General features: G+C 33.0%; 46 protein-coding genes, 1 tRNA gene, 2 pseudogenes and 1 riboswitch (2 of these 50 running past the window's edge). Of the genes and pseudogenes, 35 read left to right on the top strand and 14 right to left on the bottom strand.

The window, feature by feature from the left end:
- The 5 genes from bioB to dhaM all read left to right on the top strand — a co-directional run.
- Nucleotides 1-575 carry the 3' portion of a biotin synthase BioB gene (bioB, locus tag HMPREF2663_RS11445; protein WP_070846488.1) on the top strand. The gene continues 391 nt to the left of window position 1, outside the view, so the window shows 575 of its 966 coding nt (coding positions 392-966); its start codon lies off the left edge, out of view; the stop codon is at nt 573-575.
- Nucleotides 576-878: 303 nt separating this feature from the next.
- Nucleotides 879-1,982 (top strand): glycerol dehydrogenase, encoded by a 1,104-nt coding sequence (locus tag HMPREF2663_RS11450; protein ID WP_002446879.1) that lies wholly within the window; start codon nt 879-881, stop codon nt 1,980-1,982.
- A gap of 15 nt (nt 1,983-1,997) precedes the next feature.
- Entirely contained in the window at nt 1,998-2,960 is a 963-nt protein-coding gene (gene dhaK / locus HMPREF2663_RS11455) for a dihydroxyacetone kinase subunit DhaK (RefSeq protein WP_002446880.1), read from the top strand.
- Between the two features lie 54 nt (nt 2,961-3,014).
- Complete coding sequence (gene dhaL, locus HMPREF2663_RS11460; RefSeq protein ID WP_002446881.1) at nt 3,015-3,590, top strand: dihydroxyacetone kinase subunit DhaL; 576 nt, start codon at nt 3,015-3,017, stop codon at nt 3,588-3,590.
- Nucleotides 3,591-3,593: 3 nt separating this feature from the next.
- Complete coding sequence (dhaM, locus tag HMPREF2663_RS11465) at nt 3,594-3,968, top strand: dihydroxyacetone kinase phosphoryl donor subunit DhaM (protein WP_001830585.1); 375 nt, start codon at nt 3,594-3,596, stop codon at nt 3,966-3,968.
- A 301-nt stretch (nt 3,969-4,269) separates the two neighbouring features.
- Here the strand turns inward: dhaM and HMPREF2663_RS11470 are convergent, their stop codons facing one another.
- Both HMPREF2663_RS11470 and HMPREF2663_RS11475 read right to left on the bottom strand, forming a co-directional pair.
- On the bottom strand, nt 4,270-4,866 hold the full coding sequence (locus HMPREF2663_RS11470) for a hypothetical protein (protein ID WP_002475419.1): 597 nt from the start codon (nt 4,864-4,866) through the stop codon (nt 4,270-4,272).
- Nucleotides 4,867-5,138: 272 nt separating this feature from the next.
- Nucleotides 5,139-5,633 (bottom strand): annotated as a pseudogene (locus tag HMPREF2663_RS11475) (MFS transporter); the annotation flags it as partial.
- Nucleotides 5,634-5,756: 123 nt separating this feature from the next.
- Here HMPREF2663_RS11475 and HMPREF2663_RS11480 point away from each other — a divergent pair.
- The 11 genes and pseudogenes from HMPREF2663_RS11480 (at nt 5,757) to rarD (ending at nt 25,406) form a co-directional block, all read left to right on the top strand.
- Nucleotides 5,757-6,002, top strand: a complete 246-nt coding sequence (locus tag HMPREF2663_RS11480; protein WP_002473417.1) for a hypothetical protein — start codon at nt 5,757-5,759, stop codon at nt 6,000-6,002.
- Nucleotides 6,003-6,573: 571 nt separating this feature from the next.
- Nucleotides 6,574-7,992 carry an MDR family MFS transporter gene (locus HMPREF2663_RS11485; protein ID WP_002487503.1) on the top strand — a complete coding sequence of 473 codons (1,419 nt, stop codon included), beginning with the start codon at nt 6,574-6,576 and terminating at the stop codon, nt 7,990-7,992.
- A gap of 37 nt (nt 7,993-8,029) precedes the next feature.
- Nucleotides 8,030-8,236, top strand: a pseudogene (locus tag HMPREF2663_RS13135) (single-stranded DNA-binding protein).
- A gap of 265 nt (nt 8,237-8,501) precedes the next feature.
- Complete coding sequence (locus HMPREF2663_RS11490; RefSeq protein WP_070846490.1) at nt 8,502-9,743, top strand: MDR family MFS transporter; 1,242 nt, start codon at nt 8,502-8,504, stop codon at nt 9,741-9,743.
- A gap of 197 nt (nt 9,744-9,940) precedes the next feature.
- Entirely contained in the window at nt 9,941-17,104 is a 7,164-nt protein-coding gene (gene ausA, locus HMPREF2663_RS11495; protein WP_070846493.1) for an aureusimine non-ribosomal peptide synthetase AusA, read from the top strand.
- Between the two features lie 9 nt (nt 17,105-17,113).
- Complete coding sequence (gene ausB / locus HMPREF2663_RS11500) at nt 17,114-17,737, top strand: aureusimine biosynthesis 4'-phosphopantetheinyl transferase AusB (RefSeq protein WP_070846495.1); 624 nt, start codon at nt 17,114-17,116, stop codon at nt 17,735-17,737.
- Between the two features lie 370 nt (nt 17,738-18,107).
- Nucleotides 18,108-20,294, top strand: coding sequence for a YSIRK-targeted triacylglycerol lipase (lip, locus tag HMPREF2663_RS11505; RefSeq protein WP_070846497.1), 2,187 nt, complete (start codon nt 18,108-18,110; stop codon nt 20,292-20,294).
- Nucleotides 20,295-20,578: 284 nt separating this feature from the next.
- Nucleotides 20,579-21,919 (top strand): glucose transporter GlcP, encoded by a 1,341-nt coding sequence (locus tag HMPREF2663_RS11510; RefSeq protein WP_001830529.1) that lies wholly within the window; start codon nt 20,579-20,581, stop codon nt 21,917-21,919.
- A gap of 154 nt (nt 21,920-22,073) precedes the next feature.
- Nucleotides 22,074-23,777 (top strand): ABC-ATPase domain-containing protein, encoded by a 1,704-nt coding sequence (locus HMPREF2663_RS11515; RefSeq protein ID WP_070846498.1) that lies wholly within the window; start codon nt 22,074-22,076, stop codon nt 23,775-23,777.
- A 94-nt stretch (nt 23,778-23,871) separates the two neighbouring features.
- A complete protein-coding gene (locus tag HMPREF2663_RS11520) occupies nt 23,872-24,369 on the top strand; it encodes a MepB family protein (RefSeq protein WP_002475430.1) in 498 nt (165 codons plus the stop codon).
- Nucleotides 24,370-24,503: 134 nt separating this feature from the next.
- On the top strand, nt 24,504-25,406 hold the full coding sequence (gene rarD / locus HMPREF2663_RS11525) for an EamA family transporter RarD (RefSeq protein WP_038813041.1): 903 nt from the start codon (nt 24,504-24,506) through the stop codon (nt 25,404-25,406).
- A gap of 99 nt (nt 25,407-25,505) precedes the next feature.
- Here rarD and HMPREF2663_RS11530 read toward each other — a convergent pair whose 3' ends face one another.
- Together HMPREF2663_RS11530 and HMPREF2663_RS11535 are read right to left on the bottom strand one after the other, a co-directional pair.
- Nucleotides 25,506-26,417 carry an ABC transporter substrate-binding protein gene (locus HMPREF2663_RS11530; protein ID WP_002458083.1) on the bottom strand — a complete coding sequence of 304 codons (912 nt, stop codon included), beginning with the start codon at nt 26,415-26,417 and terminating at the stop codon, nt 25,506-25,508.
- A 55-nt stretch (nt 26,418-26,472) separates the two neighbouring features.
- Nucleotides 26,473-26,574: riboswitch (TPP riboswitch) on the bottom strand.
- A 159-nt stretch (nt 26,575-26,733) separates the two neighbouring features.
- Complete coding sequence (locus tag HMPREF2663_RS11535; RefSeq protein WP_070846500.1) at nt 26,734-28,152, bottom strand: anion permease; 1,419 nt, start codon at nt 28,150-28,152, stop codon at nt 26,734-26,736.
- A gap of 316 nt (nt 28,153-28,468) precedes the next feature.
- Here HMPREF2663_RS11535 and lpdA point away from each other — a divergent pair, with 316 nt between their 5' ends.
- From lpdA to HMPREF2663_RS11560, 5 genes are all read left to right on the top strand, one after another.
- Nucleotides 28,469-29,821, top strand: coding sequence for a dihydrolipoyl dehydrogenase (gene lpdA, locus HMPREF2663_RS11540; protein WP_002499738.1), 1,353 nt, complete (start codon nt 28,469-28,471; stop codon nt 29,819-29,821).
- A gap of 41 nt (nt 29,822-29,862) precedes the next feature.
- Nucleotides 29,863-30,816: a thiamine pyrophosphate-dependent dehydrogenase E1 component subunit alpha gene (locus HMPREF2663_RS11545; protein WP_002446898.1), complete on the top strand. Its 954-nt coding sequence runs from the start codon at nt 29,863-29,865 to the stop codon at nt 30,814-30,816.
- A gap of 70 nt (nt 30,817-30,886) precedes the next feature.
- A complete protein-coding gene (locus HMPREF2663_RS11550) occupies nt 30,887-31,927 on the top strand; it encodes an alpha-ketoacid dehydrogenase subunit beta (protein ID WP_002475401.1) in 1,041 nt (346 codons plus the stop codon).
- A gap of 13 nt (nt 31,928-31,940) precedes the next feature.
- Nucleotides 31,941-33,218: a dihydrolipoamide acetyltransferase family protein gene (locus HMPREF2663_RS11555; protein WP_070846502.1), complete on the top strand. Its 1,278-nt coding sequence runs from the start codon at nt 31,941-31,943 to the stop codon at nt 33,216-33,218.
- 202 nt (nt 33,219-33,420) lie between these two features.
- Nucleotides 33,421-33,933 carry an immunodominant staphylococcal antigen IsaB family protein gene (locus HMPREF2663_RS11560; RefSeq protein ID WP_002446901.1) on the top strand — a complete coding sequence of 171 codons (513 nt, stop codon included), beginning with the start codon at nt 33,421-33,423 and terminating at the stop codon, nt 33,931-33,933.
- 163 nt (nt 33,934-34,096) lie between these two features.
- Here HMPREF2663_RS11560 and HMPREF2663_RS11565 read toward each other — a convergent pair whose 3' ends face one another.
- Nucleotides 34,097-35,689: a BCCT family transporter gene (locus tag HMPREF2663_RS11565; protein WP_002499737.1), complete on the bottom strand. Its 1,593-nt coding sequence runs from the start codon at nt 35,687-35,689 to the stop codon at nt 34,097-34,099.
- A gap of 180 nt (nt 35,690-35,869) precedes the next feature.
- Between HMPREF2663_RS11565 and HMPREF2663_RS11570 the strand changes: the two genes are divergently transcribed.
- Nucleotides 35,870-36,430, top strand: coding sequence for a tubby C-terminal domain-like protein (locus tag HMPREF2663_RS11570; RefSeq protein WP_002499736.1), 561 nt, complete (start codon nt 35,870-35,872; stop codon nt 36,428-36,430).
- 32 nt (nt 36,431-36,462) lie between these two features.
- Here HMPREF2663_RS11570 and pcp read toward each other — a convergent pair whose 3' ends face one another.
- Both pcp and HMPREF2663_RS11580 read right to left on the bottom strand, forming a co-directional pair.
- A complete protein-coding gene (gene pcp, locus HMPREF2663_RS11575; protein WP_002446904.1) occupies nt 36,463-37,101 on the bottom strand; it encodes a pyroglutamyl-peptidase I in 639 nt (212 codons plus the stop codon).
- A 193-nt stretch (nt 37,102-37,294) separates the two neighbouring features.
- Nucleotides 37,295-38,257 (bottom strand): oxygen-dependent tRNA uridine(34) hydroxylase TrhO, encoded by a 963-nt coding sequence (locus tag HMPREF2663_RS11580; protein ID WP_002446905.1) that lies wholly within the window; start codon nt 38,255-38,257, stop codon nt 37,295-37,297.
- A 282-nt stretch (nt 38,258-38,539) separates the two neighbouring features.
- Here HMPREF2663_RS11580 and HMPREF2663_RS11585 point away from each other — a divergent pair, with 282 nt between their 5' ends.
- The gene (locus HMPREF2663_RS11585) at nt 38,540-39,517 is read left to right on the top strand and encodes an SMP-30/gluconolactonase/LRE family protein (RefSeq protein ID WP_070846503.1); all 978 of its coding nucleotides are present in this window, start codon (nt 38,540-38,542) and stop codon (nt 39,515-39,517) included.
- 261 nt (nt 39,518-39,778) lie between these two features.
- On the opposite strand, the gene HMPREF2663_RS11590 is transcribed toward HMPREF2663_RS11585, so the two are convergent.
- Together HMPREF2663_RS11590 and lqo are read right to left on the bottom strand one after the other, a co-directional pair.
- The gene (locus HMPREF2663_RS11590; RefSeq protein ID WP_002446907.1) at nt 39,779-40,294 is read right to left on the bottom strand and encodes a YceI family protein; all 516 of its coding nucleotides are present in this window, start codon (nt 40,292-40,294) and stop codon (nt 39,779-39,781) included.
- Nucleotides 40,295-41,516: 1,222 nt separating this feature from the next.
- Nucleotides 41,517-43,043, bottom strand: coding sequence for an L-lactate dehydrogenase (quinone) (lqo, locus tag HMPREF2663_RS11595; protein ID WP_255296948.1), 1,527 nt, complete (start codon nt 43,041-43,043; stop codon nt 41,517-41,519).
- A 320-nt stretch (nt 43,044-43,363) separates the two neighbouring features.
- On the opposite strand from lqo, the gene HMPREF2663_RS11600 reads away from it, so the two are divergent.
- Nucleotides 43,364-43,882 (top strand): GNAT family N-acetyltransferase, encoded by a 519-nt coding sequence (locus HMPREF2663_RS11600; protein ID WP_070846506.1) that lies wholly within the window; start codon nt 43,364-43,366, stop codon nt 43,880-43,882.
- Nucleotides 43,883-44,032: 150 nt separating this feature from the next.
- Here the strand turns inward: HMPREF2663_RS11600 and HMPREF2663_RS11605 are convergent, their stop codons facing one another.
- Both HMPREF2663_RS11605 and HMPREF2663_RS11610 read right to left on the bottom strand, forming a co-directional pair.
- On the bottom strand, nt 44,033-44,440 hold the full coding sequence (locus tag HMPREF2663_RS11605; RefSeq protein WP_002446910.1) for a YjdF family protein: 408 nt from the start codon (nt 44,438-44,440) through the stop codon (nt 44,033-44,035).
- Nucleotides 44,441-44,602: 162 nt separating this feature from the next.
- Nucleotides 44,603-45,013, bottom strand: a complete 411-nt coding sequence (locus tag HMPREF2663_RS11610; RefSeq protein ID WP_001829421.1) for an Lrp/AsnC family transcriptional regulator — start codon at nt 45,011-45,013, stop codon at nt 44,603-44,605.
- A 102-nt stretch (nt 45,014-45,115) separates the two neighbouring features.
- Between HMPREF2663_RS11610 and HMPREF2663_RS11615 the strand changes: the two genes are divergently transcribed.
- The 9 genes from HMPREF2663_RS11615 (at nt 45,116) to hisIE (ending at nt 51,811) form a co-directional block, all read left to right on the top strand.
- Nucleotides 45,116-45,532 carry a carboxymuconolactone decarboxylase family protein gene (locus HMPREF2663_RS11615; protein ID WP_002458069.1) on the top strand — a complete coding sequence of 139 codons (417 nt, stop codon included), beginning with the start codon at nt 45,116-45,118 and terminating at the stop codon, nt 45,530-45,532.
- A gap of 236 nt (nt 45,533-45,768) precedes the next feature.
- A complete protein-coding gene (locus HMPREF2663_RS11620; protein ID WP_002487479.1) occupies nt 45,769-46,581 on the top strand; it encodes an ATP phosphoribosyltransferase regulatory subunit in 813 nt (270 codons plus the stop codon).
- Between the two features lie 24 nt (nt 46,582-46,605).
- Nucleotides 46,606-47,220 (top strand): ATP phosphoribosyltransferase, encoded by a 615-nt coding sequence (hisG, locus tag HMPREF2663_RS11625; protein WP_002458067.1) that lies wholly within the window; start codon nt 46,606-46,608, stop codon nt 47,218-47,220.
- The gene (hisD, locus tag HMPREF2663_RS11630; protein ID WP_070592598.1) at nt 47,213-48,457 is read left to right on the top strand and encodes a histidinol dehydrogenase; all 1,245 of its coding nucleotides are present in this window, start codon (nt 47,213-47,215) and stop codon (nt 48,455-48,457) included. Before hisG ends, hisD begins: the two co-directional genes overlap by 8 nt.
- Before the next feature lie 116 nt (nt 48,458-48,573).
- On the top strand, nt 48,574-49,152 hold the full coding sequence (gene hisB / locus HMPREF2663_RS11635; protein ID WP_002446917.1) for an imidazoleglycerol-phosphate dehydratase HisB: 579 nt from the start codon (nt 48,574-48,576) through the stop codon (nt 49,150-49,152).
- Nucleotides 49,149-49,727: an imidazole glycerol phosphate synthase subunit HisH gene (gene hisH / locus HMPREF2663_RS11640; protein WP_070592596.1), complete on the top strand. Its 579-nt coding sequence runs from the start codon at nt 49,149-49,151 to the stop codon at nt 49,725-49,727. The genes hisB and hisH overlap by 4 nt, the downstream gene beginning before the upstream one ends.
- Nucleotides 49,720-50,424, top strand: coding sequence for a 1-(5-phosphoribosyl)-5-((5-phosphoribosylamino)methylideneamino)imidazole-4-carboxamide isomerase (gene hisA / locus HMPREF2663_RS11645; RefSeq protein WP_070592594.1), 705 nt, complete (start codon nt 49,720-49,722; stop codon nt 50,422-50,424). Before hisH ends, hisA begins: the two co-directional genes overlap by 8 nt.
- A complete protein-coding gene (hisF, locus tag HMPREF2663_RS11650) occupies nt 50,421-51,179 on the top strand; it encodes an imidazole glycerol phosphate synthase subunit HisF (RefSeq protein WP_002490899.1) in 759 nt (252 codons plus the stop codon). The genes hisA and hisF overlap by 4 nt, the downstream gene beginning before the upstream one ends.
- Nucleotides 51,176-51,811, top strand: coding sequence for a bifunctional phosphoribosyl-AMP cyclohydrolase/phosphoribosyl-ATP diphosphatase HisIE (gene hisIE, locus HMPREF2663_RS11655; protein WP_002446921.1), 636 nt, complete (start codon nt 51,176-51,178; stop codon nt 51,809-51,811). The genes hisF and hisIE overlap by 4 nt, the downstream gene beginning before the upstream one ends.
- Nucleotides 51,812-51,919: 108 nt before the next feature.
- On the opposite strand, the gene HMPREF2663_RS11660 is transcribed toward hisIE, so the two are convergent.
- On the bottom strand, nt 51,920-52,705 hold the full coding sequence (locus HMPREF2663_RS11660) for an arylamine N-acetyltransferase family protein (protein WP_070846508.1): 786 nt from the start codon (nt 52,703-52,705) through the stop codon (nt 51,920-51,922).
- Between the two features lie 405 nt (nt 52,706-53,110).
- Between HMPREF2663_RS11660 and gehC the strand changes: the two genes are divergently transcribed.
- Nucleotides 53,111-55,177, top strand: coding sequence for a YSIRK domain-containing triacylglycerol lipase GehC (gene gehC / locus HMPREF2663_RS11665; RefSeq protein ID WP_070846510.1), 2,067 nt, complete (start codon nt 53,111-53,113; stop codon nt 55,175-55,177).
- Nucleotides 55,178-55,448: 271 nt separating this feature from the next.
- On the opposite strand, the gene HMPREF2663_RS11670 is transcribed toward gehC, so the two are convergent.
- Nucleotides 55,449-55,538, bottom strand: a tRNA-Thr gene (locus tag HMPREF2663_RS11670).
- A 589-nt stretch (nt 55,539-56,127) separates the two neighbouring features.
- On the opposite strand from HMPREF2663_RS11670, the gene HMPREF2663_RS11675 reads away from it, so the two are divergent.
- Complete coding sequence (locus HMPREF2663_RS11675) at nt 56,128-57,303, top strand: MFS transporter (protein WP_002446927.1); 1,176 nt, start codon at nt 56,128-56,130, stop codon at nt 57,301-57,303.
- Between the two features lie 99 nt (nt 57,304-57,402).
- On the opposite strand, the gene HMPREF2663_RS11680 is transcribed toward HMPREF2663_RS11675, so the two are convergent.
- Nucleotides 57,403-57,671, bottom strand: the 3' end of a protein-coding gene (locus HMPREF2663_RS11680) for a bifunctional metallophosphatase/5'-nucleotidase (protein ID WP_002490901.1). It continues 1,267 nt past the right edge of the window; only the last 269 of its 1,536 coding nucleotides appear in the window; its start codon lies beyond the right edge, outside the window; it ends in the stop codon at nt 57,403-57,405.

Consider the following 57,671-nt stretch of genomic DNA (forward strand, 5'->3'; position numbering starts at 1 on the left):
AGGTACACCCACAACTAAAGATTTGTGCATGTTTAGGATTAACGAAAGAAGAACAAGCTAAAAAATTAAAGACTGCTGGTGTCGATCGTTATAATCATAATTTAAATACGAGTGAGCGTTATCACGATGAAGTAGTAACTACACATACATATGAGGATAGAGTGAATACGGTTGAAATGATGAAAGATAATCATATTTCTCCTTGTTCAGGCGTGATATGTGGTATGGGAGAGTCAAATGAGGACATTATTGATATGGCATTTGCTTTAAGCGCCATCGATGCTGATAGCATTCCTATTAATTTTTTACATCCTATTAAAGGAACTAAATTCGGTGGATTAGATTTATTGTCACCAATGAAATGTTTAAGAATTATAGCGATGTTTAGGTTAATCAATCCAACAAAAGAAATTCGAATTGCAGGTGGACGGGAGGTAAATCTTCGTTCATTACAACCACTCGCATTGAAAGCGGCTAATTCAATTTTTGTAGGAGATTACTTAATTACAGGTGGTCAACCGAATGAGGAAGATTATCGCATGATTGAAGATTTAGGGTTTGAAATCGACAGTTAATTTATAATTAAAAATATATTCATGCAATGTAAATATAATTTTAAATAAATTGTCATAATGCACTAACCATGCGCTTTTTAATGAATTTTTAAAAGAATTAACAACAATTTAATCAAATTCTATTAAATTTTCGATGGATAATCCTTTAAAAAAATTTTTGAAAGCGTATACTAGGAATTGAGAGATGAGAGACAGTATGATCCATGCTTATTAAAAATTAAGATTAGGGGAATGAGATTACATTATTTCATTTTAAATCTTATTTTTTAATATAAATATAAAAGATGTTTTGGAGGAATACTTATGTCTAAATTTATTTATCAATCACCTGGAAGATATGTACAAGGGAAAGGTATTGTTAGCTCTATCGCTGAAGAAACAGAACGTCTTGGTAGTCATGCGTTGATTATTGCAGACGAAGTAGTTTGGAATATTACTGAAGAAAAAATAAAAGAAAGTTTCTCAGCAAATAACAACGTTGATTTTGAATATGAAGTATTTAAAGGAGAATCTTCTGAAGAAGAAATTCAACGTATAGCTAAACAATATAAAGAAAAAAATATTGACGTTGTTATTGGTTTAGGTGGAGGTAAAGCGTTAGATACAGGTAAAGCTGTGGCATTTGAACTTAAAGCAAGCGTCATCGATTTTGCGTCTACAGCATCAATGGATGCACCAACAGCAGCAGTATCTGTTATTTATAACGAAGATGGATCATTTAGTGGTTATGAATTCTACCCTAAAAACCCTGATACAGTTATCGTAGATTCTGAAATTGTTGCACAAGCACCTGTACGTTTATTTGCATCAGGTATGAGTGATGGTTTAGCAACATTAATCGAAGTTGAATCTACACTTCGTAGACAAGGACAAAACATGTTCCATGGCAAACCTACATTAGCAAGTTTAGCAATCGCTCAAAAATGTGAAGAAGTTATTTTTGAATATGGTTATAGTGCTTATACTTCTGTAGAAAAACATATCGTGACACCACAAGTAGATGCTGTGATTGAAGCCAATACATTACTTTCAGGTTTAGGATTTGAAAACGGCGGATTAGCAGGTGCGCACGCAATTCATAATGGATTCACAGCTTTAGAAGGAGACATCCACCACTTAACTCATGGTGAAAAAGTGGCATACGGTATTTTAGTACAATTAGTACTTGAAAATGCGCCAACTGAAAAATTCATGAAATACAAAACATTCTTCGATAATATCAATATGCCAACAACATTAGAAGGTCTTCACATTGAAAACACAAGTTATGAAGAATTAGTTCAAGTAGGTGAACGTGCATTAACACCAAATGATACGTTTGCTAACTTAAGTGATAAAATCACTGCTGATGAAATCGCAGACGCAATTTTAACTGTTAACGATTTATCTAAAAGTCAGTTCAACTAAAAGGAGTCGCTTTGAATGAAAAAGTTAATTCAAGATAAAAACACAATTTTAAAAGATATGCTTGATGGAATTACAGTTTCAAACAACGATGTTGAAGTTGTATCTGACACTATTGTTGTTAGAAAGCATAAAAAACAATCAGGTGTTGCACTCGTTTCTGGTGGCGGTAGTGGTCATGAACCTGCACATGCAGGATTTGTAGCAGAAGGCATGCTCGATGCAGCTGTATGTGGAGAAATCTTCACTTCACCTACACCTGATAAAATATTAGATGCCATTAAAGCTGTGGACAATGGTGACGGCGTTCTACTTGTCATTAAAAACTATGCAGGAGACGTTATGAACTTTGAAATGGCTCAAGAAATGGCTCAAATGGAAGATATTAAAGTTGAAAGTGTCATTGTTAGAGATGATATTGCAATTTCTGACCCGGAAAAACGCCGTGGAGTAGCAGGTACAGTGTTTGTGCATAAATATGCTGGATACCTAGCTGAAAAAGGTGTTGCACTTGATGAAATCAAATCTAAAGTTGAGGCACTTTTACCAGATATTAAAAGTATTGGTATGGCATTAACGCCTCCAATGGTGCCCACAACTGGTAAAAATGGTTTCGATATTGAAGACAATCAAATGGAAATTGGTATCGGTATTCACGGTGAAAAAGGTTTACATCGTGAAGACGTACAACCCATCAACGTGATTGTTGAACGTTTACTCGATCAGTTGTACAAAGAAATTGAGAAAAAACCTTTAATCGTAATGGTTAACGGTATGGGTGGTACACCACTATCAGAATTAAATATAGTTACTAAATATCTAGATGAACAATTCAATCAGAATGATATTGATGTTAAACAATGGTTCGTAGGTGACTATATGACAGCGTTAGACATGCAAGGCTTCTCTATTACTGTACTCCCCTTCAGTGAAGAAGTGAGTGAAGCTTTAGCTGCACCTACAGCAAGTAAATATTTTTAATTTTAAAATTCAATAAGTAATAAATATATATTAAATTTTGAGGTGACTTAGAGAATGAATGTAGCAGATATCAAAGCACGCTTATTAGATTTAGAAAATACTTTTAAAGAAAAAGAAAGTGAACTGACTGATTTAGACAGAGCTATTGGTGATGGAGATCATGGCGTAAATATGGTCAGAGGTTTCGAACACTTAAAAGAAAAAATAGATGATCAAAGTATGCAAGCGCTATTTAAATCAACAGGTATGACGTTAATGTCTAACGTAGGTGGTGCTTCTGGACCATTATACGGGTTTGGTTTTATCAAAATGGCGAGTGCAGTGAATGATGAAATTGATCATGATAATCTTAAAGACGTACTTAAAGCGTTTGCTGATGGCATTCAACAACGTGGTAAAGTCGAATTAAATGAAAAAACGATGTATGATGTTATCGAACGTGCGAGAAAAGCTGTTGAAAATGATGAAACAGTAGATCTTGATAAACTACAATCATTTGCTAATGAAACCAAAGATATGGTAGCTACTAAAGGCCGTGCATCATATTTTAACGAAGCTTCAAAAGGTTATATTGATCCTGGTGCACAAAGTAGTGTTTATATTCTTAATGCAATTATAGGAGGAGAGTAAGTCATGACATCTATAGTAGTAGTAAGTCATAGTCATAAAATCGCAGAAGGTGTTAAACAATTAATCAATCAAATGACTGACGGTGGTGTTGACCTTATTGCCGTTGGTGGTTTAAGTGACGATGAAATCGGTACATCATTTGATCAAATCGTCTCTGTAATTAATGGACTTGAAAATGATGCGCTTTGTTTCTATGACATCGGTTCAGCAGGCATGAATTTAGACACAGCTTTAGAAATGTACGAAGGTGACCACAAAATTGTTAAAATGGAAGCGCCAATCGTTGAAGGAAGTTTTATTGCAAGTGTAGGAATTAAATCAAATATGAGTATGGATAGTGTTATCTCTGAAGTAAGAGCTAAATATCCTGAAGAATAACATGAAAAGATAGAGCGTAAATATTGAAATTGTTGCTAGGAGTACCATAGCTAGTTAGTTATGGTGCTCCTAGTTTTTAGTGTTAGTATACATATTAAAAGTAAAATGTAGTGGTAACGAAGATATTGTAAACATGTTTCTGGTTAAATAGCTGAAAGATTTGTACAAATTACAAAATAGAAAAAGATAAATAAGCTCAAAACATAATGGAAAATTTGTTTGTATAAGCATTATTAAGGAACATTGCTTTCTGTCTTATAATGCTTCATGTGTTGGTCACATATGACAAAGTTTGATGAAGTTAATATTTTTTATTTCTATAAATTGCGTCGGATTTATCTACAGTAGGATTTAGTGTTGGTTTATATAGTTGGTGATTAGCATATTCGGTTTTAGCAAATGCTTCTAATTTATCTATAAATTGATCTATTTCGATGTCTAGCTTTCTTTTAGAGAAAGTGATGCCATTTTTATCAAAATCCGGTGTATTATATTGATGATGATAAATCTTATAAGCTACTTTAAGCTTGTTATATTGATTTTCGACTGGTTCATAGCTACCTAATAATTTTTGTATTATTGTATTCGATTGATCGCTATGATGACTCATTAGAGAAATTAGGTTTTGAACATGGGTATCAAGAGATTTAAAATCTGTTTCAATATCTTGATAAATTTCCATTGTATTTTCTTTACTAAAGTTAGAAGTCTCGAAATTTAAGTAGTTATTTCTTACTTTTGCAGCTTTATAAGCTGTAACATCTAAAGAACTAACTTGATCGTTATGATAATCTTTTCTTTTATCTTTATCATCTTTTCTAAATTGGAACCAAAGTGCTATAAATGTACCTGCTAAAGTAAAAATGCCTCCGACTATTGCAGCTAAAAATTCACTCAACAATATCACCTCTATTAAATATTTTATAATCATATGATAATACTATATATTGTGTATTGCAAAAAACACTGTGCTTATATTTAAGTGTTAGCATATATTTCTTTGTTTATTATACAAACTTGATATTAATATAATTTGAATGAAAAAATGAAGTTATCATATTTTAATAGTATAACCACTTAGAGATTTTAACTTTTAACTCTAAGTGGCTATTTAATAAATTTATACGGTGTTTTAATTATAAATTGTTTGGATTAATTTCAATATTCTCATTAATTGAATGGATTTTTGTGCATTCTACCGTGAACGTAGTAATACAGAATAAGTGCTATGATAACAAGCACCCCCATTGCCATATATAAATGACGATAACCAATAAATGGTATGATGATACCTAAAATAAATGGCCCCATACCTGCACCGAAATCTGCAAAGATATAGAATGTCGACGTTGCTAAGCCCATTTTATTTGCAGGTGATCGTTGAATTGCAATTGCTTGAGCAGTAGGTACGATAGTGCCATAACCAAAGCCGATGAATGCAGCTGCAATAAGTAAAATCATGCTTGTATGAGTAAAACCGAGAATAATAAGACCAAATGTAAAGCTCAGTAAAACTGGATACATTACTTTGTTTTCACCATAATTGTCATAAATTTTACCTGTAAATGGGCGTGTGATAAACGTAACAATCGCAAAGACAATGAAGAAGAAACTTGATGTAGTAACGAGATTGATTTTTTCAGAGTAAATAAAAAAAGTCAAAACAACAAATAGTATTAGAATTCATTCACTATTTAAAGAAAAATGAATAACCATTTTAAATACGTTAAGATAGACAATAGATGCGCAAGACAATTCAATGAATGTTTATGGAGGGATATAATTTTTATGATTCATCTACAGAACATATTACCAGTCATTATATACGCTGTTTTGCTTGCTATTCATTACTTTTTATCGCGTACGGGAAATAAAATATTAGGCCTTATTGTACCTGTTGGTGTGATTGCAAGTCTTATATATATGTATCAAGCCGATATTATACATATGAAACTGATTGGCGTTATTATTATAGGTATTGTGGCTCTATTATTCTTGGCAGAGGAGTGGCAGAGAGCACAAAAGGATAAATAAAGGAAGTTAGTAATCCCTCAAGATGATTATGACATAGCAGTCGTTGAGAAATTTTCAGGTTTTATATCATATAAATAAAGTTGAATATCATGAACAACAACGAGAGGATTAAGTTTAACGAAAAGCGTTTTGTTATTAAGTAGTGTTGTGTAAATGATGACGCTAGTAAGTTGGGACTTGAAAAGGAATGTAGATATATAAAATAGTAATATATGATTAATATCCGAGACATCATCAAATGTCTCGGGTATTTTTATGTATTCACATATGAGGATAGGGTTAAAATGTGATTATAACAAGGTTTAACTTATTCTATTGAAAAGCGTAGTTTATCGTATTTGATACGAAATTTATTTTACTTCTGTTAATTTTTAATCATTTTATACAGTTAAGTACTTATATAAGACTTCTAGGATATATTTCACAATGTAGTAATAATTCTTGTTAATGTGCAAGTAAGACTACCACTCATTTTTATTCTATTCACACGAATAACATATTTCTGTCGTAGTTTGTCATAGTATCTCATGTTTGGTGTCTAGAATTTCATTTTTGAAAGGAGTACCATTCGATGTCTAATATTTCAATGACTACCTCAAAACGTAACGCTATCGTTACGGTAATGCTTATTAGTGCTTTTGTGTCAATGCTCAACCAAACTATTTTAAACACAGCACTTCCAGCAATTATTAAAGGACTGAACATCACAGAAACAACAGCGCAATGGTTAATTACTGGATTTATGCTTGTTAACGGTATTATGATTCCTCTTACTGCCTTTTTAATGGATAAATATTCGACACGTCATTTATATATTTTCTCAATGGCTATTTTTCTTATAGGATCTATTGTAGCGGCATTTTCACCTACGTTTACAATTTTAATGATATCTCGTATTATCCAAGCGATTGGTGCCGGCATTCTTTTGCCTTTGATGCAGTTTACAGTATTTACACTGTTTCCTGCTGAACAACGTGGGTTTGCGATGGGATTGGCAGGTGTGGTTGTACAAAGTGCGCCTGCAATTGGTCCAACGTTAACTGGATTATTCGTAGATTTATTTAGTTGGAGAATGCCTTTTTATCTTGTTTCAGCAATTGCTGCTGTGGCTTTTATTTTAGGATTTTTCTTTGTTGAAAATAATACAAAAACAAAAGACATTGTTCTTGATAAAATTTCTGTAGTTTATTCTACTTTCGGCTTTGGTTTAATATTATTCGCATTTAGTAGCGTGAGTACATTTGGTATCACCTCTCTACCTGTCATTGTGACATTTGTACTTGGTATAGCCATTATCATAATTTTTACAACGCGTCAGCTTAAATTAAAACATCCATTGTTAAATATGCGTGTGTTTAAAAATAAAGTGTTCACACTTTCAGCTGTTTCTTCAATGCTAGTATATATTACAATGGTAAGTCCTGCGTTACTCATACCTATTTATATTCAAACAGGTTTAGGTCAATCCGCATTATTATCGGGGGTTGTCGTACTTCCAGGCGCGGTCATTAATGGCTTAACGATGGTTTATACAGGAAAAATTTTTGATAAACATGGTATTAAAGTGCTTGTGATACCTGGTTTTATCTTACTCATTAGTATGACATTTTTATATTCGTTCCTTACTACAGGAACGCCATACTGGTTTGTGATTCTCGTTTATACTATACGGATGATCGCATTAGGATTATTAGTGATGCCTCTTAATACAGTTGGACTGAATGCACTTGAGTCAGATGATGTCTCACATGGTACAGCAATTATGAATTCCTTACGCATCATTGCAGGTGCTATGGGTACAGCGATTAGTGTGACAATTTTATCAATAGTGGCAAAACAGTATACAGCTTCACACTCAACAATGTCAAAAATGAAACTAACACAAGAAGCAACCGTACATGGTATAGATGTTGCATTTATTTTTACTACAGTATTAATCATTATTGGATTTATCTTAGCGTTATTCATAAAAGAAGAAAAAAATCATTAATTATTCAAAAAACTGTATAAGAGAGACCGAATTATGGATGAACCTGGGACAAAAATCGATGTTCCAGGTTTTTTATAATGTAAAGACAGCGGTGAACTTCTGGGCATTAACAGAGTGTATTTCAATAGACAAAGCAATTTGGGTATCGACGCTTAGAGAGTGAGACAATGAAGACATTATGAATATATGTCTTATTATTCAGCTTTTTAGTGGAAATTCAAACGGACTAACGGTTGTTAAATAAAAAATGAATTCCATCATAATTTCTAAATTCAAGCCCCCATCCATCACTTAAATATACCGATGAAATATTTTTATTTAAAATGAAATCGATTAATGAGAAATTGAAACAATTTTTTAATCAATTTACTTAATATGAAACTTGCATTTAAATATAAGAAAGACTATATATAGTATATATGATACAAAATCAAATTGTTCTTAATTCTTTTTCAGATCAATCCATTTGATTTAAAAGTTTATATTCTAACATAGAGAGAAGGATGAATTTGAAACAATTGAGTTTGACTTTAAAGATACGACTGATATGCGATTTTTTTCAAAATATGATTGTTACAGCATTTTTACCATTTATGGCATTGTATTTAACAGATATGGTCAATCAACATTTTGCAGGGCTATTCTTATTTGCGCTAGTCATGATAAATTTTCCCATATCAATAATATCAGGTCATATTATTGAACGATTACCTAAAAAGACATTAACACTAAGTTATCAATCGATATTAAGTTTGATGCTTGTGATTATGGCGATTACAATCTCTGAACAAGCATATATGATCATTTTATTTTGCATCGCTTACGCAATATTTAGTATCACAATAGGCATGCAGCAACCTATTATGGACACGATTATTATGGATGCGATTACGCCTGAAGTTGAGCAATATATTTATAAGGTAAGTTATTGGCTGACGAATATTGCTGTAGCCTTTGGAGCGCTCATAGGTGGATTGATGTATGGGGCACATAAATCTATGTTGTTTTTAATCGCATTTGCTATTTACATTATGGTTTTTATAGCACTTTTCATATGGTTGCCTAAAGATTTAAATCAAGTGAATCAGTCGTACACACATCATGCTAATGAGCAACAATTCTCCGTGGGTCAAATATTAAAAAGTTATAAACCAGTATTTAAAGATACAACATATCTACTTCTAATTATAGGATTTAGTATTTTAACGATGGGTGAGTTATCTGTATCATCATACATTTCAGTGCGTTTAAAACAAGAGTTTGATCCGATGATATTGTTTTCGTTACATATCGATGGCGTTAAAATGTATTCACTTCTATTAATGACGAATACAATCATTGTTATCATTTTTACCTATTTTATTTCAAAAATTGTTATGAAAATGGATGTTAAAACAGCATTATTGATTGGAATTATTTTTTATGTCATTGGATATTCGAACCTCACTTATCTTAATGATTTTACGTTACTTATCATATTTATGATTATAGCGACGATAGGTGAAATGGTATATTCTCCAATTCTTGAAGAAAATCGTTTTAAAATGGTTCCTTCTCATAAGAGAGGGACATATTCAGCAGTGCATGCTTTAGGATTTAACTTAGCTGAATTGCTTGCAAGATTTGGAATTATATTAGGTGTGTTTTTAACTTCAATGGAGATGGGGATTTATATGTTTGTTTTATTACTGCTAGGTGGCATGTCACTTTACATTTCAGTGAGTCGTTTTAATAATGCAAATTCACAATAATTTTTTTAATTAGAAATGTATAATTCGTACCAAATTGCTCGTAATTTTAAAAAAACTATATTTATTAAGATTTTGTTAATTTTCATATTCCTAATTGTTTTCTATAGTGAGAGTATACTAATATAAATCATGGCTAGAAAATATGAAGTATGTTGTTTATGAGTTATTTTGGGAATGAATATGAAAGAAGGACTCTAATGAATATTGAAGCACTATATTTTCAAAAGTACTTTTATTTTAAACATTTAAATCAATCAAGTTCAGAACACAGGGTGACATATTGGGTAAAGTTAAGTCGCGACATTGAGTTACATAGATTAATGTATGCATTATTAGATGTCGTTCAAAATCAACCTGTGTTGCGCACACAGTTTGTGACAGATGATTTTAATCAACTCAAGATAAATTTAAGAGATTTTTTTCCATTTATTGAAATTCAAGAAGTTAATGAAATGTCGCAAAGCATAGATTTAGAAGCATTCTTTACACGTAATTTAAATTCCTACCATTTCAATCAATTACCTCTGTTTAATTTTAAGATTTATCAATTTCTAGATGAAGCCTATCTACTTTTAGATTTCCACGCTACTATTTTTAATGAAAGTCAATTAACTCCATTTTTGCAACAAGTAAATATCGCTTATACCCACTCTTTAAAAAGTGAATATAGTATCTCAGATTTTTATAATTGGATCAAAGAAATGAACCAAAAGATGGATCAAAATCAAGCTGAGTGTCCATCAAAGCACTTCAACCTATTGAATGCAGACGGTGATAATTACGCTTACATACCTGTTAAGAATACATGTGAAAAGAAAAAAATGTGTTCTTTGCATACAGAACTACCATCTTTAGACATTGATGTGTGGATTGTAAGTATTTACTTAGCGCATCATTTTATAAGTCAGTCTTCTGATGTGACGTTAGGCATCCATTTTTCGATAGATAATAAAAATACTGAGAATATGATGGTTTTAAACACAGACATTGCCCCACTTAATTTAAGTATTAGTCAAAGTGACGCCGTAAAAGATATGGTGGATGAGTGTTCCGCACTACTTGAAGAGCTTCAAATGTGTGGCGCGTCTTTTGTTGTTCAACCTAAAGCAGTACAAACAGATGTAGAAACGATGATTCATATTGAAAAAGTACAAGAACAATTTGAGCTTAATCATATATGTCATCATATACATCGTCTATACAATGAAGCATCATCATTAGCGGATTTAGAGTTTTATCCTCATGTACAGGGTGGTTTTGATATAGTTTATAATGACAACGTTTATGATGATTTAACTGTACATACGTTAGTCAAATTAATTAATGGGATTTATATGCAAATTACACAAAATCCATCATTATTAATTAAAGATATAAAACTCAGTGATCGATCAGATTTAGCTAAATATAATGACATCAATCTTCAAAACAATGACATCAATTATAGTGAGGTCACTTATAAAACCGTGGTTGAAAGATTCGAACGTCAAGTGCACCAACATCCAGATAGTATTGCGTTGCAATATGAACAACAATCGATGACATATCATCAATTAAATCAATGTGCGAATCTTTTAGCATATAAATTGCGTTTAAATAATCAGATTGAACCTAATGATATGGTGGCGTTAATAGCAGAACGTAGCTTAGAGATGATTATTGGAATGTTAGGCATCTTGAAAGCTGGTGCAGGTTATATACCAATTGATCCAGATTATCCTGAAGAAAGAATAAATTATATTATTGAGGACGCAAAACCTAAAGCGGTTTTAACATATCGTACATCATTTCAATCAGATTTACCTCAAATGGATATAGAATTTATAGTTGGTTCAAGAGAACAAGAGATTGATAACCCGAGAGGCATTAATTGTTCAGAAGATATCGCTTATGTCATCTATACATCAGGAACGACTGGTAAACCTAAAGGGACACTGGTGCCACATAGAGGTATTGATCGCTTAGTACACAATCCAAATTATGTCGAATTGAATGAAAATACAGCCGTCTTATTATCAGGAACAGTAGCTTTTGATGCAGCAACCTTTGAAATATATGGTCCATTATTGAATGGTGGACGGTTAGTCATTACATCTAAAGATACATTGTTAAATCCTCAATTGTTAGATCAAGCTATTACTGAAAATAAAGTCAACACGATGTGGTTAACGTCATCTTTATTTAATCAAATTGCCAGCGAACGTATCGAAGCATTAGAATCTTTAACTTATTTGCTTATCGGTGGGGAAGTGTTAAATGCTAAGTGGGTTCACTTATTAAATTCACGTGAGTGTCATCCTCAAATAATCAATGGTTATGGACCGACAGAGAATACAACATTTACTACAACTTTTGCGATTCCACAAGAGATGCCTTCACGTATACCTATTGGTTTACCTATTAGTGGAACGACAGTTTATGTCATGCAAGGTGAACGTATTTGTGGTGTAGGTGTTCCAGGTGAATTGTGCATTGGTGGTGCAGGTTTAGCAAAAGGTTATTTAAATCAACCTAAACTTACTGCTGAACGTTTTATTCAGTCACCTTTTAATAATGAAATGCTTTATCGTAGCGGTGATTTAGTTCGTCTTCAAGAAGATGGCAATATTGATTATATTAGTCGTATCGATAAGCAAGTTAAAATACGTGGATTTAGAATAGAATTATCAGAAATTGAAAAAGCATTAGAAGCTATACGTGATATTAATAAAGCTGTAGTCATCGTTCGGGAACAAGACCAAGATAAACAAATAGTGGCATATTATGAAGCATCGCAATTAAAATCAACAGGTCAATTAAAAGATATTTTAAGTGGAACATTACCTGAATATATGATACCTGTGCATTTTATGAAGGTGGATCGTATACCCATCACGATGAATGGGAAATTAGATGTGCGTGCATTACCTGAAATTAATCTAAAGAATAATAGAAATTATGTAGAACCTCGTAACGATATTGAACGCACTGTTTGCCGTATTTTCGAAGAGATTTTACATGTTGATCAGGTAGGTGTTAAAGATAATTTCTTTGAACTAGGTGGACACTCTCTTAGAGCAACATTAGTTGTAAACCGTATTGAAGAAAGGTTGAAAAAACGTCTTAAAGTAGGTGATTTAATGAAATCTCCTACTGTAGAGCAACTAGGACAACAAATTGAAGAACTGCAAAATGATGTCTATGATGTAATTCCCAAAGCAAATGAATCGTATCAATATGATTTAAGTGCGTCTCAAAAAAGTATGTATCTATTATGGAAGGTCAATCCTAAAGACACAGTGTATAACATTCCATTCTTATGGAGATTATCTTCTGAACTCAATGTTATGCAATTGCAACGTGCATTATCTAAGTTGATTGAACGTCATGAAATATTACGAACACAATATGTAATTGATGACAATGAAGTTAAACAACGTATTGCAACACATGTTTTACCTGATTTTGAAGAGGTAACGACATCTCTAACGAACGAGCAAGATATTATTCAATCATTTATGGAACCGTTTGATTTAGAACAACCAAGTCAGATGCGAGTTAAATATATACATGGACCACAACAAGATTATTTATTTATGGATACTCATCATAGTATTAATGATGGTATGAGTAACACGATTTTACTATCTGATTTGAACGCTTTATATCAAGATAAATCATTACCTGAACTTAAGCTTCAGTATAAAGATTATAGTGAGTGGATGGTGCATAGAGATTTATCTAAACAACGTCACTTTTGGTTACAACAATTTGAAAATCAGGTTCCAATATTAAACATGCCTACGGATTATCCTAGACCAAGTATTAAAACAACCAACGGTAATATGTTGTCGTTTCATTACAATCATCAAATCAAACAGCAATTGAAATCTTATGTAGAACAACATCAAGTGACAGACTTTATGTTCTTTGCTAGTGCAATCATGGTATTATTGCACAAATATACACGTCAGGACGATATCGCTATTGGTAGTGTAATCAGTGCGCGTACGCATCGCGATACTGAAAATATGTTAGGTATGTTTGCTAATACACTTGTATATCGTGGTCGACCACATGATCAAAAGACATGGGATCAATTGATGGCTGAGATGAAAGAGATGTGTCTAGGGGCATATGAACATCAAGAATATCCTTTTGAAAACTTAGTCAATGATCTTGTTGATGAAAGAGATGCTTCACATAATCCGTTATTTGATGTGATGCTCGTACTTCAAAATAATGAAACAAATCATGCGAATTTTGGACATAGTCAACTGACACATATCCCACCTCAGTCAACAACAGCTAAATTTGATATGTCATTTATTATTGAAGAAGATCAAGATGGCTATGTCGTTAATATTGAATATAATACAGATTTATATAAACAAGAAACCATTCATCATATTGCTGAACAACTTCAAATGATTATTAAACATGTAATATCTACCGAAAACCTAAAAATTCAAGATATTGATGAAAATGATGACTTATTAATTTGGTTGGACAAGTATGTGAATGATTGTTCTTTAGACTTGCCAAAAAATAAGTCAATACAGCAACTTTTACATGATGTCATGAAAGCGAAAGCAGATGATGTAGCACTTAAAATGAATGGACAATCGATGACGTATCAAGAACTTGATGATTATTCTAATAGTATAGCTCAAACATTGATACATAATGGCATTCAAAAAGGGGAACGTGTAGCCCTTTTAACTGAACGAAGTTTTGAAATGGTTGCTAGTATGATTGCTGTATTAAAAGTTGGAGGTTCTTATGTACCTATTGACGTCACTTATCCCGATAAGCGCATTGAATTTATTATTAAAGACGCTGAAGTCGCAGCAGTTCTCACATATGGAAAAACAATATCCTCACATATACCAGTAATTAAAATCGAAGATATTGATAACACTGAAAATAATAAAAGTTTAAATATAGAATATGCAGGGAATTTGGAAGATGATTTGTATCATATTTATACATCTGGAACAACAGGAAAGCCTAAAGCAGTATCAGTGAAACAACGTAATATATTAAATTTAGTGTGTGCTTGGACAAAAAGACTCAATTTATCCGATGATGAAGTCTATCTGCAGTACGCTAATTATGTGTTCGATGCTTCGGCAACTGATTTCTACTGTAGTTTATTAAATGGATATCCACTTGTCATTGCAACATCAGTTGAGCGGACCAATACAGATTTATTAGAAAAGTTAATTTCACAAGAAAATATCACCATCGCATCTATTCCACTACAGGTATATAATGTGATGCATCATTTTTACATTCCTAAAGTAATTACAGGAGGTGCGACAAGTACGCCAGCATTTGTGCAGCATATCTCTAAGCATTGTGATATGTATGTTAATGCCTATGGTCCTTCTGAAAATACGGTTATCGCATCTTGTTGGATATACAAAAAAGGTGACGCCATACCATCGACTATTCCGATAGGGAAACCGTTAGCTAATGTTGATATTTTTATTATGTCAGGCGGTAAACTATGTGGCGTTGGTATTCCAGGTGAATTATGTATTGCAGGAGAAAGTTTAACTTCAGGATATTTAAACAGACCCGAACTATCGGCGGAAAAATTTATTGAAAACCCGTTTGGTCCAGGACAACTTTATCGAAGTGGTGATTTAGCACGATTGATGCCTGATGGGCAAATTGAATTTCTTGGTAGAATAGACAAGCAAGTTAAAGTACATGGCTATCGCATTGAACTAGGTGAAATTGAAAATATCATTAATTCAGTAGATACTGTGACAGATAGCGTTGTTATTTTAGCTAAACAGGGTGAGCGTGAAGTGCTGCATGCTTATTATGTTGGAAGTCAAGAAGACGAAAATCATATTTCACAACATTTAAATCAATATTTGCCTAAATACATGATTCCTAAGACATTAACAGCTATTAGCGAAATACCATTAACAGGAAATGATAAGGTGGATGAGTCAAAATTACCTGTACCTAATGTACACAAAAATAAATTTGTTGCACCACGTAATAATATCGAACGAGAAATAGAACAAATCGTTAGCGGAGTGTTGGACGTATCATCTATGAGTATAGATGATGACTTCTTTGAAATGGGTGGTACATCACTAGATGCAATGGTGGTAGTATCAAAACTAAAATCAAATGGCATACACATTACAATGCAAGATGTATATCAATTTAAAACTGTTCGTTATATAGCTAATCACACAGAAACACGCCAAGCACTACCAGAAGTAGTATTACCAGATCATCTACCACAATTACAATCATTAGTTGAACGACGATATCAACTAAAACCACAACACCTAGCGCAATCATCTTTAGGTCATGTATTGCTAACTGGTGCAACGGGGTTCCTAGGCGCATATTTAATTGATGAAATGCAAGATAATGCTGATCAAATTACATGTATTGTCAGAGGTCATGATATCAATCAAGCTAAGACTAACTTGGAAAATAATTTAAATTGTTATTTTGATATGGCTCATGTGGATAAATTAATGAAGCATATTGATATTGTTTTAGCTGATTTATCAGAACTTGATCACCTCATTATCGATTCGGCCATTGATACAATTATTCATGCCGGAGCACGTACAGATCACTTTGGTGATGATGAAACATTTTTTGATGTCAATGTAAGAAGTACACAAGCATTAATTGATTTAGCTAAGGATAAAAAAGCGAAATTAATCTATATATCAACGATAAGTGTAGGTACGGTGTTTGAAGCACATCAAGACGATATTTCATTTTCTGAAAAAGATTTATATAAAGGCCAGTTATTTACATCACCATACACTAAAAGTAAGTTTTATAGCGAGATTAAAGTGTTAGAAGCGGTTAATGAAGGTCTAGTAGCTCAGATTATAAGATTAGGAAATCTGACAAGTGCTTCTACCGGACCATTAAATATGAAAAATTTAACAACTAATCGTTTTAGTATTGTCATGCATGATTTATTAAAAATGCCGTTTATAGGAGAAAGTATATCGAAAGCTAAAGTTGAATTTTCATTTATCGATGTCACAGCGCGCCATATTATTAAATTGGCAAGATCCAATGCAATACCTATTATTTATCATGTATACGCACCACGTTCAATAACTATGAAACAAGTAATTGACAATGCCAAAGGGTCAGAAATGACTGTAGTAAGTGATAGTGAGTTTGAACAGAAATTACATGAATTAGGTATGCATGAATTGATTGGTCTTAATAGTAATGGAGATAATCAAATTTCAGGTGTGACAGATTCAAATATGACTCAAACAGTAATGAAAGAATTACAAGGTGAATGGCCACATCTTTCTTGCCAATGGTTGCAACAATGGTACCACTTATTGTTTGAAAAATTTGATGCCAACTAGAGGTGAATCATGTATTTGTATGTGACTAAGGTAACAGAAACTTTAGAGGAAGTAGAATTGCTTTTGAATAGAAGTTCTCGTCAGTTGAAAAAGCCAGAACGAATACACTATAAATTTTTAAAGGATCGACTTATGCACCAATTAGGTGATGTATTGATTCAGTATGCTATTGAACAATGTGCTGGATTAACTCCTAAAGAATGGAGGTATCACATCACAACTATGGGTAAAGTTGAGATACGAAGTTCTTGTCATATATACGTGAGTCTTTCGTATAGTTATCCTTATATCGTTTGTATAATAGATAATCAGCCTATTGGTATTGATATCGAAGAAATGAAAGACTTAGATTATAAATATTTGGCGAAGAATTTTACAACAAATGAATTTAACCAAGTGACTACACTTAAAGATTTTTATGAAATTTGGACTAAGAAAGAAAGTTATACCAAACTCATTGGTGAGGGATTAATGAATGGTTTAGACCGCTATGATGTGACACAAAATTTAAGATTTTTAAAAAAACAGGTCCAATTTACCTCAGTGGATTATTTTAAAAGGCTCATTCAAATATGTCATATGAGTAAACATAGTTTGAACTTTGAAGTGGTGCCGCTCACACAATTATTATAATGGTGTAAATTTATAAAAGACGCTTAAGCGATATGAAAATCGTTTGAGTGTCTTTTTAAACTTTAAAGGTTGTACGATTGACTAATTGCTATCGAGATAGTGCATATGTGTGTATTTAAAAGTTTAAATTTAACTACATATTTTATTGTTGTTTATATAGTTGTAAAAAGAAATTAATAATAGATTAATATTCATTGTGTAAAATTGGTGTTGTTCTCATAAATTGTCAAATCATTCAGCTAAGAGAGAGGAGTTTATTGATGAAGGCCTGGATTCAAAGAATTTTAGAAATTATCCCGCGCGAAATTATTAATCTTTTCATTTAAGTCACGGTTATAAATGATATAAAAAAGATAGAGGTGCTTTAAACATGAAAAATAAAAAGAATTCATATAGCATTCGAAAGTTAAGTGTTGGTGCGTCTTCAATCATTGTTGCATCGATGTTATTTATTGGCGAAGGCTCAGTACATGCTGCTGAATCCAATCATCTTGAAAATCAAGAACAATCAGAAGTAAGTGCATCACATTCTATTGAGCTGCAACACAAAGATCAAGAAATTCAACAACCTGAGAATAAAGATAATAAAAATTACCATTCAGAAACAATTGATAAAAATGCAACAATACATAACAATGACTACTCATATCATGAGACACCTAGTACTGACGTTAAATCTAATGAAGGCAAACAAATTGATAGTCAATCCAATCAACCTCAGACATCCATGACAAAGAATGACCAACAAAATCCTAAAAAAGTTGCGGAACATACAACGAAAGGTATAAATGAAAAAAAAGAAGAAACTAGAAAAAATGAAAATGCAAAAAGCCTAGTAAAACCCCAACAAGATGATAAAACAACTTCTGAACAAACAAAAATGAAAGAATCACGTGAACAGGAGATTACAAACGAGCAAAAGCAGTTACAAAGTAAAGATGTAAAAAATGTTCAACAGGAAAATCAAAATATAGACCAAGAAAAATCTCAAGAAAAAATTAACCTCCAACAATCGAGCATCGAAAAGGCTCAAAAATCTTCAAGAATAGATGGAAAATTAGATCATCAATACAATAAAGATGCAATGCAATCGAATGAGGATACTGCATCTGAGAACGTTTCAGAGCAACATATAACAGCAAAAGATGAAGGTGTTACTCGAAATAATCGTGGAGATGAACGTTTAAATCAAGAAAAGTCAACAACATCATCAGATAAAGAACTTAAAGTGGATGACATAGACAAAGATCTTTCCACAAAAGAATCTCCTGAAAATGAAAAAGATGATTCTAGAAAAGGGATCAAGGCACTCACTAAAAATTCTCAGGCAACAACAAGAAATACTGCGACAACAGAGGCATCCAAAGAATTGAAGGATCAAACAAATAAAGTAGCATCACAAAAAGAATATAAAAATCACGATCCTATTATTCTTGTACATGGATTTAATGGTTATGCATCAGGAACTGGTCCCATTACAGGAAAAGGTAACTATTGGGGTGGTGACCGTCTCAAAATTATTCAAGATTATAGAGCTAAAGGTTATAACGTGATGGAAGCAAGTGTAAGTGCATTTGGCAGTAATTATGATAGAGCTGTAGAATTGTACTATTACATTAAAGGTGGACGTGTAGACTATGGTGCGGCACATGCTGCAAAATATGGACACGAGCGTTACGGAAAAACATACGCCGGTGCTTATAAGGATTGGAAGCCTGGTCAAAAAATTCATCTCATTGGCCATAGTATGGGTGGTCAAACAATTCGTTATCTTGAAGAGTTATTACGTCATGGTAGTCCAGAAGAGGTAGAATACCAAAAACAACATGGTGGTGACATTTCTCCGTTATATAAAGGTGGGCAAGATAATATGATATCGTCTATTACTACTATTGCCACACCACATAATGGCACCCATGCTGCAGATTTATTAGGTAATGAAGAAATCATTAGACAAGTAGCATATGACTATGCAAGGTCAAAAGGTAATAAATTATCTCATGTTGATGTTGGTTTAAGTCAATGGGGACTTAAACAAAGAGAAGACGAAACATTAGTTCAATATATTCAACGTGTGAAACAAAGTAAATTATGGACAACAAAAGATAATGGATTCTATGATTTAACTACTGAGGGTACAGATATCTTAAATCAAAAAACATCTTTAAACCCCAATATTGTTTACAAAACATATCAGGGTGAATCTACAAGACCAGGTCCAAATGGTACTCAAAAAGCAGATGTCAATATGAACATAGGCTATACATTAACTGCAAATACGATTGGTAAAGTAAAAGACAAAGCGTGGAGAGAAAACGATGGACTTGTGTCTGTCATCTCTGGGCAATATCCATTGAACCAAGCGCATACGTCTGCGACAGATCAAGTTCAAAAAGGAGTATGGCAAGTGACACCAGTTAAACATAATTGGGACCATGGTGACTTCGTTGGTACAGATACATCAGAAGTTCGTATCTCTAAAGAAGAATTAGAAGATTTCTGGGACAACATGTTTGAAGATATGGTACGTAATGAAAAAGTGACAGATAAACAATAATTAAATAAAGAAAAATCAAAGGCACCTTATCCGGTCGATAGAAATTGTGAGCGGATAGGGTGTTTTATTTATATATGTATTTCTAGAATCAATGATTATATTTAAATTGCTATGATTAGTGAAGTTATTGATATAGATAATTTAAGCAATATGATGATATTTATTTATACTTGACTTGAATATCAAATCATAACCATTCATAAGTAAATGTTAATAAAATTATGTTGAAACGCTTTCATATAGGCATTATAATTAGTCTAGTTATAGAAAAAGGAATGATACGAATGAAAGCAAATAAGTATTTAATCTTTATTTTGGGAGCACTTGGTGGCTTATTATATGGTTATGATAATGGTGTGATTTCCGGTGCTTTATTATTTATACATAAAGACATACCTCTCAATAGTACAACTGAGGGTATCGTTGTGTCTTCAATGTTAATTGGCGCAATAGTCGGTGCAGGAAGCAGTGGCCCACTTGCCGATAAATTAGGTCGTCGACGTCTAGTAATGCTTATCGCTATTGTATTTATTATTGGGGCACTGATTCTTGCTGCATCAACCAATTTAGCATTATTAATTATTGGACGTTTAATTATTGGTTTAGCAGTGGGTGGTTCGATGTCTACAGTACCTGTTTATTTAAGTGAAATGGCGCCGACAGAATATCGTGGTTCACTAGGTTCACTTAATCAACTAATGATTACAATTGGTATTTTAGCAGCATATTTAGTCAACTATGCATTTGCGGATATTGAGGGTTGGCGTTGGATGCTTGGATTAGCAGTTGTTCCATCGGTTATTTTACTCGTGGGTATTTATTTTATGCCTGAGAGTCCAAGATGGTTACTTGAAAATAGAAACGAAGAAGCCGCTCGTCAAGTGATGAAGATTACCTATGACGATAGCGAAATTGATAAAGAACTTAAAGAAATGAAAGAAATTAACGCTATCTCTGAATCAACATGGACAGTCATTAAATCACCATGGTTAGGTAGAATATTAATTGTAGGTTGTATATTTGCTATTTTCCAACAATTTATTGGTATCAATGCGGTCATTTTCTATTCATCTTCAATCTTTGCTAAGGCTGGACTGGGTGAAGCGGCGTCTATATTAGGTTCAGTTGGTATAGGAACTATTAATGTTCTTGTAACAATAGTTGCCATTTTTGTAGTAGATAAGATTGATCGTAAAAAATTACTTGTTGGTGGTAATATTGGTATGATTGCCTCATTATTAATTATGGCAATCTTAATTTGGACAATTGGAATCGCTTCATCAGCGTGGATTATTATTGTTTGTTTATCATTATTTATCGTATTCTTCGGGATTTCTTGGGGACCTGTTCTATGGGTTATGCTACCTGAATTATTCCCAATGCGCGCACGTGGCGCTGCTACTGGTATTTCAGCGCTTGTGCTAAATATTGGAACGCTTATCGTGTCATTATTCTTCCCAATATTAAGTGATGCATTAAGTACAGAATGGGTATTCTTAATTTTTGCGTTCATAGGTGTTTTAGCGATGATTTTCGTAATTAAATTCTTACCAGAAACACGCGGACGTAGTTTAGAAGAAATAGAATATGAATTACGTGAACGTACAGGCGCAAGAACTGAATAATTACAATGTGAAGTACTTCAAATTTTCAATGTATAGTTGAAAATTTGGAGTATTTTTTAGTTCAAATATTTTTGTAGGAATGTCAACGTTTAGTACACTTGATAATAAGCACAAGAATAAAAGTAATGATATATGAACGTTGGAGGTTGAAAATATGAAAAGTGCCCAAGCACTTGAACAGATTTTAACATCGTTAGACGGTCAAAAGTACGGTGCGTATAAGCAAATAAAAGACCTATACGAATTTAATTTATTTAAACTACGTATTGATCATATTCAAGCTGATCCATTTGCGCCACCATCTAAGATGAGTGTCGTTATAGATCGCCAACAAGCAAAATTTCCTGATTCTTTATTAAATTCTGAACTGAAACAACGTGCTGTGAGTGATTACTTAGCACGCGTGTTTCATAAGCAGATTCAATCAATAGCTGCCCAAGATAAAAAAGTAAGTAAAATTCAAATTGATAGTTGTGGCCAAGAAATCTTAGAGCGTACCGCAGTAGTAATTAAGAATCATCAAATTGAGGCACGTATTGAAGTTGGATTACCAGCACGAGGACGTACCATATTAGGTAGAATAGCAAAACATACACTTATTAATGTATTGCCTCAAATAGTAGAACATGCCTTATGTTATCGCAATATTAATGGTTCACAATTGCAACAACAAGTTGAATTAATGATGGATCAAGAGGAGATTAGACAACAGTTAGTAAAACGTGACCTTGTTGCATTTGTAGCAAATGGTGCTATTTTACCAAGAAAAAGTGGTGTTTCAGATCTACCTATGAATAACGCTATTGAATTTAAAAGTCCCAAACAATATGAGATTGTAATGAAACTATCGAGTGGCAAAGTTATTAAGGGTATGGGTATTCCCAAAGGCATTACATTAATAGTTGGAGGCGGTTATCATGGTAAATCAACATTACTTGAAGCGTTAGAACGAGGTGTATATAATCATATTGCTGGTGATGGTAGAGAATATGTGATTACAAATCAAGATGCAATGAAAATTCGTGCTGAAGACGGAAGAAGTATTCAAAATGTTAATATCCAGCCATTTATTGATCATTTGCCAGGTGAAAAAGATACTACACATTTTTCAACTGAAAATGCGAGTGGTAGTACGTCTCAAGCTGCAAATGTCATGGAAGCTTTAGAATCACAAGCGTCATTGTTACTCATTGATGAAGATACATCTGCAACGAATTTCATGATTCGTGATGGTCGTATGCAACGTTTAATTGCTCCCGAAAAAGAGCCGATTACACCCTTTTCTAATAAGGTAAAAGCATTATATGACGACCATAACGTGTCGACTATTCTAATCGTTGGAGGTTCGGGAGATTATTTTGACGTGGCAGATCAAGTATTGATGATGGATGAATATGTGTTGAAAGATGTTACGCAACATGCTAAAGACATTGCGCAGTCAGACGGTTATCAAAGAAAGGTTTCTTCTCACAATCAGTTCGGTCACATTCCATCAAGAATTCCGTTGAGAGCGAGTTTTAATCAAAAAGGGAAACGTGATCGCTTTAAAGCTAAAGAATTGAATGTAGTAACGTATGGTAAGGAAACTATTCATATTTCTGGCTTAGAACAACTTGTCGATGACAGTCAAACACAAGGTTTAGCGATGATGTTAAGTTATGTAAAAAATGAATTGCTAGATGACAAAAGTACGATTGTAGAATTGACCAATTGTTTGTATCAACGGATTGAGAAACACGGATTAGATGTTATATCAAATCATCATGGGCATCCTGGTCATTTAGCGCTACCTAGAAAGCAGGAGTTTATTGCGACACTTAATCGATATCGTAGATTAAAAATAAAGCAAAGGGAATAAATATATGCCCATTTTAAATATTTATTATAAAAGTATCTCAGAGTTTGCGTCGATGTGTTGAACTTTGAGACTGAAAATAAAGGGGAGTATGAAGATGAAGTCTTCAGTTCGATTGTTGAATCACATCATAAAGATAATGAATTTACAACAATCATTAATTATAAGAGATGAACAATGGAATCAGTCTTATGAGGCATACAATTTTAATATTAATGGCTACGTATTTAAAAGTAGGTTAGCTAAAAAAACAACAAAGAAAAAAGGATATTTTTTATCGCTTTGGGAAAAAGATAAAACAAAGAAAAATCGTGCATTTGACTACGAGTCATTTCCTGGGAAATTAATTGTACACGTGATAGATGATTCTCAAGTAGGTCAGTTTATTTTTCCAAAACATGTACTTTTTCATAAAGGTATTTTAAGACATCATGAATCTAAAGGGAAAATGGCTTTTCGAGTGTATCCTACTTGGGAGAAAGATTTAAATCGTGTCGCTCAAAAGACACAAGCGTGGCAAAAACAATACTTTATAGATATGTCTCAAACAATTGATGTACCAAGTATTAAACGTGCTTATTTTAATGAAGATTGATTATAAAATCAAAAGCTGTGCGCAAACAGATATGTGTAAATATTACTGTTTTATTAGTAGACTTGATTACATAACTGTTAATGAGTTGGAATGAGTCTCATTTTTTAATCGCTTATATTGAGGGAGGGTTAATGGTGTCTTCGGAGTATAAAAAAGGAATATTTTTAGCTTTAGGTGCTTATATTTTATGGGGGATTTTACCCATTTATTGGCGTTTAATTGATGAAATAGGCGCTTTTGAAATTTTGGCATTCCGAATTATTTTTTCAGTGATATTTATGATTTTTGTGCTCATTATAGGAAAAAATCAACGGAACGCTTTTTTTAGAGATGTTAATCAGTTGGTATCGCATCCCGTACAACTTATTGCCATCATAGTTGCAGGGTATGTTATTACTGTGAATTGGGGGACATTTATTTGGGCAGTATCTAATGGTCACGTGCTACAATCTAGCCTAGGTTACTACATTAACCCACTAGTGAGTATCGTCTTGGCGCTTATATTTTTAAAAGAGAGATTTAATAAATTCGAATGGTTAGCCATCATCTTTGCATTAGTAGGCGTACTTTATATGACAATAAAAATCGGTGAATTTCCATTTATTTCACTTCTGTTAGCATTTTCTTTTGGTATTTATGGTTTACTAAAAAAGATTGTGCATATCGATGCGATAAGTAGCATCACTATTGAATGTATTGTTACTGCACCAGCAGGTTTAATCTATGTTATTTACCTATGGCAGCAACAACACATGACATTTGGATTAAATATATCATCATTTTGGCTACTATTTTCAGGTGCAATTACAGCAATACCATTGATTCTGTTCTCAGCAGGTGCTAAGCGAATTCCATTATCGTTAACTGGCTTCATTCAATATGTAGGGCCGACAATCATGTTTATCTTAGGTATCTTTGTCTTTAAAGAGCCATTTAACACTGATCAATTGATTACCTTTATTTTTATATGGATAGGTATTGTGTTATATAGTATTTCTCAATATGTTCAAATTAAGAAAAACCCAGTTGTAAAATAAATATACCTTCACTTTATTTAATGTGCATTCTCTAAATTAGATATTGATTCTAACTATTGATGTGTACATCAACGTTTAAATAGAGTGAAGGTGTATTTTTTATTTTGTATATCGACTGAATAGTAGTTGATTTGTAAAATATAAAGTTGGGTTAATCGTGTCTTTAATATCATTGACTTCTTTAAGCCACAACTGTAAATCATTGTAGTAGTCGGAACTCATAGACAAATCGTTTGTAAAACATTTAGCTGTTGCTTCAATTGTATCTTTGTTTAATTGGTTAGAGATATCAGTTCGAGTATACATTGAGTAAATTTCAATTGCACTTGCTAAATGATGATTGATGTAATGAATGGCCTTTTGAATGACTTTCAGAAACTTTCTAAGTTTGATCTCACTCGTATTTAATACTTCAGGCGTAGTAATGAAAATGAGTTGACAAAAATCAGGTACATTATAATTTTTTAGTGGAAAATAATCTACATTTAGTCCTTGATTTTTAGCTTCAAGAATTTCAAAATTTTCGAAAATAAGTGTAGCAGCATCAGCTTTATCAGTTAAAAGTGCATCAGTATGATAAAAGCTATGATTAACTGGTGTGATGTCACCCTCTTTATATGTGCCACCATCTGCTTCAATCATCGTTTTAGCCATGGCAATACCACCTGGACCGGGAGCGCCAGGATATTGAAGTCGCTTACCGATTAAATCTTTGGGGCGAGCGATATTTTTATCTTTGTTATACATAATACCGCCGTTAGTGTGAAGATATCTCGCAAACCCGATGACGTTTTGTTCTTTAGCTCTATCTTGAACCAGATGAATAGGTTCAGTAATCGCGATATCCATTGAACCATTTTCAATCTCGTCTAATGCATCAAAGTGCTCTTTTGGTTCAATCATCTCAATTTCTAATGATTCTTCTTTAAACCATCCTTTTTCAATACCTATGATTAATGGCATATGATCAGGATTTAAAAACCATTCTAAACCTACTGTTAATTTATCCATAAAAAATTCCTCCATCCATTTAATTATTGCGTAAAAAAGTGAATGAAGAAACAGTTATCAATATTGCTCACTTTCCTACGCTGGTGCTAACCAACAGGTTCAAGGGTTGAAAGTAGACTTTCTCTCAGCAAATTGAATTGCACCCCTAGTGATACTGGTTAATCTATGTACAGAATAACATAGTTGAATTGAGTAAAAAGTAAAATGAATATAGCAAATATTAATCATGGGAGTATGATGCAAAAAAATAAGCTAACGTTTCAAACGTTAGCTTACAATATGTTTGATGAACGAAAGTTTAATTAAAATTCTAACTTTACATCATACCAATGAGTTTCATCCATAGTGAACCTAATCCGATCCAAATAATAAAATAGACTATACCAAGTACAATATTCATAGTCCACCAGCGCTTTTGTGTAACATAGCCAGCTGCGTATAATATAGGTGCTGGTCCACTACTATAGTGTGTTGTTGATGCCAGTAAGTTACCAAAGAACCCTAACATTAATGCACTGAATAATGGCGGTGCACCCGAAGCGACTGCAACACCGAGTAACGCGGCGTACATGGCGCTGACATGTGCTGTTGCACTTGCGAATAAATAATGTGAGTAGAAATAAAACAAGGTGAGTAAAACTAAAACGATAGGCCAACTAAAGCCATTCAAACCTTGAGCAATGAGTTTGCTTAACCAAGGGATAAAGCCTAACTTGTTTAATTGTTCTGCCATTAATACAAGAACTGAGAACCAAACGAGTGTATTCCATGCGCCTGTTTCATTTAAAATATCTGACCATGCTAATACACCTGTTAATAATAACAATGCTAAAGCAATAAATGCGGTGAGCGTGGCATCAACATTAATGAAGCTTCCTAATACCCACAAAGCCAATGCAATGATAAAGATACCAACCATCACTTTTTCGGCTATAGACATATGTCCCATTTTTTCTAGTTGTTCAGTAGCCCATTTTTTAGCGTTAGGCGTTTCTTTAACAGTTGGTGGGTATAATTTATAAATAATGAAAGGGACAACGATGAGAGAAATTAATCCGGGTATAATAGCAGCAACAAACCAATTCATCCATGTCATTTGAACGTGTGCCGTTTTTTCAGCCAAACTTTGCGCTATAGGGTTACCGGCCATAGCTGTTAAAAACATAGCCGAAGTAATTAAATTACCTTGGAACTCAGTAAAGATTAAAAATGCACCCATTTTTCTCTCAGAGCCATCTTTCGGCGATGAACCAAATGACTCTGACAAGGACTTAATGATTGGAAACATAATACCACCAGCACGTGCTGTATTACTTGGAGTAGCAGGAGCTAAGATAAGATCAACACCAACAAGTGAATAAGCCAAACCAAGCGTTTTCTTTCCAAATAATTTAACGAATTGTAGAGCAATACGTCGACCTAGCCCTGTTTTTACAAATCCTCTTGAAATGAAAAAGGCCATTGCAATAAGCCAAATACTACTATTACCGAAGCCTTGAACGGCAGTTTTTGTATCAACAATTCCAACCAAAATCATGATTGTAAACCCAATGATTGATACGGCACCTATAGTCATAGGTTGAGTAATACAAGCAATGATGGTTGACACAAAAATAGCAAACATATACCAGGCTTGATCATTTAAGGCATCTGGTTTAATAGGTGTCAATGCCCAGATAATTAAACCAACGACAATAGGTAGAATAAACTTACGATATTTAACAGTACTTCCCACGACACCATCTTCCTTTATCTAAAATCTTTTTTACATTTTAATCATAGTCTTATCACACGCTGATGTACAGGTCTTTTTATAATTATACAATCTTTAAACATCATTACTTTTTTAAATCAGTTTAAGAGTTAGATAAACAGTAATTTATAAAGTATTAATAATTAATAACATACAATTGTTTGAAAACTCAAAATACTTGAAGTAGAATGGAATTGAAGGAATAAGAAAGCGCTTACAAATGTAAAATTTCTTATTCCTCATGCAAATGAAATTGGGATGGCACAACGTACTATTGGTGAAAGGAGGCATTTATTATATGAGTAAATCATATGACTTAATCGTAATAGGAGCTGGACCTGGTGGCTATGTAGCTGCAATACGTGGTGCACAACTTGGTAAAAATGTTGCAGTCATTGAAAAAAATAATGCTGGAGGCACGTGCTTAAATGTAGGTTGCATCCCCTCTAAAACGTTGTTAGAACACGGCGAGAAAGCACACAGCATACGAGTTGCAAACGATTGGGGAATCACAACGAAAGATTTAAAAATTGATTTCACTCAATTTGTTCAACGTAAAAAGAAAGTTGTACAAACACTTACGGGTGGCGTGAAGCAGTTGTTAAAGAAAAATAAAGTTGCTTATATTGAAGGGGAAGCACGAATTTCTAAAAACTTAAAAGTGGACGTTAACAATGAAACGTATCAAGCGAAAGATATCATTTTAGCAACTGGCAGTCAGCCGTTCATTCCACCAATTGATGGGTTAGATCAAGTCAATTATGAAACAACCGATACATTTTTCGATTTAGAGAAGCTACCAAAACAGTTAGCGGTTATCGGTGGGGGTGTGATTGCAACAGAACTCGCATCCTCAATGGCTGATCTTGGAGTTAGAGTTACGATAATAGAAGTTGCAGATGACATTTTATTAACTGAAATCAACGAAACTAGAGAAATGTTAAAAGCACATTTAGATAATCAAGGTATTAAGATACTGACGAAAGCAAAGATAAAACAAGTTAAGGAATCGAAAATAATATTAGATGGGCAAGATGATGTTAGCTTTGATACCCTTCTTGTTGCAACAGGTAGACAACCGAATACGCAAGTTGCAAAGGATTTAAATTTGGAAATGGATGGTAAATTCTTTAAAGTCAATGAACATTATGAAACGAGTCAAAAACATATCTATGCTATAGGAGATTTAATTAAAGGATATCAACTTGCACATGCAGCAAGTGCGCATGGCATTCATGTTGTCGAAACAATAATGAACAAACAGCCGTCACTTGTGCGTCAAGAAGATATTACGCGTTGTATATACACAAGACTTGAAGCAGCATCAGTTGGGTTATCAGAAGCGCAAGCTAAAGAGGCTGGTTATGATGTGAAAGTGACTCAATCAGCATTTCAAGGGAATGCAAAGGCGTTAATCAAAGGAGAAAATGAAGGATTTATTAAACTTGTCGTTGATAAAAAGTATGGAGAGGTTCTTGGTGCTTTTATTGTAGGACCACATGCTACAGATATCATTGGAGAACTTTTAAGTGTCAAAGCATCAGAGGGTACGATTCATGAACTTTCTCAAATTATTCAACCACACCCGGCTTTATTAGAAGCAATAGGTGAGAGTGCAGATGCATTTTTTGATTCTGCAATTCATATGTAGTTTTAAACTTTATGACCTATGAAAGATAGGAGGAATTGACAATGAAAATGGAAAAAGAACAAGCACGTTGGATTTATAAAACGATGAACGAAATTCGATTTTTTGAAGAAAAGGTACACAAAATTTTTAGTGATGGTAGAATCCCAGGATTCGTACACTTATATGTAGGTGAAGAAGCCGTTGCAACAGGTGTTATGTCTCAATTAAGTGATGATGACTATATTACAAGTACACACCGTGGTCATGGTCATGCGATTGCAAAAGGATGCGATTTAAATGGTATGATGGCAGAAATTATGGGCAAGCGTGACGGATTAGGTCACGGTAAAGGTGGCTCAATGCATGTTGCAGAAATTGACAAAGGAATGCTCGGTGCGAATGGTATTGTCAGTGGTGGTTTTGGGTTAGCAATTGGCGCAAGTATTTCAATCATCAATCAAGGTAAAGATAATGTTGCGGTATGTTTCTTTGGTGATGGTGCTGCAAATGAAGGTAATTTCCATGAAGGACTTAATTTTGCTTCAATTTTAGATTTACCTGTTCTTTTTATATGTGAAAATAACCAATTTGCTGAAGGAACAACACACGACTACGCAAGTGCTTCTGAAACAATTGCAGAGCGTGCTGCGGCTTATAATATGCCGGGTGTACGTGTTGATGGCATGGATGTTGTGGAAGTATATAAAGCAACACAAGAGGCTGTAGAACGCGCTAAAAAAGGTGAAGGACCAACGTTAATTGAATGTGATACGTATCGTAAATATGGACATTTTGAAGGTGATGAGCAAAAAGTAAAATCACCAGATGATCGTAATGCAGATAAAAATGCGACAGTTGAATTTAGAAAAAGAGCAATTGAAGAAAATTGGCTCACTGAAAAAGAAGCAGATGAAATAGAAAAAGCAGCTGAGCAAGCGGTAGAAGATGCTGTGAAATTTGCTGAAGAAAGCGAATTACCAGATGAGGATTCATTATACAAAGATGTTTTTGCTTAAATCAGAAGGTTGGAATATTTATTAAAAGATATAAGAACAAATGACCTAACCACATAAGGAGGTTTTTACGATGAGTGAAGAACGCAAGTTAACATTTATGGGTGCTATTAATGAAGCCATTGACCAATCTATGGAAAAAGATGAGGATGTCATTTTAATTGGTACTGATGTCTCAGGTGGTGCAAAGGTAGACCACATCAAAGATGATGATACATTCGGTGGTGTATTTGGTGTTACAAAAGGACTCGCAAAAAAATATAGTCGTAAACGTGTAATCGATACACCGATTGCTGAGCACATTACATTGAGCACGGCAGTAGGAGCTGCTGCGACGGGGCTACGTCCAATTGCTGAACTCATGTTCAACGACTTTATCGGATTTGGTTTAGATCCCATTTTAAATCAAGGTGCAAAAATGAGATATATGTTTGGTGGAAAAGCCAAAATCCCACTAGTTGTACGTACTGTTCATGGAGCAGGGGCAAGCGCTGCTGCACAGCACTCTCAGTCTTTATATAATATGTTTGCAGCAATTCCAGGAGTTAAAGTTGTTGTTCCATCTAATCCATATGATGCGAAAGGTCTATTGATGTCAGCTATTCAAGAGGACAATCTTGTTGTCTTTTCAGAAGATAAAACATTATTAGGACAAAAAGGTAATGTTCCTGAAGAACCTTATACTATAGAAATTGGTAAAGCCAATGTGACGCGTGAAGGTGACGATTTAACAATTGTGGCTATTGGCAAAATGGTAGCTGTAGCGGAAGAAACTGCTGAAAAACTTGCAGAAGATCAAGTATCAGTTGAGGTCATCGATTTACGCTCAGTGTCACCATGGGATCAAGAAACAGTTTTAGATTCTGTGAAGAAAACGGGTCGCCTAATTGTTATTGACGAATCTAATCCACAGTGTAACATTGCTGGAGATGTTGCTTCAGTGATTGGAGATGTAGGATTTGATTACTTAGATGGTCCAATTAAGAAAGTGACTGCACCAGACACTCCTGTACCATTTGCAGCGAATTTAGAGGCGGCATATATGCCGAATGCTGATAAGGTATTAAATATTGCATCTGAATTAATTGATGATTTAAAAAAGGCTAACGCATAGGAGGTGTATCACAATGAGTGAAAATATTATTATGCCAAAGCTTGGAATGACAATGAAAGAGGGAACAGTTGAAGAGTGGTTTAAATCAGAGGGTGACACCGTAAAACAAGGAGAGAGTATTGTTACAATAAGCTCTGAAAAATTAACCAACGATGTTGAAGCGCCGGCGAGTGGGACATTGTTAGAAATTAAAGTGCAAGCCGGAGAAGATGCAGAAGTTAAAGCGGTATTAGGTGTAATTGGAGAAGAAGGGGAAGCTATTGATAAAGATGAAGATGATTTAGCATCAGAAAAAGTAAAAGAAGACAACGAGCATGAAAAAGAAACGCAAGAAGTTAAAGATACATCACAACAATCTTCCGATAATGAAGATAATTCGCCTAAAAGCGCATCACGAGAAAGAATCTTTATCTCACCGCTCGCACGTAATATGGCTGAGGATAAAGGATTAGACATTAACAAGATAAAAGGCACGGGCGGTAATCATCGTATTACAAAACTAGATATTCAACGTGTTGAAGCAAATGGATACGACTATGCTAGTGATACGACATCTAATGAAGATACAAGTTGTGTTCCAACACAGACTGTGGATACAAGTGCGATTGGTGAAGGATTGAATCCTATGCGTCAACGTATTGCTCAAAATATGAGACAAAGTCTTAATAATACTGCTCAATTAACATTACATCGTAAGGTTGATGCGGATCGCTTGCTAGATTTCAAAGACAGATTAGCTACGGAACTTAAACAAGCAGATCAAGATGTTAAATTAACTGTTACTGCATTATTAGCTAAAGCAGTAGTCCTTGCACTTAAAGAATATGGAGCAATGAATGCACGTTATGAACAAGGCGAATTAACTGAGTATGAAGATGTCCATTTAGGAATCGCAACGTCTCTAGACGAAGGCCTTATGGTGCCAGTGATTAATCATGCAGATACAAAAAGTATTGGTACTTTAGCCCATGAAATTAAATCATCGGCTGAAGCTATTCGTGAAGGAAACACAGGAGCAGTGCAATTAGAGGGAGCAACATTTACAATCACTAATATGGGTGCTAGTGGTATAGAATACTTTACACCAATTTTAAATTTAGGTGAAACAGGTATTCTAGGCGTTGGTGCTTTAACTAAAGAAGTCGTGCTAGAAGCGGATAACATTAAACAAGTTTCAAAAATTCCTTTAAGTCTGACATTTGATCATCAAATTTTAGATGGTGCAGGTGCGGCCGATTTTCTTAAAGTACTAGCTAAATATATCGAAAACCCTTATTTATTGATGTTATAGGTAGTGACAATGAATGGGCTAACAACATTGAACAATTTTGTTAGCCCGCTTTCATTTAATTTCAAAATAAAGATTGATAGAGCACTGATAAAAATCATTAAGAGATTTTTTACCTATTAATAGATAGTTGTAATATTTAATGAAATATTATATGTTGAGTGTAGCAATACATTATTATTTTATATTAGGAGTGTGATACATTATGAAAGGGTTTGCAAAAGCATTTGTCGTAAGTGGTATTACTTTAGGTGCAATTTTAGGTTTAAATGTAACAGAGCATAATGGTGTATCTAATGAAGCAAAGGCACAAACAGCACACAGTTACTGGTATAAATATAATGGTTATACTGCATCGGGTGGCGACTTTGTACTTAGCAATTCATTTTATCAAGGTTTAAAAGCTGGAAACGTTACATTTAATGGTATTAAGGTAAATCAAAAATATGAATCTAAGACTGCTACTAAAAAAATATACGATCAGACATTTCAACAAATTAACGGAAATAAAGCAAACAACGTACAATTTAAAATTGCTTCCAGAACTGTTACTTTAGATCAAATTAAACAAAAGTATGGAAAAAATTATAATTATCAGCCGCCATTATCTAAAAACAAAACAAGTAAGACAGATGGCTTGTACGGTTATCAAGTTGGAAAAGGAAACATCGTTTTTCACGTTAAAGATGGGTATGTTACAAGTGCTACATTGTCATAAATGATTATATATAGCAAATTAAAAAAGAGAATATTATTTTAAAACATAGATAAACGGGAGTGGGACAACGAATTCAATATGAATTCTGTCCCGCTCCCGTTGTGTCATAGTTCAAAAGAATAATAAAGAAAGTGAATAATAGCGCTACTCAATTAAAGCTGCTTTACTGATTTTCTTGTTCATCCTGTTTTTCACGCTCTTCTAATGAAATAGAGTAATCTTTTTCATCATCAATTGATGTCATTTTAAAATGATGGATGGGTTCTCTTTTTAAAGCCCTCATGAGTGAGAATATCATTAGTAATAAAATGATAGAGAATGGTAGACCAGTAATGACTGATGCAGTTTGTAAACTTTTAAGACCACCTGCAATTGTCATAGCAACTGAAATCGCCCCAATAAGTAGACCCCATAAGACTTTATGTTTTAAAGATGGATTGATAGCACCACCTGTAGCCATACCTGCAACAATATGCGTAGTTGAATCAGCACTTGTTACAATAAAGATGAAAATAAGTACAATGGCTAAGGAACTAGTGACTTCCGACAATGGAAAATGTGATAATAATTCAAACAAGGCAACAGTATAATCTTTATCGACAATATGAACAAGCTTGTCGTTATGATTTAAAGCAAGCTTAATAGCTGTACCGCCAAAACCTGCAATCCATGTAAACGAAATTAGAGGAGGGATAATGAGTACACCTACGACAAATTCTCTAATTGTACGTCCTCGAGATACTCTTGCTACAAAGCCACCAATAAAAGGTGACCACGAAATTACCCAAGCCCAATAGAAAACAGTCCACTGTTGAATCCAACTATCATCTCCTGAGTATGGATTTACGCGTAAACTATATTCTATAAAATGCTGCAAATAATCAGAAATTGCTAGTGTGTATGATTCAAGAATAAACTTCAAATCACCGAAAACCAAAATAAATATGAGTAAAACCGCGCCTAATATGATATTAAAATTGCTTAACCATTTTACACCGTGATTTAAGCCAGTTAATGAAGAGCCTAAAAATATGGCTACCATCAAAATAGTAATTAAGATTTTAGTGGAATTATTATTAGGAACATCAAAAAGATGGTTTAATCCACCACCAATTTGCATAATCCCCAGACCAATGGATGTAGCAATTCCCATTACGGTTGCAATAATTGCTAATATATCAATAATATTCCTGAATGGACGTTTATAAGCTTCACCAAAAACGGGCTCCATAGCTGTTGAAATAAGCCCGTTACGTTGTTTTCTAAATTGAAAGTATGCAACGATTAATCCTGAAATTGCAAAAATTGACCATTGTGAAATCCCCCAATGGAAAAATGTATATCCCATCGCGACACGTGCTGATTCTTCAGAGTGATCTGCAATTTTTCCTGGGAAGGGTGAATGGAGATAATGCGTTAAAGGTTCGGCAACACCCCAAAAGACTATACCAACGCCAAGGCCTGCTGAAAATAACATGCCAATCCAAGATAGCATGGAAAATTCTGGTTCTTCTTCATCCGAACCAAGTTTAAAGCGCCCATATCTAGAAAAAGCTAAGAATATTAAAAATACATCCAAAACAAAGACAATGATAAGGAATAGCCAACCAAACCAATTTGTAATCCAATCGTAAATGCTTTGCGCATACATCCCAAATGCTTTAGGAAAGATACCCGCAATAAGTGTAATAACAACAATAATTAAAACAGAGATAGTATAAACAAGCGTATTGTTTATTTTTCGTTTGTTTTTCATTTTAATATTTTTATTCATCCCTTTTTAACTTGCAAAGTATTTGTTTAAAGTATACAGATAATTGGAAATATTTTCAAAAATACTTTTTGTATTTAAAATGATTTGATAAAAAAGAGATTTTGATTTAGAGAAGTCTGTTGTATATGATAAAAGTATGATATTAGAGAGATGGGTGACAAAATGTATAAATATTTAAAAAGAAATCGATTCTCAACGCAGACTTCAATTATAAAAAATGATGCTCAGCAACCTGTTGGTATGATATCGAAAGTGTATAAAAATTTTATTCAAAAATGTATTGGTTATTTGACCTTAGGTTTAAAATTAAATCAATATGAGATATGTGATGTGAATAATAATAGTGTAGCTTATATTAAGGTATCGCGATATATGGAGAAAAAACATTTTAAAGTAGAATATCGTGATTCAAAAGGTAGGCAGTGTGAAGCGTTATTTGATAAGCAAAGTAATGGTTATGAGGAGACGTATGGAATATTAAAAATTGACGGTATAATATTAAATATTCATGCTAATGAGAAACATCATACTACTATCAAAGATATAAAGCGAGATACACAAATTGCGAGTTGGAAACAAATTGGTGATTATGCTTATGCAGAAGGGAATGATAGGGTGTTTAAAGAACATCAATTACTCTATATTCTTATCATGCACGCTTTTGCTAATACATATGTGAGCAAACGTCAAACGAGCTTGATGTTCCCAGGGCCACCTGTTTAAAGTACATACAGAATGATTAGTGAACTAAGAGACTATTGGATTTCTCCTAATGCAATCTTGTTATCTTCAACGAAGTCGATAGCTTTGATTGCTTCAGTTAATCCTTTTACGATATCTTCAACGGACAATGAAGGTTGTTGAGAATGATTAATTGTTTGCTCAGGAATCAAAGGCACGTGTATAAATCCAAATAATAAGTCAGGGTAAAAATGGTCTGCCATATATCCAAGTTGATATAAGATATGATTACATACAAATGTTCCAGCGGAATTAGATAGTCTGCTAGGGAGACCAGCCTTTTGAATTGCCATTGTCATTCTTTTGATAGGTAAATTAGAAAAATAAGCGGGTGCGCCATCGTGACGTATAACTTGATCAATAGGTTGGTGTCCTTGATTATCTTTAATACGTGCGTCATCTATATTTATACCTACACGCTCAGGAGTGATTTCACTACGACCACCTGCTTGTCCGATAGCTAGAGCAACATCATAATTTTTAGATTTTAACACTTTAGCAATCACATTCGCAGAGTCATGAAATACTGTAGGAAGTATCAATCGATCAATTTTATGACAACCAATTTTAGTTTCCAGATGGCTAACAGCCTCAAGTGCAGAATTAATTTTTTCATCTCCAAATGGTTCAAATGCTGTGACTAATATTTCCATGCAGACACTCCTTAAGCAGACTTATTATGTTATTTATTTTAAAACTATCAGTGACATAAATGATATCAATATTTGCCATTTTACGTATTCTTTATGTCAAAAAACAGGGTTAAAAGTTATTATAGATATTTAAATCATATAAAATACGCCTTTATATGTGAAATGTTAAACTCACAATAAAGGCGTGTTTGAATTATGCATGTGTGTGTTCAGGCACATCTTTGAAATTGTTTAAACGACGTTGCCATTCTTCATTGCTAATATGATGACGGGCAACGTAGCGATTGCGCTCATGTTTTGCGCAATCATACGAACATGCACCTAAATATTTTTCTTCATTTTCTTCAGAAACAAGAATTTGTTTATTACATTCAGGGTTTGCACAATTAATATAACGTTCACAAGGTGTACCATCAAAATGCTCTTTGCCGATGACTGTTTTATCAATTTGATTCACATCGACACTTATACGTTCATCAAATACATACATCTTACCATCCCAATATTGCCCTTTAGTTTCAGGGTCTTTACCGTATGTAGCAATACCACCATGCAACTGACCTACGTTTTCAAATCCTTCTTTTACTAACCAACCAGAAAATTTTTCACAACGAATGCCACCTGTACAATATGTGACAATATTTTTTCCGTCGAGTTGTTCTTTATTATTACGCACCCATTCAGGTAAGTCACGGAATCGTGTTATATCAGGACGAATAGCTCCGCGAAAATGTCCTAAATCGTATTCATAATCATTTCGAGCATCTAATATAACAGTATTTTCATCTTCTAGTGCGGCTTTAAATTCTTTAGGAGAATAGTATTTACCGGTAATTTCACGTGGATTAATATCTTCTTCTAAGTCGAGTGCAACAATTTCACGTCTTGGACGCACGTGCATCTTTTTAAACGCATGACTTTCAGCTTCATCAATTTTAAAAGTTAAATCAGCAAAACGACTATCTGCATGCATATGGTCTATATATTTATCAGTATCTTCTTTAGTTCCAGATAATGTTCCATTAATGCCTTCCGTTGAAACTAGTATTCTTCCTTTTAAATGATGTTCCTTACAAAATTTCAAATGTTCGGCTGCAAAAGTTTCAGGGTCATCTATAGTTACATATTTATAATAAAGTAGTACTCTATAATCCATAAATCTGTGCTCCTCTTTAGTCAATTTTAGTTAATTTAAAAGTATTTGAAGTTATATAAAAAAATTGATAGTGATTGAAGTTTAAAAATTAGACATTTTAATATTGTATCAAAATGAGAATTACTTTCAATAAGGTAGTCTATAAATCCGTCATTTGACCGATATAAGATGTGATTGTTTTCATATATGAATAAAAGTGTAGTTGTGTAGCTATAATGACATTTAATATAAATTTTTATAAAATGAGAATAAAGTCACTGAATAAAGAGAGGGATTCAATCGATGGCAAATCAAAAATTACCAACATTAAAATATACTGGTAAATCAAAAAGTGCAGTGCCAATTGTGTCAGAAAGTGAATTACAAACGGTAACAGCAGAGCCGTGGGTGAAAATTTCAGATAAAGGGTTACAACTAGAAGGACTTAATTTTAATCGCGAAGGTCAGTTATTCTTATTAGACGTGTTTGAAGGGAATATTTTTAAAGTTAATCCTGCGACCAAGGAGGTTACAACAGAATTTCAGTCTGTTAAAGATAATCCGGCAGCGATTAAAGTACATAAAGATGGCCGTTTATTTATCTGTTATCTAGGTGATTTTAAGACAACTGGAGGCATATTTGCGACAACAGAAAATGGTGAACAAATAGAAGAAATTATTTCTGATTTAAATACAGAATATTGTATTGATGACATGGTTTTTGACAGTAAAGGCGGGTTTTATTTCACTGATTTTAGAGGGTATTCTACACAACCTTTGGGCGGTGTTTACTATGTAGATCCAGACTTTAAGAAGGTTACGCCAATTATTCAAAATATTTCTGTGGCTAATGGTATTGCTTTAAGTACGGATGAAAAAGTACTATGGGTAACCGAAACTACAACTAATCGACTTCACCGAATCACATTAGAGGATGATGGTGTGACTATTGCACCATTTGGAGCAACAGTACCATATTATTTTACAGGTCATGAAGGACCGGATTCTTGTTGTATTGATAGTGATGATAATTTATATGTGGCTATGTATGGACAAGGACGTGTATTAGTTTTCAATAAGAGAGGTTATCCTATAGGTCAAATTTTAATGCCGGGACGTGATGATGGGAAGATGTTACGTACAACACATCCACAATTCATACCTGGTACAAATCAACTTATAATTTGTACTAATGATATTGAAAACCATTCAGAAGGTGGGGCTATGCTTTATACAGTTAATGGCTTTGCTAAAGGATATGAGAGTTATCAATTTCAATAAATTCTTAAAAAAGCGTATGGAATAAGTTGTTTTGTATAAATAAAGGAAGTAGCACAAAGGTCGAATAAAACTTTATGTTCTTCACTCGCATAGCTCAATTTGAAAATTTGATACAACTCATTGTATTTTCTATTAATAAAACGATTGTCCATAAATAAATATGCCTGAGACATTGAATGTGTCCCAGGCATTTATTATATGTGTTGTTGTAATTTACTGTTAAAGATAAAAAGTTTAAGAAATTTTTCTATAACAAATCGTTTAATTCTCGATACTAAATTCTGCTGATGCTTCAAATTTCACGTTTTTACCTAACATCACGCCACCAGTTTCTAAAGCTTGGTTGAAATTAATACCATATTTTTCGCGGTTAATTGTTCCACTAACGATAAAACCAGTGACTTGTTGTCCATTCATTGGATTCTTACTTACACCATTAAATTCAACGTCAAATGTCTCTTCATGAGTTTCACCTTTAATTGTCAAATCTCCAACTACTTGATCTTCGTTGATTTCTTTAGTTACAAATGTCATTTTATCGTTGTCTTCTGTACCGAAGAAATCGTTTGATCTTAAATGATTGTCTCTGTCTTCATTTTGAGTGTCAATTGAACTTGGAATAATAGTAGCTGTTGCTTTTAGTGAAGTTAAATCATTAATATCTCCATCTAATTGAACATCAAATTGTTTAAATGTTCCTTTTACTTGAGACACCATAAGATGTTTAATTTTAAACTGAATATCACTGTGAACTTGATCAAAGTTAAATTTTGTCATTATTATAACCCCTTCTCTCTTTATTACAATAGTTATGTTTCTTGTATTTATATTCTAGATACAGTAAGATGACTTATCAATTTTTTTGCTCTTATTAAATTTACGGATTTTTAACCCCTTTTTTAGTGTGTTTATAATACTAGATTTGTTAAAAAGAAATGAAGTATACATAAAAGAATGATGATATTTTGCAATCAACAGTAAATTTATCCTCCAGAAAAAATGTTGTAAAATTTTATTTTAAAATAAAAAAGAACATGTGATTGTTAATTTGAGGTTGCTCATAGAGAGAATTATTGAAGTATAAACTAAGAATATTTCATTTAATACTGAAGTAAGATAACGTATATGTCAAAAAATAATTAAACACATATATTTTCATTTGACATTGCAATTAGAAGAAAGTAACATAACATTAAATCGTAATATTTACGATTTAAGAATGATATAGAGATGATGGTTGGATGAATATAAGATGGACACATCCGTCCCTGTCTATTTTATTTGAAGTGCAAACAAAGTGAAAATTCTTCAATACCTCATATAACACATCAATTGACCATCATCTATTATATTGTTCTTTTTATGTTTAGTTTCCTTTTATTTCTAACTCTTTTTATTTTCACTCGTCTTAGGACGGGTGTTTTTTTATAGTAGAGTGATGAAATTGTTGAAGATTCTATTCAATTATATTCTGAAATTAAATCAACTCACAGGCTTTCTCGTATCTATGATGACTTGCAACATGGAATTTTAAATAACCTTTAGTACAATGGATATATTTATATAAAGAGTGCATGGGTTAAACGACGTCTTTAAAAATGTATAATGAGATGATATTTGAGTTTGTTTTTATAAAAAGAGAGACAAGCTTATTTTTTATATAGAAACAGTGTTTATAAAAAGTGAATTGAGAAGAAATCGTGTGAATAGTTATTTTAACTCATTGAGTTTTAAAACATGGACAATTCATAAATTTTGTTGTATCGCTGATTTGTTAGATATCTACTGTGATAGATACTTAAGTCGCTAAGAAAAAAATAAAAAATCCTCCAACGAAGTTGGCTCGACTTCGTTGGAGGTATCAGGGGTAGGGGTTAATTTTGTTTCTAAATTTATTTACTCTAATTTAATATTAATTAAGGTTTTGAGGATAGAGGAGAAATATTTTATATTTATTTATTTTCTCTTCATCATTTTTATATTTTACAGGGAAAGTATTTTATTTAGATTCGTAATAATTTAATTCTAAATCTTTAGATGTTTGTTTACGAGTTGCTCTCATTAACTTAACATCATCGATAAGAGATTTACCATATGATGGAATCATTTTTTGTAATTTTGGAGTCCAATCTTTTTCATACTCAGCAAAGTTTTTCTCTAAAACTTCTAGGGCTACTGATACTGAAGTTGATGCTCCAGGTGATTCACCTAATAATGCGATAACAGAGTGGTCTTTAGAGTTAACAACTTCTGTACCAAATTGAATGAATCCTTTACCGTGTTCTTTAGTATCTTTGATAACTTGAACACGTTTGCCTGCAGTGTATAATTGCCAATCTTCGTCACGAGCTTCAGGGTAGAACGTGCGTAGATGGTTCATACAACCTTCTTTAGTCATTAATACTTGGTCGATAGAGTATTTGATTAAAGGTAAGTTTTTAACTGCAGATGCAAGTAATGTTGTGATGTTATAAGGTTTAACTGATTTGAATAAGTCTAAGTTAGAACCGTTTCTTAAGAATTTAGGGCCAATATTTGCAAATGGTCCAAATAATAATGTTCTTTCACCATCGATATAACGTGTATCTAAGTGTGGTACAGTCATTGGAGGTGTGCCTGGTGGTTCTTTACCATATACTTTGACGTCATGTTCATTAATGACATCAGGGTTTGTACATATTAAGAACTGACCACTGATAGGGAATCCACCAAGATGTTTACTTTCTGGGATACCAGTTTTTTGTAATAGTGGAATAGCGCCACCGCCTGCACCGATAAATACATAATCAGCTAGAACAGTTTCAACGTCTCCAGAATTACGGTTTTTAACTTTAACTTCCCAAATACCGTCTTTACGACGATTGAAATTAATTACTTCGTGGTTGTATTGAACATCAGCATTTGGATGTTTTTCAATACTTTTTGCCATTTTACGAGTCAATTCACCGTAGTTAACATCTGTACCTTCGTCGATTTTACTAGCCGCCATGATTTCGTTACCAGTACGACCTGTCATCATTAATGGCATCCATTTTCTCATTTCTTCGATATCTTCTGTATATTCGATGTTATCGAACATAGGGAAGTTACGCATTGCTTCGTAACGGTTTTTTAAGAATTTAACGTTATTTTTACCTCTTACGAAACTAATGTGAGGAAGTGGATTAATGAAATCTCTAGGGTTACTGATGTTACCACTTTTTACTAAGTGACCCCAGAATTGTTTTGAAATCTCGAATTGTTCGTTGATTTCTTTGGCTTTTTCTATATCAATTGAACCATCAGGTTGTTGTACTGTATAGTTCAATTCACATAACGCCGCATGTCCTGTACCGGCATTGTTTCTTTCGTTAGAACTTTCAATACCTGGACGATCTAAGCGTTCATAGAGTTTGATGTTCCAATTAGGTTCTAATTCTTTAATCATAGAACCAAATGTCGTACTTAAGACACCAGCGCCAATAATAACAACATTTTTTGACTCTTTATTAGCCATTTTTTGCTCACCTTTCTTTGGTTTAAGAATTCGTGCAAAAATAATTAAATTATTGCGCTGATTCCTATTATAAGACGATAGTCCATATAACAAAAATACATATTTATAATACTACCTATTCCATTTTGTAATATTTTGGACACAATATGATCATTGATTAGACACATTTACTAGTGAACAAGTATAAATATAAGGTGAACTATATTGTCAAAATTGGATGTTATGTGAAATTTTTAGGTGAGACTGACGTAAGTCTAAATATAATATATACTCTTCTCAATAGTGAAAAGAGTGCGTAAACAATATTAAGTTATCTACAATTGAATAATTTATTGGAAAAGGTGATGTAGATGTTAAAAACACATAGATTAAAGCTAGTGAAGCCCAATTTGAGTTATACAGATGAACTTTATCAATTGCATACAAATAAGGTAGCTACAAAGTATACACCTAAAGGTATTCATCAGAATAAAGTAGCAACCCGAGATTTTATTAAAGGATGGATGAGGCATTGGGATGAATATCAATTTGGTTACTTCATTTTAATGATGAGAGATAATCAAGAAGTAATGGGAATAGCAGGATTTGAGTATCGTACAATTCATCAACAACAGTTTCTTAATGCATATTATAGAATCTTTCCATCGTATACTGGTGTTGGTTTAGCTTTTGAGTCGATGGAGGAGATTGCTCGTCATTTAAAAAAGCATGATACTATAACACCAAAAATAATTCGAACAAATCAATATAATACAAATTCTATTAAATTAGCACAAAGACTCGGATATAATTATGATGCTAACTGGGACGATGTAATTAATAAAGGAGATCGTTGTTTTTTTAACGTACAAGCGTTGGATAATAACTAAAACTATAAGCATGATGAATTCGTAGTTTTTATGAGTAATTAAAAATGAAGCAATGATTAACTTCAAATTGGTAGATTTAAGTTATCTATATTAATTTGAAAAAGTTTAGAGTCTGCAGCACATTTAATATATGTGGCAGACTCAATTAAATTAGTGACCTTTGTGCTTTTCATGCGCCTTTTTTCTTTTTAACATTCTTTTGTATTGTCTGTGTCGTTCTTTTTCTAATCGCTGAAGCTTTTTACTTTTTAGCTTATTCAATTCTTGTTCTTCTTTAATCGCTTGTTGGGCAAATGTAGTTAAATTGGTCTCTTTTTGTTCTTTAGCGATTTTACGTTGTAAACGTTTTGGATTAATTTTTTTATGCTTTTGAATAGGTTTCTTCTTGCCCTGTGTTTGATTTAATAAAGGAATAAGTTTAAAAGTTATCAATCGTAACACTGTTTCATCGCTAGGTTCATTACCAAATGTAACTTTTAGATATTTATGAATGCAGCCTTCTTGGTATTCAACGACACCTACAAAAAATTGACCATCATGAAAAATAGATAATTTCATAGATAAGTCCCTCCTCAATTTAAAATTGAAATGATGGACGACCTGAGGAGGAAGGTTACTGACAAATATAAGTGATTTGCATTGGGACTACCAACCCAATTGTGTTTTTACATTTCTTTATATAGTATTACATAAACGACAATATTGATAAATCATAAAATACTATTTTGTTTCTGAAAATATAAAATGTGTTTTTGTATGACCATAATACTGGATTTCGTTGATGAGTGTTTCGACTTCGCTCATCTTTTTAAAATGCGCTTTAAATATAAAACAACTATCTCCAGAAATTCTATAGCAAAAATCAACATTGTTTTGAACTGAAATAAATGCTTTGAAATCTTTATATAGGTTATTTTTTATAGTTACTTCTATTAAAACATTAATATCGAAACCTAATGCATCGTAATTAATATCGATTGTATATCGCTCAATGATTTTCGAATCAATAAGTTTATAGATTCGTTCTCGAACAGAAGGTGTAGATAAATTTACTTCCTTTCCAATTTCAGAAAGCGATAGCTTACTATTTTGCTCAAGTAAGTGTAGAATTTTTTGATTTGTTAGGTCCAATGGGAAAATCTCCTTATTATTAATAAGTAAACTATAAATTTACTTTAATTATAACATTCATCATTGATGTTTGATTAATTAAAATAAATAAGAGGTGATTAGATGGCTATAATTAACTTATCTCATCGTGGTGATACTTCTTTTGACAAACTTCTCGGACATCTCCCTAGTGTTCAAGAAAAATGGAATGCTTTGGAAGATATATTAAAAAATGAGGGTCAATTATCTGTTGATTTAAAAGAAGAAATCAGGAAAATATTAGCTCAAAACAGTGGTTGTCTATACTGCAAATCTAAAGGAAAACCCAATAAGAAATTTACCGATGAAAAATCTTTAGTTTGCATAGGTTTTGTTGATGTTTATGTGTCACAAAAGGGACAGGTTCCACAATCTACAATACAGGTTTTAACAAAGACACTGACTGATTTAGAGATTGTAGAATTGTTAGCATTCGTATCATTTACCCACTGTCAACAAGAATTTGGTGCCATGATGAATTTACAACCTAGCAATAATTAAAAATTTAATACTGATCAATAATATATGCCTCTTGTAAAGTATTATTTACTTCACAAGAGGTTTTTATTTTAATTAAAAATTGATAATTAAAGACTTAGATATATTTCATTAGAAAAGAAAGAATTTTCAGAAAAATACTTGTCAGATAACTTGTAACATGTTAGTGTATTACTACATTTTTACTTTAGTGTATTATCGAACTAAAGAATGCAGCGTGAGGGAGGGGTGGCGTAAGTATGAACAATACCATTATTTCAATGAAAGAAAAGGAATTACGTTTTTTAAAGTTTTTTCATCAACAAAAGTATAATGTTGTAGATTTTAACTTAATTGAAGAATTGGATTGGCGACGATTGACTCACGAGGATTTGCAACAAATGGATGAAAGAAGCTTTTGGCAACAAAATAAATCTATCTATGCATTAAGAAATGATTTTACTGATCAATTATTCAGATATTATTCGAACTATCCAACACATTTTAAAAAAGTAGCTTATGCAGGGGATATTATCAGAGATAACAGAGTTATAAAGCAAGTCGGCATCGAGAACTACGAGCCACAATTTGATAAAATCACTCAAAATTTCTTAGATTTCCAATATTTTATTCAAAACGTACTTCATGATGATATTCAATTTGTCATTTTAGGTCACTATCAATTGATTGATGCACTTTTAGAGAAAAATCATCAAACTAGAGAAGTTATGGAGATGATAGAAGAACGCAATTTATCAGGGCTTATTCAAACACTAACTTTCAATCATCCCATCATTCAAATTCTTAAAGAGAACACATTAAACCAACTTAAAATATTATCTCATTATTTACCTGAGCAACATCCTGCAATGGGGGCAATTCAATCTTGGGCACAATGGTTTACTGATCATGGGATTACTGAAATCCACCTTGACGTAACTGCACAAGCGCCTAGATCTTATTACAAAGGTATTTTTATAAAATGTCATCTTAAAAATACTACTCATAGCGTTTTGACAGGTGGTTATTATCACGGTTCACTAGAAGGTTTTGGTTTAGGATTAACACTTTAATTATAAAAGGTGAGGTGGAACGCCATGTTACGAGTTGCATTAGCAAAGGGTCGTTTATTAGAGAGTTTTATCGAATATTTACAACAAGTTAATCAGATAGATATTGCAACTGTACTTTTAAATAGACAACGACAGTTATTGCTTACAGTCGACAACATTGAAATGATTTTAGTTAAAGGAAGCGATGTTCCCACTTATGTAGAACAAGGTATTGCTGATGTAGGAATTGTGGGAAGTGATATTCTGAATGGTCAAAAATATAATATTAATAAATTACTCGATTTGCCATTTGGTAAATGTCATTTTGCGTTGGCGGCAAAACCAGAAACATCTTGCTATAAAAAAGTAGCAACGAGCTATGTACATACAGCTACTCAATTCTTCAATAAAGAAGGTATGGATGTAGAAGTGATTCACCTTAACGGTTCAGTTGAATTGTCATGTGTAGTGGATATGGTTGATGCTATTGTAGATATTGTACAAACTGGTTCTACGCTTACAGCTAACGGGCTCGTTGAGAAAAAGTATATCAGTGAAATTAACGCTAAGTTAATTACAAATAAAGAATCATATTTTAAGCAATCATCTGAAATAGAGAGACTAATCAAGCAGTTGGGAGTGTCTATTAGCTATGCTTAGCGCACAACAATTTTTAAAAGAATTTAATAATGTTGAATCTCTAGATGAATCTTTGTACGAGATAGTGAGTCAGATTTGTGAAGAAGTTAAATTACAGGGAGATAAAGCTTTAAAAAATTATAATTTACAATTTGATCAAGTGGAAACTGAGAATCTTGAATTAGAGCAAAGCCAACTAAAAAATGCATATGACATGCTAGATAATAAAACACGAGATGCATTAGAGCAAAGCTATCAGAGAATTAAAGTGTATCAAGAAAATATTAAGGTGAAACAGGAACCATCTCAACAAACTGAATGTTATGAACGATACCATCCTATCGAACGAGTAGGTATTTACGTGCCGGGAGGTAAGGCTAGCTATCCGTCTACGGTATTAATGACTGCAACACTTGCTCAAGTAGCAGGTGTTAATGAGATTACTGTTGTTACCCCACCTCAAAATAACGGTATATGTCAAGAGGTGTTAGCCGCTTGTTACATTACAGGCGTTCATCATGTTTATCAAGTCGGTGGAGCACAAAGTATTGCAGCACTAACTTATGGCACGGAAACTATAAAAAAAGTTGACAAAATTGTAGGTCCAGGAAATCAATATGTTGCTTATGCCAAAAAGTTTGTATTCGGTCAAGTAGGCATAGACCAAATCGCAGGACCGACAGAAATAGCCTTGATTATAGACGAAAGTGCTGACTTAGACGCAATCGCTTATGACGTATTTGCACAAGCAGAGCATGATGAAATGGCTTGTACTTATGTGATTAGTGAAAATGAAAAGGTACTTAATCAATTGAACACTATAATACAAGAGAAGCTTCAATATGTTGAACGGCAAGATATCATATCACAAAGTATTACTAATCATCATTATCTAATATTAGCTCAAGATACTGAAGAAGCATGTTTAATTATGAACACGATTGCACCTGAACATGCATCTATTCAAACTCGGGCACCTGAAATGTATATAAATAAAGTTAAATATGTTGGCGCACTTTTTTTAGGACACTTTTCTCCTGAAGTTATTGGGGACTATGTGGCAGGTCCAAGTCATGTACTTCCTACTAATCAAACAGCTAGATTTACAAATGGGCTTTCTGTGAATGACTTTATGACACGACATTCAGTCATTCATTTATCACAAAAAACATTTAACGAAGTGGCAGAATCAGCTGAGCATATTGCACATATAGAATCTTTATTTAATCATGAAAAATCGATTCACGTACGCCGATAAGGATAGGTTATTACGATATCTGTTAATAAAAATGAATGCGTATGTTCGTTACTCTATTGCTACAGAAGAACAGCTTCTTCTACTGGAAAAAATAGTGAAGAAATGGAGCGTATGTTATGAACTATCAAATCAAAAGAAACACTGAAGAAACTCAGCTTAATATTTCGCTGGCTAATAACGGAACACAATCTCATATTAATACTGGTGTAGGATTTTTGGATCATATGTTAACGCTATTTACTTTTCATAGTGGATTAACTTTATCTATTGAGGCCACTGGTGATACGTATGTTGATGATCATCATATAACTGAAGATATAGGAATAGTTATTGGACAATTACTTCTTGAATTAGTTAAGACTCAACAAAGTTTTACAAGATATGGTTGCTCATATGTACCCATGGATGAAGCGCTTGCTCGAACAGTAGTGGACATTAGTGGTCGTCCATATTTCTCATTTAATAGCAAGTTGAGCGCTCAAAAGGTAGGAACTTTTGACACTGAACTAGTTGAAGAATTTTTTAGAGCACTAGTAATTAATGCGCGATTAACCGTTCACATTGACTTATTAAGAGGTGGAAATACACATCATGAGATTGAAGCAATATTTAAATCTTTTGCAAGAGCATTAAAGATTTCTCTTGCACAAAATGAAGATGGACGTATTCCATCGTCTAAAGGAGTAATTGAATGATTGCGATTATTGATTATGGATTGGGAAACATAAGTAACATCACTCGAGCGATTCAACATTTAGGATATGATGTGATTTTGACATGTGATGATAAAGATGTACAAAAAGCTGAAGCTATCGTACTTCCAGGTGTTGGACATTTTCGAGATGCGATGCATTCTATAGAAGAAAAAAGCATCAAAGATATGCTTAAAAATATACATGATAAACCGATAATTGGAATATGTTTAGGTATGCAATTACTCTTTCAACATAGCGCAGAAGGTGACATTAGTGGATTGGAACTTGTCCCAGGAAATATAGTGCCAATCCAATCATCTCATCCTATTCCTCATTTGGGATGGAATGAATTAAAGAGTACACATCCTTTACTGCAAAGTGATGTGTATTTTGTTCATTCATATCAAGCAGAAATGTCAGAATATGTAGTGGCTTATGCTGACTATGGTACGAAGATTCCGGGAGTCATTCAATACCGAAATTATATCGGTATCCAGTTTCATCCAGAAAAAAGTGGAACGTATGGATTAGAGATTCTAAATCAAGCGCTTAAAGGAGGGTTTATTAATGATTGATTTATGGCCTGCTATTGATTTGATTAATTCAACAAGTGTTCGATTAACAGAAGGCAAATATGATTCAAAAGAAAAAATGGAAAAATCTGTAGAAGACAGTATCCGATTTTATAGTCAATTTAAATGTGTGAAACGTATACATATTGTAGATTTAATTGGGGCTAAAGCAAAAGAAGTAAAAGAATTCGACTACATTCGTTCCTTACGAAAGTTGACCACTAAGCCTATAGAAGTGGGTGGCGGCATTCGTTCAAAACAAACAATTGAAAATTATATTCATTCAGGAATAGACTATTGTATCGTAGGTACAAAAGGTATCCAAGACATAGAGTGGTTAACACATATGACACATCAATTTCCCAATAAACTCTACTTATCCGTAGATGCTTTTGGAGAGAAAATAAAGATTAATGGATGGAAAGAGGATGCCAAACTCAATTTATTTGATTATGTTGCCCAAATTGAGCATTTACCTTTGGGTGGTGTAATTTATACCGATATTTCGAAAGATGGTAAACTTTCTGGGCCTAATTTTGATTTGACAGGTCGTCTCGCACTTTATACATCGTTGCCTGTGATTGCTTCAGGAGGTATTAGACATCAAGAGGACTTGTTTCGATTAGAATCGTTAAATGTTCATGCTGCTATTGTAGGAAAAGCATCACATCGGGATGAATTCTGGGAGGGATTATCTTGATTAAAAAAAGAGTAATTCCATGTTTAGATGTTAAAGATGGACGCGTCGTAAAGGGTATCCAGTTCCAGTCATTAAGAGATATCGGTAATCCAGTTGATTTGGCTCTTTTTTATAATGAAGCCGGTGCAGATGAACTAGTCTTTCTTGATATTTCGAAGACGGAAGCAGGACATGATCTTATGATAGAAGTGATAGAAGCAACGGCAAAACAATTATTTATCCCTTTAACAGTAGGAGGAGGTATTCAAAATTTAGATGATATTACACAACTATTAAATCACGGAGCAGATAAAGTATCACTCAATTCAAGCGCTTTAAAACATCCAGAATTAATTCGACAAGCAAGTGAGAAATTTGGTCGTCAATGTATTTGTATTGCTATTGATAGCTTTTATGATAAAGACAGAAAGGATTATTTCTGTACTACGCACGGTGGTAAAAAATTAACTGATGTCAGAGTATATGATTGGGTACAAGAAGTAGAGCATTTAGGTGCCGGGGAATTACTTATAACTAGCATGCATCATGATGGAATGAAACAAGGTTTTGATATTGAACATTTAGCAAAAATTAAACAATTAGTTAATATTCCGATTATCGCCTCTGGGGGTGGAGGAAATGCACAACATTTTGTTGAACTGTTTCAACACACAGATGTTTCTGCAGGTTTAGCGGCAAGTATTTTACATGATCAAGAAACTACAGTAGCAGAAATTAAAGATAAAATGCGTGAAGGAGGTATCCTTGTGAGATGAATAAACCTATAGACTTTTCTAAAGGATTAGTACCAGTAATTTTGCAACATGCACAAACGGATAGCGTATTAATGTTGGGATATATGAATGAAGAAGCTTATCAAAAAACTCTGAAAGAAAAGAAAGTAACTTTCTTCTCTAGATCTAAACAACGTTTGTGGACTAAAGGTGAAACTTCTGGTCATTTCCAACACGTTGAGAGTATTCATATAGATTGTGATCAAGATACAATATTAATCAAAGTGATGCCACAAGGTCCTACATGTCACACTGGAAGTCTGAGTTGTTTTAATACTGAAATTGCATCACGCTTTAAAATTCAAGCTTTAGCACAAACGATTCATCAAAGTGCTAAAGCCAATCAATCTAACTCTTACACTCAATATTTGTTAAAGGAAGGCATCGAGAAAATATCCAAGAAATTTGGTGAAGAGGCATTTGAAGTTGTGATAGGTGCGATAAAACATAATCGTGAAGAAGTTATTAATGAAACAGCAGATGTCATGTATCACCTTTTTGTGTTACTACATAGTTTAGATATTCCATTTTCAGAAGTAGAACAGGTACTAGCACATCGCCATCAAAAAAGAAATAATTTTAAAGGCGAGCGCAAAGAGGTTCGAGAATGGTAAGGTAGTATAATTTAGAATTTTAATTAATTTAATATGGGGGATTTATTCCATGAATCTTATAAATCAATGATTAAAAATAGGATGAAAGTGAATGACGATTCATCCTATTTATGGCTCAAATGGGATAATTGATACGTTTAAATTAAAATATTTTTTTAAAAAATATTTGTAGTTATTGGTAGTAACGTCATATTTATGTTTAGTACTATCATTGCTTAAAGTTAAAGAATGATAAGTCATTGTTGCACGTCCAAACGATTGTGGTTGTGTAATAAGCAAATGTCGTACAAAAATAGAATGAGGATGATGCTCATTGTAGCTTATTTTATCTTCAAAGTCTTTAATGCTTTGAGATTTTAAATGTGCTTCATAGAGTGTCATCCATTTATTTTGTCTAAGCTTCTGTAAGGCATATTGATTGTCATTAATCCAAACAGCACGGTAAACTCCATTTTTATCATATGTTGGAATGAATTGTGTTTTAGAACCTATCTCGATAATACTTGTAGGTAAATCACCAAATCCAACATCAGTAATATAAAGTGTTCCTTCGATATTAACGTAAAGTGACATATGCGAACCTTCAGGACTACGTCCACCATTTGGTGTGTAAACTGTTGCCGCAGCACGAGTGACGTGGAAGCCTTTATGTTCTAAATACGTAGCAAACAAATGATTTAATTCATAGCAAAATCCGCCACGCCGTTGAATAACAATTTTATTGTATAAATCGTTGATATCAACTGAGATAGGGATTTTGTTTTGAACATTAATATTTTCAAATGGCACAGTTATCATAAAGCGTTTTACATAGTAATTCAATGCTTCAAGAGAAGGGTTTGAATAATATGAATGCTTAATTTTTAGATAAGATTCAAACTTTTGTATATCCATTACTAATCATCCTTTATTTTTATATAAATCGATATTTTTTATTTTATAGTATATATAGATTACCATCATTTCTTTAGTTTTAATATTAGTATGATAAATAATTAAATTGCATGTAATTGTTGACAAATTGTGAACATCGATGTAATATATTAATCAAATCAAACCAAAGTAGATAAGTGAATTATTCTTTTATGACCTATTAAAATTATTTTTATAATTTTTATTTTTTTGAACAAAAATGGAAGCGCTTACCTTTGGTGGGAAGGAGATAGTTATGGAAGCAATCAAACCCATTTTTAGTAAAATTTTCGGATTTATACCACGTATGATTATTAATATTTTCATCTAACAAATTACCGACAAAAATTTCATTTTAAAATAAACAAATAGATAGAGGTGCTAATTGTGAAGACAAGACAAAATAAATACAGTATTCGTAAATTTAGCGTAGGTGCATCATCCATTCTGATTGCAGCATTATTATTTATGGGTGGAGGATCAGCTCAGGCTGCTGAGCAACAACAGGATAAAGGAACTGTTGAAAATAGCACAACACAATCTATTGGGGATAAAAATGAAAAGTTAAGTGAACAACAATCAACGCAAAATAAGAATGTTAATGAGAAAAGTAATGTTAATTCTATTACTGAAAATGAAAACTTACATAACGAAACACCAAAAAATGAAGATTTGATTCAGCAACAAAAAGATTCTCAAAATGACAATAAATCTGAATCTGTAGTTGAACAAAATAAAAAGAATGAAGCATTTGTTCAAAATCATTCTGAAGAGAAACCACAACAAGAACAAGTTGAACTGGAAAAGCATGCTAGTGAAAACAATCAAACTTTACACTCAAATGCAGCACAGTCCAATGAAGATGTGAAAACTAAACCTTCACAACTCGATAATACAACTGCCCAACAAAAAGACTCTCAAAAAGAGAATTTGAGTAAACAAGATACACAATCATCTAAAAATACTGATCTACTACGAGCAACAGGTCAAAATCAATCAAAAGATAGCCAATCAACAGAAGAGGTAAACAAAGAAGTAAATAACGACACTCAACAAGTGACTGCTAAGAAAGATGACGACAAAGTTGAAACATTTAATTTAAATAGTAAAGAGGAACCTCTTAAAGTTGACAAGCAAGCGAATCCAACTACAGATAAAGATAAATCTTCTAAAAATGATAAAGGGTCTCAAGATGGCCTAGCTAATTTAGAAAGTAATGCTGTTGCTACAACTAATAAACAGTCTAAGCAACAAGTGAGTGAAAAAAATGAGGATCAAACAAATAAATCAGCAAAACAAAAACAATATAAAAATAATGATCCAATTATTTTAGTACATGGTTTCAATGGATTTACAGACAATATTAACCCATCAGTACTAACACATTATTGGGGTGGCGATAAAATGAATATTCGCCAAGATTTAGAAGAAAATGGATATGAGGCTTATGAAGCAAGTATAAGTGCATTTGGTAGTAACTATGACCGTGCTGTTGAGTTATATTACTACATCAAAGGTGGACGTGTTGACTATGGTGCAGCACACGCAGCTAAATATGGTCATGAACGTTACGGTAAAACTTATGAAGGTGTGTATAAAGATTGGAAACCAGGTCAAAAAATACATTTAGTTGGTCATAGTATGGGTGGTCAAACAATTCGTCAATTAGAAGAGTTATTGAGACATGGTAATCCAGAAGAAGTTGAATATCAAAAACAACATGGTGGGGAAATTTCTCCATTATTCCAAGGTGGCCACGACAATATGGTGTCATCTATTACAACACTCGGTACACCACATAATGGTACACATGCGTCAGACTTATTAGGTAACGAAGCGATTGTACGCCAACTTGTATATGACGTAGGTAAAATGTATGGTAATAAAGATTCACGTGTAGACTTTGGATTAGAACATTGGGGATTAAAACAAAAACCAAATGAATCTTATATTCAATATGTTAAACGTGTTCAAAATTCAAAACTGTGGAAATCAGAAGATAGTGGTTTACACGATTTAACACGCGATGGCGCAACAGATTTAAACCGAAAAACATCATTAAATCCTAATATTGTATATAAAACTTATACGGGCGAATCAACACATAAAACATTGGCAGGAAAACAAAAAGCTGATCTTAACATGTTCTTACCATTTACAATTACTGGTAACTTAATTGGAAAAGCAAAAGAGAAAGAATGGAGAGAAAATGATGGACTTGTTTCAGTCATTTCTTCACAACATCCATTTAATCAAAAATATGTTGAAGCTACAGATAAAAATCAAAAAGGTGTATGGCAAGTAACTCCAACAAAACATGACTGGGATCATGTGGACTTTGTAGGACAAGACAGTACAGATACTAAACGTACTAGAGATGAGTTACAACAGTTCTGGCACGGTCTTGCTGATGATTTAGTACAAAGTGAACAATTAACATCAACAAATAAATAAAATGATATAGGGTATAAACCTAACGTAATTTTATATAGATAGGAGTGAGATAAATGACAGGTGATTTCTTTCAATTATTAGGCTCTTTATACAGAGTATTAAAAAATTTATTTTCATAATGTGAAACTATAGTAAAATAAAATCCCTTATTCAAGTATTGGCATATATCGTAGCTTGAATAAGGGATATTTATGATGTTCAATTGAATCATAATAGCCAATATATAAAAGAGCCTGAGACAAATAAATGCCTCAGGCTCTTTTATATATAGCGGAGGGAGAAGGATTTGAACCAACGCGAGCAAAAAGCTCCTACTAATCACGAATGATTAGCCTCTTAAACCAGACTTGAGTATCCCTCCAAAATTTCAACAATTAGTATCATATAATATATAGAAGGTTTTGTAAAGTAGTAATTAGTTTTTCATTATAAACATGTAAATCGTCTTCATTAAGCTACTTAAATTTATATACAATTCGGACTGTGATTATCATTCAATCAACATTAATCACATACTACTACATTGTCCATACTACAATTAATTTTTAGGTAACTGTTTTAATTTCAGATCACCCAATCACCTTCAAATATTAAAATGAATTTAAAGATATTTACTGTCGAGTTATTTAAAAAATCATTTAATTATAATCAAACAGGGAAAAGAAAACGCATTATAAGAGGGTTCGTCAAAAAATCGACATTATTTCATGAATATTCAATTTTATTTATCAAAATTAAATCAATTCAATCAGACATATTTAAACGTATGCTTTATATCAAGTCATCATAAATTGTCTTAATATTATTACATGAAAACAATATGAAAACTTATGAGATTAATATTTGAGGAAGATGAAAATTTGAAAACATACTCTTCACATTGAGACGAATTTTTTATAATATACCACTCATATTGATTTTTTGATATTAAGAAAAGGGAGGAAACGCTCATGAAAGATAATAAAATGTTGTTCATTATATTTATGATAGGAACATTTACAGTAGGAATGGCTGAATATGTAGTGACAGGCTTACTTACACAAATCGCTGACGATATGAAGGTTTCTGTTTCGAGTGCTGGCTTATTAATTAGTGTTTATGCTATTAGTGTTGCATTGATAGGTCCTTTAATGCGAATCATTACATTGAAAGTTCACGCCCATCGTCTGTTACCAATATTAGTTGCGATTTTTATAATAAGTAATATAGTGGGGATGCTTGCACCGAATTTTAATGTATTGTTATTATCAAGACTCATGTCTGCGGCAATGCATGCGCCATTCTTCGGTGTGTGTATGAGTGTTGCTGCGACAGTCGCACCTCCTGCTAAAAAAACACAGGCCATTGCACTTGTTCAGGCAGGTTTAACTATTGCTGTAATGTTAGGTGTACCATTCGGATCATTTTTAGGTGGTTTTGCAAATTGGAGAGTTGTTTTTGGATTCATGATTGTGTTGGCAATCATTACTATGTTAGGAATGATTAAATTTGTTCCCAACGTTTCTTTAAGTGCAGAAGCAAATATTAGCAAAGAATTAACAGTGTTTAAGAATCCACACATTTTAATTGTGATTGCAATTATTGTGTTTGGTTACTCTGGTGTATTTACTACTTATACATTTATGGAGCCAATGATACGAGATTTTTCTCCATTTAAAATTGTAGGTTTAACTGTTTGTTTATTTATGTTTGGTTTAGGCGGTGTAATAGGGAATTTAATTACTGGTAATGTACCGGAAAATAAATTAACAAAAAATTTATACCTTACATTTCTTTTACTATTTTTAACAATCGTACTATTTGTTACTGTTATTCAAAATTCAATATTAGCATTAATCATTTGCTTCTTATTTGGTTTTGGTACATTTGGTACAACACCGTTACTTAATAGCAAAATTATCTTAAGTGCAAAAGAAGCACCACTTCTTGCAAGCACGTTAGCAGCTTCTATTTTCAATGTTGCTAATTTTCTTGGTGCAATTATTGGATCTATATTATTATCAGTAGGATTACCTTACATTCAAATTACTATGATATCTGGTGGGATTATAGTGTTGGGTATGCTTCTTAATCTTGTTAATCAACTTTATGAAAAGAAGCATGTCACATTTAATGAATATTCATGATTATTAAAAAATCCTCATAGAAGTGTGGCGATACCTCTATAAGGATTTTTCTTTATACAATCAAACATTTCAGCAATGATACTTTAATAGAAAGAGGGATTACTTAACAACATTGAAATCGATCACTTGTGGGATTTGAGATAAATCATTGTGAGATAAGTAATCTATTAACAATTGAGCACCTTCGATTTGAATATCTTTTATCACAGGTTTGTTAACATACATATCATAATTCCCACCACCAACAGCTCTATAATTATTTACGCATATTGTATATATTTGATCACTTTGTAGTGGTGCATCATTAATTTGCAAATCACTAACACGTTCACCGTAAGGATGACCAACATGAATTGTATATTGGATAC

The sequence above is a fragment of the Staphylococcus sp. HMSC077D08 genome, assembly GCF_001837945.1.
Taxonomy (GTDB): domain Bacteria; phylum Bacillota; class Bacilli; order Staphylococcales; family Staphylococcaceae; genus Staphylococcus; species Staphylococcus epidermidis.

Coding starts and splice junctions, on each gene's coding strand:
- HMPREF2663_RS11450 (WP_002446879.1), top strand. CDS start 879: ATGTCTAAATTTATTTATCAATCACCTGGAAGATATGTACAAGGGAAA.
- dhaK (WP_002446880.1), top strand. CDS start 1,998: ATGAAAAAGTTAATTCAAGATAAAAACACAATTTTAAAAGATATGCTT.
- dhaL (WP_002446881.1), top strand. CDS start 3,015: ATGAATGTAGCAGATATCAAAGCACGCTTATTAGATTTAGAAAATACT.
- dhaM (WP_001830585.1), top strand. CDS start 3,594: ATGACATCTATAGTAGTAGTAAGTCATAGTCATAAAATCGCAGAAGGT.
- HMPREF2663_RS11480 (WP_002473417.1), top strand. CDS start 5,757: ATGATTCATCTACAGAACATATTACCAGTCATTATATACGCTGTTTTG.
- HMPREF2663_RS11485 (WP_002487503.1), top strand. CDS start 6,574: ATGTCTAATATTTCAATGACTACCTCAAAACGTAACGCTATCGTTACG.
- ausA (WP_070846493.1), top strand. CDS start 9,941: ATGAATATTGAAGCACTATATTTTCAAAAGTACTTTTATTTTAAACAT.
- ausB (WP_070846495.1), top strand. CDS start 17,114: ATGTATTTGTATGTGACTAAGGTAACAGAAACTTTAGAGGAAGTAGAA.
- lip (WP_070846497.1), top strand. CDS start 18,108: ATGAAAAATAAAAAGAATTCATATAGCATTCGAAAGTTAAGTGTTGGT.
- HMPREF2663_RS11510 (WP_001830529.1), top strand. CDS start 20,579: ATGAAAGCAAATAAGTATTTAATCTTTATTTTGGGAGCACTTGGTGGC.
- HMPREF2663_RS11515 (WP_070846498.1), top strand. CDS start 22,074: ATGAAAAGTGCCCAAGCACTTGAACAGATTTTAACATCGTTAGACGGT.
- HMPREF2663_RS11520 (WP_002475430.1), top strand. CDS start 23,872: ATGAAGTCTTCAGTTCGATTGTTGAATCACATCATAAAGATAATGAAT.
- HMPREF2663_RS11530 (WP_002458083.1), bottom strand. CDS start 26,417: ATGGATAAATTAACAGTAGGTTTAGAATGGTTTTTAAATCCTGATCAT.
- lpdA (WP_002499738.1), top strand. CDS start 28,469: ATGAGTAAATCATATGACTTAATCGTAATAGGAGCTGGACCTGGTGGC.
- HMPREF2663_RS11545 (WP_002446898.1), top strand. CDS start 29,863: ATGAAAATGGAAAAAGAACAAGCACGTTGGATTTATAAAACGATGAAC.
- HMPREF2663_RS11550 (WP_002475401.1), top strand. CDS start 30,887: ATGAGTGAAGAACGCAAGTTAACATTTATGGGTGCTATTAATGAAGCC.
- HMPREF2663_RS11555 (WP_070846502.1), top strand. CDS start 31,941: ATGAGTGAAAATATTATTATGCCAAAGCTTGGAATGACAATGAAAGAG.
- HMPREF2663_RS11560 (WP_002446901.1), top strand. CDS start 33,421: ATGAAAGGGTTTGCAAAAGCATTTGTCGTAAGTGGTATTACTTTAGGT.
- HMPREF2663_RS11565 (WP_002499737.1), bottom strand. CDS start 35,689: ATGAAAAACAAACGAAAAATAAACAATACGCTTGTTTATACTATCTCT.
- HMPREF2663_RS11570 (WP_002499736.1), top strand. CDS start 35,870: ATGTATAAATATTTAAAAAGAAATCGATTCTCAACGCAGACTTCAATT.
- pcp (WP_002446904.1), bottom strand. CDS start 37,101: ATGGAAATATTAGTCACAGCATTTGAACCATTTGGAGATGAAAAAATT.
- HMPREF2663_RS11580 (WP_002446905.1), bottom strand. CDS start 38,257: ATGGATTATAGAGTACTACTTTATTATAAATATGTAACTATAGATGAC.
- HMPREF2663_RS11585 (WP_070846503.1), top strand. CDS start 38,540: ATGGCAAATCAAAAATTACCAACATTAAAATATACTGGTAAATCAAAA.
- HMPREF2663_RS11590 (WP_002446907.1), bottom strand. CDS start 40,294: ATGACAAAATTTAACTTTGATCAAGTTCACAGTGATATTCAGTTTAAA.
- HMPREF2663_RS11600 (WP_070846506.1), top strand. CDS start 43,364: ATGTTAAAAACACATAGATTAAAGCTAGTGAAGCCCAATTTGAGTTAT.
- HMPREF2663_RS11605 (WP_002446910.1), bottom strand. CDS start 44,440: ATGAAATTATCTATTTTTCATGATGGTCAATTTTTTGTAGGTGTCGTT.
- HMPREF2663_RS11615 (WP_002458069.1), top strand. CDS start 45,116: ATGGCTATAATTAACTTATCTCATCGTGGTGATACTTCTTTTGACAAA.
- HMPREF2663_RS11620 (WP_002487479.1), top strand. CDS start 45,769: ATGAACAATACCATTATTTCAATGAAAGAAAAGGAATTACGTTTTTTA.
- hisG (WP_002458067.1), top strand. CDS start 46,606: ATGTTACGAGTTGCATTAGCAAAGGGTCGTTTATTAGAGAGTTTTATC.
- hisD (WP_070592598.1), top strand. CDS start 47,213: ATGCTTAGCGCACAACAATTTTTAAAAGAATTTAATAATGTTGAATCT.
- hisB (WP_002446917.1), top strand. CDS start 48,574: ATGAACTATCAAATCAAAAGAAACACTGAAGAAACTCAGCTTAATATT.
- hisH (WP_070592596.1), top strand. CDS start 49,149: ATGATTGCGATTATTGATTATGGATTGGGAAACATAAGTAACATCACT.
- hisA (WP_070592594.1), top strand. CDS start 49,720: ATGATTGATTTATGGCCTGCTATTGATTTGATTAATTCAACAAGTGTT.
- hisIE (WP_002446921.1), top strand. CDS start 51,176: ATGAATAAACCTATAGACTTTTCTAAAGGATTAGTACCAGTAATTTTG.
- HMPREF2663_RS11660 (WP_070846508.1), bottom strand. CDS start 52,705: ATGGATATACAAAAGTTTGAATCTTATCTAAAAATTAAGCATTCATAT.
- HMPREF2663_RS11675 (WP_002446927.1), top strand. CDS start 56,128: ATGAAAGATAATAAAATGTTGTTCATTATATTTATGATAGGAACATTT.